The organism is Pseudoalteromonas phenolica (assembly GCF_005876835.1).
GTDB classification, from domain to species: Bacteria; Pseudomonadota; Gammaproteobacteria; order Enterobacterales; family Alteromonadaceae; genus Pseudoalteromonas; species Pseudoalteromonas phenolica_B.
The window spans coordinates 114,733-172,403 of the sequence record NZ_PPSW01000006.1; the positions used below are offsets into that span (position 1 = coordinate 114,733).

50 protein-coding genes (2 of these 50 only partly in view) are annotated in these 57,671 nt (G+C 39.8%); 28 read left to right on the forward strand and 22 right to left on the reverse strand.

The features are described 5' to 3' along the window. The 4 genes in view from C1E24_RS03055 to C1E24_RS03070 are tightly spaced (at most 27 nt apart) and all read left to right on the forward strand, a layout consistent with a single transcriptional unit that may run on beyond the window. Positions 1–335, forward strand: the final stretch of a protein-coding gene (locus C1E24_RS03055; RefSeq protein WP_206078120.1) for a DUF1800 domain-containing protein. It extends 1,681 nt beyond the left edge of the window; 335 of the gene's 2,016 nt are visible here — the last part of the coding sequence; the start codon falls outside the window, past its left edge; its stop codon occupies positions 333–335. Between the two features lie 9 nt (positions 336–344). Beyond that, on the forward strand, positions 345–1,679 hold the full coding sequence (locus C1E24_RS03060) for a DUF1501 domain-containing protein (protein WP_138478622.1): 1,335 nt from the start codon (positions 345–347) through the stop codon (positions 1,677–1,679). A 27-nt stretch (positions 1,680–1,706) separates the two neighbouring features. Continuing rightward, entirely contained in the window at positions 1,707–2,828 is a 1,122-nt protein-coding gene (locus tag C1E24_RS03065) for a M24 family metallopeptidase (protein ID WP_346765665.1), read from the forward strand. A gap of 9 nt (positions 2,829–2,837) precedes the next feature. Beyond that, the gene (locus tag C1E24_RS03070; protein WP_138478623.1) at positions 2,838–3,770 is read left to right on the forward strand and encodes an ornithine cyclodeaminase family protein; all 933 of its coding nucleotides are present in this window, start codon (positions 2,838–2,840) and stop codon (positions 3,768–3,770) included. A gap of 515 nt (positions 3,771–4,285) precedes the next feature. On the opposite strand, the gene fur is transcribed toward C1E24_RS03070, so the two are convergent. The 5 genes from fur to C1E24_RS03095 form a co-directional block, all read right to left on the reverse strand. Further along, positions 4,286–4,729 (reverse strand): ferric iron uptake transcriptional regulator, encoded by a 444-nt coding sequence (fur, locus tag C1E24_RS03075; RefSeq protein ID WP_138478625.1) that lies wholly within the window; start codon positions 4,727–4,729, stop codon positions 4,286–4,288. Between the two features lie 102 nt (positions 4,730–4,831). Beyond that, complete coding sequence (gene fldA / locus C1E24_RS03080) at positions 4,832–5,359, reverse strand: flavodoxin FldA (protein ID WP_058029914.1); 528 nt, start codon at positions 5,357–5,359, stop codon at positions 4,832–4,834. Between the two features lie 14 nt (positions 5,360–5,373). After that, positions 5,374–5,652 carry a LexA regulated protein gene (ybfE, locus tag C1E24_RS03085; RefSeq protein ID WP_058029913.1) on the reverse strand — a complete coding sequence of 93 codons (279 nt, stop codon included), beginning with the start codon at positions 5,650–5,652 and terminating at the stop codon, positions 5,374–5,376. 2 nt (positions 5,653–5,654) lie between these two features. Continuing rightward, positions 5,655–5,876, reverse strand: coding sequence for a DUF2788 domain-containing protein (locus C1E24_RS03090; protein ID WP_058029912.1), 222 nt, complete (start codon positions 5,874–5,876; stop codon positions 5,655–5,657). An 85-nt stretch (positions 5,877–5,961) separates the two neighbouring features. After that, entirely contained in the window at positions 5,962–6,720 is a 759-nt protein-coding gene (locus tag C1E24_RS03095) for an alpha/beta fold hydrolase (protein WP_138478627.1), read from the reverse strand. Positions 6,721–6,846: 126 nt separating this feature from the next. On the opposite strand from C1E24_RS03095, the gene seqA reads away from it, so the two are divergent. The 11 genes from seqA (at position 6,847) to C1E24_RS03150 (ending at position 21,769) form a co-directional block, all read left to right on the forward strand. Beyond that, positions 6,847–7,389: a replication initiation negative regulator SeqA gene (gene seqA / locus C1E24_RS03100; protein WP_138478629.1), complete on the forward strand. Its 543-nt coding sequence runs from the start codon at positions 6,847–6,849 to the stop codon at positions 7,387–7,389. A gap of 9 nt (positions 7,390–7,398) precedes the next feature. Beyond that, a complete protein-coding gene (gene pgm, locus C1E24_RS03105) occupies positions 7,399–9,036 on the forward strand; it encodes a phosphoglucomutase (alpha-D-glucose-1,6-bisphosphate-dependent) (RefSeq protein ID WP_138478631.1) in 1,638 nt (545 codons plus the stop codon). A gap of 71 nt (positions 9,037–9,107) precedes the next feature. Then, on the forward strand, positions 9,108–10,142 hold the full coding sequence (gene astE / locus C1E24_RS03110; protein WP_138478633.1) for a succinylglutamate desuccinylase: 1,035 nt from the start codon (positions 9,108–9,110) through the stop codon (positions 10,140–10,142). A 247-nt stretch (positions 10,143–10,389) separates the two neighbouring features. Further along, on the forward strand, positions 10,390–11,607 hold the full coding sequence (locus C1E24_RS03115) for a thiamine pyrophosphate-dependent dehydrogenase E1 component subunit alpha (protein WP_138478635.1): 1,218 nt from the start codon (positions 10,390–10,392) through the stop codon (positions 11,605–11,607). Beyond that, complete coding sequence (locus tag C1E24_RS03120; protein ID WP_138478637.1) at positions 11,607–12,584, forward strand: alpha-ketoacid dehydrogenase subunit beta; 978 nt, start codon at positions 11,607–11,609, stop codon at positions 12,582–12,584. Before C1E24_RS03115 ends, C1E24_RS03120 begins: the two co-directional genes overlap by 1 nt. A gap of 9 nt (positions 12,585–12,593) precedes the next feature. Beyond that, positions 12,594–14,156, forward strand: coding sequence for a dihydrolipoyllysine-residue acetyltransferase (locus C1E24_RS03125; RefSeq protein WP_138478638.1), 1,563 nt, complete (start codon positions 12,594–12,596; stop codon positions 14,154–14,156). A gap of 262 nt (positions 14,157–14,418) precedes the next feature. Next, positions 14,419–17,406: a TonB-dependent receptor gene (locus C1E24_RS03130; protein ID WP_138478640.1), complete on the forward strand. Its 2,988-nt coding sequence runs from the start codon at positions 14,419–14,421 to the stop codon at positions 17,404–17,406. A 98-nt stretch (positions 17,407–17,504) separates the two neighbouring features. Continuing rightward, positions 17,505–18,530, forward strand: a complete 1,026-nt coding sequence (locus tag C1E24_RS03135; RefSeq protein ID WP_138478641.1) for a proline racemase family protein — start codon at positions 17,505–17,507, stop codon at positions 18,528–18,530. A 168-nt stretch (positions 18,531–18,698) separates the two neighbouring features. Beyond that, entirely contained in the window at positions 18,699–19,709 is a 1,011-nt protein-coding gene (locus C1E24_RS03140) for an ArsJ-associated glyceraldehyde-3-phosphate dehydrogenase (RefSeq protein ID WP_138478643.1), read from the forward strand. Positions 19,710–19,714: 5 nt separating this feature from the next. Then, positions 19,715–20,908 carry an organoarsenical effux MFS transporter ArsJ gene (arsJ, locus tag C1E24_RS03145; protein ID WP_138478645.1) on the forward strand — a complete coding sequence of 398 codons (1,194 nt, stop codon included), beginning with the start codon at positions 19,715–19,717 and terminating at the stop codon, positions 20,906–20,908. 105 nt (positions 20,909–21,013) lie between these two features. Then, positions 21,014–21,769, forward strand: a complete 756-nt coding sequence (locus C1E24_RS03150) for a substrate-binding periplasmic protein (protein WP_171040745.1) — start codon at positions 21,014–21,016, stop codon at positions 21,767–21,769. 37 nt (positions 21,770–21,806) lie between these two features. Here C1E24_RS03150 and C1E24_RS03155 read toward each other — a convergent pair whose 3' ends face one another. After that, positions 21,807–22,328, reverse strand: coding sequence for an NADPH-dependent FMN reductase (locus C1E24_RS03155; RefSeq protein WP_138478649.1), 522 nt, complete (start codon positions 22,326–22,328; stop codon positions 21,807–21,809). Positions 22,329–22,453: 125 nt separating this feature from the next. On the opposite strand from C1E24_RS03155, the gene C1E24_RS03160 reads away from it, so the two are divergent. Further along, positions 22,454–23,344, forward strand: coding sequence for a LysR family transcriptional regulator (locus C1E24_RS03160; protein WP_346765666.1), 891 nt, complete (start codon positions 22,454–22,456; stop codon positions 23,342–23,344). A 28-nt stretch (positions 23,345–23,372) separates the two neighbouring features. Here the strand turns inward: C1E24_RS03160 and C1E24_RS03165 are convergent, their stop codons facing one another. Beyond that, positions 23,373–24,023 carry an outer membrane protein gene (locus C1E24_RS03165; RefSeq protein ID WP_138478653.1) on the reverse strand — a complete coding sequence of 217 codons (651 nt, stop codon included), beginning with the start codon at positions 24,021–24,023 and terminating at the stop codon, positions 23,373–23,375. A 102-nt stretch (positions 24,024–24,125) separates the two neighbouring features. Further along, on the reverse strand, positions 24,126–25,460 hold the full coding sequence (locus C1E24_RS03170; RefSeq protein WP_138478655.1) for a serine hydrolase domain-containing protein: 1,335 nt from the start codon (positions 25,458–25,460) through the stop codon (positions 24,126–24,128). A gap of 141 nt (positions 25,461–25,601) precedes the next feature. Here C1E24_RS03170 and C1E24_RS03175 point away from each other — a divergent pair, with 141 nt between their 5' ends. The 10 genes from C1E24_RS03175 to C1E24_RS03220 all read left to right on the forward strand — a co-directional run bounded on the left by C1E24_RS03175 (position 25,602) and on the right by C1E24_RS03220 (position 34,656). After that, the gene (locus tag C1E24_RS03175) at positions 25,602–27,188 is read left to right on the forward strand and encodes a winged helix-turn-helix transcriptional regulator (protein ID WP_138478657.1); all 1,587 of its coding nucleotides are present in this window, start codon (positions 25,602–25,604) and stop codon (positions 27,186–27,188) included. Positions 27,189–27,271: 83 nt separating this feature from the next. Further along, positions 27,272–28,702 carry a S41 family peptidase gene (locus tag C1E24_RS03180; protein WP_138478659.1) on the forward strand — a complete coding sequence of 477 codons (1,431 nt, stop codon included), beginning with the start codon at positions 27,272–27,274 and terminating at the stop codon, positions 28,700–28,702. Next, positions 28,699–29,388: a response regulator transcription factor gene (locus C1E24_RS03185; RefSeq protein WP_138478661.1), complete on the forward strand. Its 690-nt coding sequence runs from the start codon at positions 28,699–28,701 to the stop codon at positions 29,386–29,388. Before C1E24_RS03180 ends, C1E24_RS03185 begins: the two co-directional genes overlap by 4 nt. A gap of 57 nt (positions 29,389–29,445) precedes the next feature. Continuing rightward, positions 29,446–30,696: a sensor histidine kinase gene (locus C1E24_RS03190; RefSeq protein ID WP_138478663.1), complete on the forward strand. Its 1,251-nt coding sequence runs from the start codon at positions 29,446–29,448 to the stop codon at positions 30,694–30,696. A gap of 75 nt (positions 30,697–30,771) precedes the next feature. Further along, positions 30,772–31,869: a type 1 glutamine amidotransferase domain-containing protein gene (locus C1E24_RS03195; protein ID WP_138478665.1), complete on the forward strand. Its 1,098-nt coding sequence runs from the start codon at positions 30,772–30,774 to the stop codon at positions 31,867–31,869. Between the two features lie 90 nt (positions 31,870–31,959). Further along, positions 31,960–32,808 (forward strand): SPFH domain-containing protein, encoded by an 849-nt coding sequence (locus tag C1E24_RS03200; RefSeq protein ID WP_138478667.1) that lies wholly within the window; start codon positions 31,960–31,962, stop codon positions 32,806–32,808. Between the two features lie 62 nt (positions 32,809–32,870). Next, positions 32,871–33,068, forward strand: a complete 198-nt coding sequence (locus C1E24_RS03205; RefSeq protein ID WP_138478669.1) for an Arc family DNA-binding protein — start codon at positions 32,871–32,873, stop codon at positions 33,066–33,068. A gap of 28 nt (positions 33,069–33,096) precedes the next feature. Further along, positions 33,097–34,077 carry an alpha/beta hydrolase family protein gene (locus C1E24_RS03210; RefSeq protein WP_138478671.1) on the forward strand — a complete coding sequence of 327 codons (981 nt, stop codon included), beginning with the start codon at positions 33,097–33,099 and terminating at the stop codon, positions 34,075–34,077. A gap of 4 nt (positions 34,078–34,081) precedes the next feature. After that, positions 34,082–34,399 carry a cupin domain-containing protein gene (locus C1E24_RS03215; protein ID WP_138478673.1) on the forward strand — a complete coding sequence of 106 codons (318 nt, stop codon included), beginning with the start codon at positions 34,082–34,084 and terminating at the stop codon, positions 34,397–34,399. A gap of 5 nt (positions 34,400–34,404) precedes the next feature. After that, entirely contained in the window at positions 34,405–34,656 is a 252-nt protein-coding gene (locus C1E24_RS03220; protein WP_138478675.1) for a hypothetical protein, read from the forward strand. 160 nt (positions 34,657–34,816) lie between these two features. Here the strand turns inward: C1E24_RS03220 and C1E24_RS03225 are convergent, their stop codons facing one another. Both C1E24_RS03225 and hutH read right to left on the reverse strand, forming a co-directional pair. Next, on the reverse strand, positions 34,817–36,820 hold the full coding sequence (locus C1E24_RS03225; protein ID WP_138478677.1) for a urocanate hydratase: 2,004 nt from the start codon (positions 36,818–36,820) through the stop codon (positions 34,817–34,819). An 11-nt stretch (positions 36,821–36,831) separates the two neighbouring features. Beyond that, positions 36,832–38,331, reverse strand: a complete 1,500-nt coding sequence (hutH, locus tag C1E24_RS03230; RefSeq protein WP_138478679.1) for a histidine ammonia-lyase — start codon at positions 38,329–38,331, stop codon at positions 36,832–36,834. 126 nt (positions 38,332–38,457) lie between these two features. Between hutH and C1E24_RS03235 the strand changes: the two genes are divergently transcribed. Together C1E24_RS03235 and C1E24_RS03240 are read left to right on the forward strand one after the other, a co-directional pair. Beyond that, complete coding sequence (locus C1E24_RS03235) at positions 38,458–39,360, forward strand: LysR family transcriptional regulator (protein ID WP_138478681.1); 903 nt, start codon at positions 38,458–38,460, stop codon at positions 39,358–39,360. 66 nt (positions 39,361–39,426) lie between these two features. Further along, the gene (locus C1E24_RS03240; protein ID WP_138478682.1) at positions 39,427–41,451 is read left to right on the forward strand and encodes an EAL domain-containing protein; all 2,025 of its coding nucleotides are present in this window, start codon (positions 39,427–39,429) and stop codon (positions 41,449–41,451) included. Positions 41,452–41,508: 57 nt separating this feature from the next. Here the strand turns inward: C1E24_RS03240 and C1E24_RS03245 are convergent, their stop codons facing one another. The 12 genes from C1E24_RS03245 to C1E24_RS03300 form a co-directional block, all read right to left on the reverse strand. Then, complete coding sequence (locus C1E24_RS03245) at positions 41,509–44,325, reverse strand: bifunctional aconitate hydratase 2/2-methylisocitrate dehydratase (protein ID WP_138478684.1); 2,817 nt, start codon at positions 44,323–44,325, stop codon at positions 41,509–41,511. Positions 44,326–44,539: 214 nt separating this feature from the next. Continuing rightward, the gene (locus C1E24_RS03250) at positions 44,540–46,789 is read right to left on the reverse strand and encodes an NAD(P)-binding protein (RefSeq protein WP_138478685.1); all 2,250 of its coding nucleotides are present in this window, start codon (positions 46,787–46,789) and stop codon (positions 44,540–44,542) included. Between the two features lie 11 nt (positions 46,790–46,800). After that, complete coding sequence (locus C1E24_RS03255; protein WP_138478687.1) at positions 46,801–47,760, reverse strand: acetoacetate decarboxylase; 960 nt, start codon at positions 47,758–47,760, stop codon at positions 46,801–46,803. Positions 47,761–47,871: 111 nt separating this feature from the next. After that, positions 47,872–48,198: a hypothetical protein gene (locus tag C1E24_RS03260; RefSeq protein ID WP_138478689.1), complete on the reverse strand. Its 327-nt coding sequence runs from the start codon at positions 48,196–48,198 to the stop codon at positions 47,872–47,874. A gap of 9 nt (positions 48,199–48,207) precedes the next feature. After that, complete coding sequence (gene ppk2, locus C1E24_RS03265) at positions 48,208–49,095, reverse strand: polyphosphate kinase 2 (protein WP_240721927.1); 888 nt, start codon at positions 49,093–49,095, stop codon at positions 48,208–48,210. Positions 49,096–49,230: 135 nt separating this feature from the next. Beyond that, a complete protein-coding gene (locus C1E24_RS03270; protein ID WP_138478691.1) occupies positions 49,231–50,739 on the reverse strand; it encodes a Calx-beta domain-containing protein in 1,509 nt (502 codons plus the stop codon). A gap of 163 nt (positions 50,740–50,902) precedes the next feature. Further along, positions 50,903–51,103 carry a hypothetical protein gene (locus C1E24_RS03275; RefSeq protein ID WP_138478693.1) on the reverse strand — a complete coding sequence of 67 codons (201 nt, stop codon included), beginning with the start codon at positions 51,101–51,103 and terminating at the stop codon, positions 50,903–50,905. Positions 51,104–51,245: 142 nt separating this feature from the next. Continuing rightward, positions 51,246–54,020, reverse strand: a complete 2,775-nt coding sequence (locus C1E24_RS03280) for a M16 family metallopeptidase (RefSeq protein ID WP_171040747.1) — start codon at positions 54,018–54,020, stop codon at positions 51,246–51,248. A 197-nt stretch (positions 54,021–54,217) separates the two neighbouring features. Next, the gene (locus C1E24_RS03285) at positions 54,218–54,874 is read right to left on the reverse strand and encodes a CoA transferase subunit B (RefSeq protein WP_138478695.1); all 657 of its coding nucleotides are present in this window, start codon (positions 54,872–54,874) and stop codon (positions 54,218–54,220) included. A gap of 11 nt (positions 54,875–54,885) precedes the next feature. Further along, positions 54,886–55,584: a CoA transferase subunit A gene (locus tag C1E24_RS03290; RefSeq protein ID WP_058029874.1), complete on the reverse strand. Its 699-nt coding sequence runs from the start codon at positions 55,582–55,584 to the stop codon at positions 54,886–54,888. A gap of 64 nt (positions 55,585–55,648) precedes the next feature. Beyond that, on the reverse strand, positions 55,649–56,554 hold the full coding sequence (locus C1E24_RS03295; protein WP_138478697.1) for a hydroxymethylglutaryl-CoA lyase: 906 nt from the start codon (positions 56,552–56,554) through the stop codon (positions 55,649–55,651). Position 56,555: 1 nt separating this feature from the next. Next, on the reverse strand, positions 56,556–57,671 hold the 3' portion of the coding sequence (locus tag C1E24_RS03300) for an acetyl/propionyl/methylcrotonyl-CoA carboxylase subunit alpha (RefSeq protein WP_138478699.1). The gene runs 849 nt beyond the window's last position; only the last 1,116 of its 1,965 coding nucleotides appear in the window; its start codon lies off the right edge, out of view; it ends in the stop codon at positions 56,556–56,558.

A 57,671-nucleotide genomic window follows, 5' to 3' on the forward strand; every position in this document is an offset into this window, starting at 1 on the left:
CCGAACTGCAAATCGCGAATGACGCAGCATTAGTTGGTATTATTAACACGCACTATGCAGATCTCGTTTGGCGTGTGGCTGAGCGTCATAATGAGTTAAATGAAAACAGTCTTTATTTATATATGCAAGAAGACCACGACTTAATCAATATGAATGGGCTGAGTGCAGTCTTAGATAAGTACGATTTGCTGTTTTTCGCCGGTAATATGTCACAAGAAATGAGACAAGCGTTAATTGATATGGATGAGTTTTTTGCAAGCCGCGACAGCTATCAACGTATTTCGAATATTGTTTATTTAATTTCAATTTCACCTGAATTTACCTTGCAGCAGTAGGAGACAGACATGAATAGAAGAAAGTTTTTATCTTATTGTATGAAAGGTGGTGTATCGGTAGCCGCATTAACTCAATTGCAACTGCAGGCTTTTCAAGGATCTTTGTCTTACAACTTTGACGATCACAAAGCGCTTGTCTGTGTGTTTCTATTTGGTGGTAACGATTCACTAAATATGTTGGTACCGTTAGAGGGCGAACAGCGGACTTTATATGAAGCAAGTCGGCAAAACTTAGCGGTGACAGATGCACTCCAGCTATCTCCCGTTACTGAATTTGCTGGTGGAGTAGGTCTTCATCCTGCTATGGGCTCAATAAAAAATATTTTTGATAATAAAAATTTAGCTTTTATATCCGGTGTAGGCAGCTTGATTGTGCCAACTAGCAAAGCAGACTATCAAAATGAAAGTGTGCCTCTTCCTAAGCATTTATTTTCTCATAACGACCAGCAAGCTACATGGATGCATGGAAGAGAAAAAGTATCGTTAAATAGCGGCTGGGGCGCAAGACTATTAGAGCGATTAGAGCAAGGTGGTTCATTCGTAAACAACATTTCATTATCGGGCACTAACCCTTGGCAGACCAGTGTTAATCTAACGCCATTTTCATTACACAGAAGTGGTGTCAGTAAAATAAATCCAATCAATGGCACTGGAAATCGTGCTTCGCATGTCAAAAGCTTAATGAATAGGGTACTTGCCCAGTCAACCCATCCACTAGCAAGTGCTTATGGTATAAAAATGCAAAATGCCATCACTAATACCGAAGCAATGAACAGTGCCATTGAATCGAGCGTCGATCTAAGTAACTATTTTTCTGATAGCAGTTTGTCACAACAGCTGCATACTGTGGCTAAATCAATATCAGTAAGAGAAACACTCAATGCAAAAAGGCAAATTTACTTTGTGAGTATGGGAGGCTTTGATACACATGATAATCAGCTTACTACTCATCCTGCATTGTTAGGCGCTTTATCTCAGTCTTTGTCAGAGTTCAATACTGCGATGTCATCTCTTAATGCAAACGATGATGTCACTTTATTTACGATGAGTGACTTTGGCCGCACTTTAACGTCGAATGGTGACGGTACTGATCATGGTTGGGCGGGAAATCAAATCATTATGGGCGGCGCGGTAAATGGCGGAGAAATTTATGGTTCACTGATGACGCAACACCTAGACGGCCCGAATGATACGCGAGGGGGGCGTTTGATCCCACAAGTTGCGAATGAGCAATACTTTGCGTCTTTGGCGCAGTGGTTTGGTTTAGATAACACAGAGTTGGTTGATATCTTTCCAAACTTAACTAATTTTAACTCGCATACCTTGCCATTTATGCGAAGTTAACAAAAGAATATTGTATACAATTGTTGTTTGAGTTATGTTATTGCCATTATTGGTGGTGGTTTAACTCAAATGCAGACACGATATCTTCAACGTCAGCAACGTTTATTAGTAGCTTTACAAGAGAAAGGCGTAAAAAACTTGTTGGTGTTTAATTATGAAAACATCTTATACCTAACAGGCTACAGTGGTAACGCAGCTTACCTCATCGTTTCAACACAAGGTCTATGGCTGATCACTGATTACCGATATTTCGAGCGGGCAAAATTAGAAAGCAATGGTTGTGAAATTATTTGCAGAGACAGAGATTCAGAATCATTGGGCGCGTGTATCAAGCGTTTATTACCTCGCGAAAAGACGGGATTTGAAAGCCAAGCCGTCAATTATGGCGTGTGGTTATCCATTGCGAATGAATTAGCCTCATATGACGTTTCATCACTCGATGGCTGCATCGAAAAACTCAGGATGGTTAAAGACGAGTTCGAAGTTGCTTCAATTAAAAAAGCAGCAGCTATTGCAGATTTGGCCCTAGCAGATTTGCTCACACAAGTTTCAACAGGGGTGACTGAATTAGATTTGGCTACTGAGCTTGACTACAAAATGAAAAAGCTTGGCTCTGATGGGGTAAGCTTCGACACCATTTTATTGTTTGCTGAGCGAAGTGCATTACCCCATGGAAAGCCTGGAGAAAGAAAGCTTAATTATGGTGACTTATTATTGATTGATTTTGGTGCTGTGGTAAATGGCTATCGTTCAGATATGACGCGTACTTATGTTTATGGCGAGCCAAACCCACGTCAACAAGCTATGTATGAGGCTGTTTTGGCATCTCAAAGCAAATCTTTAGAGAGTCTTAAAGCTGGGGTCGATTGTCAGCATCTTAATCAGGTTTCATTAGATGTTTTAGCTCAAGCTGGTTTTTTAGAGTATTCAGGCAAAGGACTAGGGCATGGTGTTGGCTTGGCATTACATGAAGTGCCTTTCATAAATCCAAATACAGATTATCGGTTAGAAGCAGGCAATATTATTACTATTGAGCCCGGTGTATATATAACTGACGTTGGTGGTATTCGAATTGAAGATGATGTACTCGTAACCAATGATGGTTTTGAGTTTATAACCCATGCACCAAAATCGTTTGTGATTAATTAAGGAAAAGAAATGAAAATAGTTTCCGAACAACAAGTACATGCTAGTTTAAGTTTCAACAAGGCCATCGACGCATTAAAAAAAGGCTTTTCAAGACCTGCAGGCACACCGACCAGGCAAGTGTTTGAATTATCAGAGTTTGAAGAGAACCATGATGCTTTTGCCGTTTTACCTGCGTGGAATGAAGAAGTTATCGGCGTTAAATCTTTTACTTATTTTCCTTCAAATGCAGAGCATGGCTATAAAAGCTTATATTCAAAAATTATGTTGTTTGACCGCTGTCACGGTGAGCCATTGGCATTGGTAGATGGGACGAGTGTGACACTTTGGCGAACGGCAGCAGTGTCCGCGCTAGCAAGTCAATACCTATCAAGACAAGATAGTGCCCATTTGGTGTACTTTGGGTCAGGGAACTTGTCACATTACATGATTGAAGCACATATGAGTGTACGTGATATTAAAAAAGTGACTATCATTGCCAGAAACACAGACAAAGCAGAAAGTCTGCGAGCGTTACTCGCTGAAAAGTATTCACAAGTAGAATTCTTAATTGGCGAGTCAAATCAAGCAACGATTAGTTCGGCTGATATCATCAGTTGTGGAACGGGGGCGCATGATCCTTTGTTTGATGGTAATTGGGTATCAGATGGCGCGCATATCGACTTAATTGGCAATCACCATAAAAAGTTTAGAGAGTGTGACTCCGTTTGTGTTGTTCGTTCAAAAGTCTTTGTCGATAGTAAAAAGAACGTGCTTAATGAAGCAGGGGAGATACTCATTCCTATTTCAGAAGGCGTTTTTTCGGAGCAGCAGATCATCGCTGAGCTTAGTGAAATGCATCAATTTGATACATTAAGAGCTAAAACTGATATTACCTTATTTAAATCAGTTGGTACTGCGCTAAGCGACCTTATAACAGCGCATTTGGTGTATAAGACACAGTGATGATCTGGTTAAGTATACTCGTTTCCTCGTTATTTTTTACCGCTACATTTATTATGTTTCAAAGCAAAAAGAAACTATTAAACAAGCGGATATGGCGACAGGTGCAAGTTGATAACTTGGTTAAAGTAAAACAGCATAAAGCCGGGCCATTAGAAATGTTAGGGGAGTCGAGTCTTTTAGTTGAATTTACTTTTAATGAAATTAGTTATTGCTGTCAAACTGCCTTTAGGCCCGATTTATATGCATCATTTAAAGCGCAACAGGCTACTTTTATTCTAATTGATCCTGAAAATCCCAAACAGTGTTATTACAATGCTTGTCAGCAAACGAGATATGTAAAGTTGTGGGTGAGTCTTTCACTTTGTCTTTGTGCTTGTCTAATTCTAATTGCTGTATTCAAACATACTTAGAAGTTAGTGTTTGAAGATAGGTAAGTAGGTATTAAGTAGGTATATAGGAAGGGCTTATATTTACATTAGAGCAATAAAAAGCCGACTTACGTCGGCTTTTCAAATTTAGCTATTTTCTTCAGCGTATTTTCTACACGCTTCTGCATCTTCACATTCACCGTAAAGATATAAAGAGTGGTTAGTCAATTTTATACCATTTTGAGTCGCAATCTCAACCTGACGGGTTTCGATAACTTCATCTTCAAATTCAACAACCTTGCCACACTTCAAGCATACTAGGTGATCGTGGTGAGTGCTGCCCGCTAATTCAAAGACAGATTTACCACCTTCAAAGTGGTGGCGAGTAACAATGCCTGCATCATCAAACTGGTTTAAAACTCGATAAACTGTTGCAAGGCCAATTTCTTCGCCTTTATCTAATAAAATTTTATAAACGTCTTCAGCGCTGATATGTTGATTATCAGGAGACTGCAAGATTTCTAAAATTTTAATTCGTGGCAAAGTAACTTTTAACCCTGCTTTCTTCAACTCTAAGTTATGATCAGTCATTATCTGTCTCAGTAATTTTATTAATTCTATTTTACTCTAGCAATGAGCACGACTTCATTACTAAAGGTAACGTGCATTGACTATAAGTGCAAAACTTATTGATTAGTCAACAAGTTCACTTAGGCACATTTCATCAAATACTTGTGCACACCATGCTTTAACACGTTGCTCTGTTAACTCTGGTTGACGGTCTTCATCAATACCCAAGCCAACAAAGTGATTATCATCAGCCATCGCTTTAGAGGCTTCGAAGTCATAGCCTTCTGTAGACCAGTGACCTACAACAATAGCACCTCGCTCAGTAACGATATCGTTGATCATGCCCATTGCATCAAGGAAATACTCAGCATAATCTTCTTGGTCACCACAACCGAAAATAGCAACTAGCTTGCCTTCGAAATCAACTTCTTCAAGCTCAGGGAAGAAATCATCCCAATCACACTGTGCTTCACCGTAATACCAAGTTGGAATACCAAACAGGATTAAATCAAACTCAGCAATTTCTTCTTTACTACTTTTAGCGATGTCTTTTACATCAACAAGCTTTTTACCAAGCTCTTTTTGAATCATCTTAGCAACGTGTTCAGTGTTACCAGTATCGCTACCGAAAAAAATACCTACGCTTGCCATGTAATACTTACCTTCTATCTATTATTCGCTAATTTCTCTTGCAAAATGGTTTCTATCAGTGCGCTTCTACTGATATTTTGCGCTTGTGCCATATCACTTAGAGCTTGGTAAAGCTCAGAGGATACTTTGAACTCAATACGCTTTAACCCTCTTGCCTTATCACGTTTGATCTGGTTCCGCTTATTAACTTTTAACTGCACTTCACGTGGAAGCGGGTTAGTTTTAGGACGACCAGGACGTTTTTCATTTTCAAAAAGATCGATTGTTGTACGATCTGTTTCTGACTTGGCCATGTTTATCCTACGCCAGCGCCTTGCCAAAATGCTTGTATAAGCCCTTTCGCAATAAAACCTGAACAGCCTAGAAACAATACGAGCCAAACAATATATCGACCAAATTTAGGCACATCACCTTTTTTTAAAACATCGTTGATTGCCATTCCGATAAAGAAAAAGATGCCTGCTAAACCGAAATACAGTCCCATAGTTTCAAACTGTTGAATATACTGATTGGCCATACTTGCTCTAACTAATATTTAAACGGCGGCTACTATACCATAACCGAGTATCATAATTTAATAGTGTGAGTGAAAAACTCGCTAATTATTGAAGAAAATCAATAATTGACCGATTTACGGCTTGTGGTTTTTCAGCATGCAGCCAATGACCAGCGCCATGGATGACTTTTGCTTTCGACTTTGGAAATAATGAGACGATTGCTTCTCTATGTTCTGGCAATATGTAGTCCGAATTATTCCCCTTAATAAATAAGGTATCACATTGGCAAGAATGAGTCTCATTAATATTTGAAATGATCTTTGAATAGTTTTCAACAATGGTATTTAAGTTGAATTTCCAAGCGTAACCGTTTTCAAACTTAGACAAGCTTTTTAATAAAAATTGTCTAACCCCCATCTCATCTATAAATTCTTTCATTATTGCGTCAGCTTCACTTCGCGAGCTGACACCTTGTTTCTGAACAGATTGCAGGGCATTAATAATTGAATTATGGCGAGGGTGGTAATCAACAGGTGCAATATCAAGTACCACTAGTTTATTAACACGTGCTTCATCAAGCATGGCTAATTGCATTGCAACTTTACCACCCATAGAATGGCCGATTATATGCGCATTTTCTATATTCAATTCATCAAGCAAATTGAGCACATCTCGAGCCATAGCAGGGTAACTTACTTCATCTTCATGAAAAGATACACCATGATTTCTTAAATCTATATTAATGACAGTGTAATGTTCGCTAAGGGCTTTTGCGATAACGTTAAGGTTCTCTAATGAGCCGAATAGGCCATGCATGATCACGACAACGGGACCAGCTCCTGTTTGCTTGAAATTTAATAGCATTTTGCACTCCGATAAATTATGAGGTAATTTTGCCAGTGTATTGGTGAAATGCAAAGGCATAGTGTCTTGGCTCATTTCATTATATAATCAGCTCGATGCACCAAAATCAGTAATGACAGGAAAAGCATGAAAAAAATAGAAATAGATGACGAGCTTTATCAATATATCGCCAGTAATACGCAAAGCATTGGTGAAAGTGCCTCAGACATTCTGCGTCGTTTATTAAAGTTATCACCCAACACATCTTCAGAAGTTGATGATGTTGTATTAGAAGAAGAACCACAGCAAGAGACAGTTGAAGAACAAAGCGTCACAAAAGTGACCACTAAAACTGCTAATGTTTTTAATATTCTTAATAAAGAAGAGCTCGCTATGCAAAAAGGTGTAGTAGGCCGATTTTTATTTATTTTAAGTGCATTACACCGCACCCATAAAGACAGCTTTGATTCAGTATTAGAAATCAAAGGCCGTGATAGAATTTATTTTGCAAAAAGTAAAGAAGCTTTATTAGAAAGTGGCAGCAGTATGAACCCTAAAAATATTGCAGACAGTGAATATTGGGTCATGACCAATTCTAATACCACTCGTAAGAAAATGATGTTACATGAGGTTGCCCTAGGTTTAGGGTACAAAGAAGCTGACGCTGAAACTATTAGAGATTACCTATAAGGACGTTTTATGTCTATCCATCCAGGTGCTGGCAAACCAGCAAAACACGACACATTAGTGAACATACCAAAACTTGTCTCGGCATATTATTTAAATGAACCAGATTTAGAACAAAACCCTGAGCAATGTGTTGCTTTTGGCACATCAGGCCACCGTGGATGTTCGTTAAATGTTAAGTTTAACGAGTCTCATATTCTAGCGATTACACAAGCTATTTGTGATTATCGTAAAGAAAATAATATCTTTGGTCCGTTATTTTTAGGCAAAGACACACATGCGTTATCTGAAGCGGCTTTTAACTCAGCCATAGAAGTGTTAGTAGCGAATGAAGTCCAAGTCATTACACAAGAAAATGATGACTATACACCAACACCTGTGATCAGCCATTCGGTTGTGTGTTACAACAAAGCGCATCCACACGAATTAAGTGATGGTATTGTTGTTACGCCTTCGCACAATCCACCTGAAGATGGTGGTTTCAAATATAACCCGCCAAATGGTGGCCCAGCTGATACTGATATTACAAAGTGGATCGAAGACAGAGCCAATCAGTTATTGCTTGAAGATTTAGTCGAAGTTGAGTTATTTCCTTTCGCGAAGGCTAAGCAATCTGGCTTCATTAAGTACGAAGATTTAATCACACCTTATGTTGAAGATTTAATCAATATTGTTGATCTAGACGCTATTGCAAAAGCAGGTGTAAAAATTGGTATCGATCCTCTGGGTGGTTCTGGTATTAATTTCTGGCCTGTAATTAAAGAAAAGTATGGCCTTGATTTAACCGTTGTAAATCCTGAAGTTGACCCGCGTTTTGCATTTATGCCTTTAGATAAAGATGGCAAGATCCGCATGGATTGTTCGTCACCTTATGCGATGGCAAACTTAATTGCGTTAAAAGATGACTTCGATATTGGTATCGGTAACGATCCAGATTATGACCGCCATGGCATAGTAACCAAAGATGGTTTAATGAACCCAAATCATTTCTTAGCGGTTGCAATTGATTATTTGCTGACTCATCGTGATTGGGCGAAAGACATTAAAGTGGGTAAAACACTCGTGTCTTCGGCGATGATCGACAAAGTGGTTAAATCATTAGATAAAGAAGTGTTTGAAGTACCTGTTGGTTTCAAATGGTTTGTAAAAGGTCTAAGTGAGCAGTGGCTCGCATTCGGTGGCGAAGAAAGTGCAGGCGCGTCATTCTTACGTCGTGATGGAAGTGTTTGGAATACCGATAAGGATGGCTTTATTTTAGGTCTACTTGCAGCAGAAATTTTAGCTGTAACCGGTAAAACACCATCTGAACGTTACAAAGAGCTTGAAGCAGAATTTGGTGCGCCTCTTTACAAACGTATTGATGCCCCCGCTAATGCAGCGCAAAAAGCAAAATTAAAAGCGCTTAGTGCTGCAGATGTGACTGCAGATACACTAGCAGGTGACAAGATTGTTGAAAAGCTCACTGAAGCACCAGGTAACAAAGCTGGAATTGGTGGCTTAAAAGTCGTAACTGAGTCAGGCTGGTTTGCTGCTCGTCCATCAGGCACTGAAGATATTTACAAAATTTACCTTGAATCTTTCAAAGGTGAAGAACATTTAGCGTTACTAGAACAAGAGGCCAAAGCGCTTGTTGATTCTGTAATCAGCTAAACAATTTATTCTATAAAAGCCATGCTTAAGCATGGCTTTTTTATTTATACACTCTCACAAAAGGGGACAGCATGTACCTTGAAACACTTAAAAAGTCTGGTGACTTTTTATCTATCACTCGTGAAAACGAATTTCATTTAGAACCGACATCATTTGTACTAGCAAATGGTACCCAAGTTGATGTACTTGATACGGGCGTTATTAAATTCACACCTAGTGCAAAAACAACAAAAGATATTGTCTTATCAAGCGCGGTTCATGGTAATGAGACTGCCCCCATTGAAATTTGTGATGAACTGATCCAAAACATTATCTTAGGCAAATTAGAACTTAAGCAACGTGTGCTGTTTATTTTTGGTAATCCAAAGTCAATTAATATTGGTGAGCGATTTGTAGAAGAGAACTTGAACCGTTTGTTCAGTGGTTCGCATAGCAAAGGTGATGTGCACAATGCAGAAAGAGACAGAGCAAAAGAATTAGAAACTTATGTGTCTGACTTTTTTAATGAGGTAGAAGCTGGGCGTTATCGTTGTCATTATGATTTACACACGGCTATCCGAGGTTCAAAAAACGAGAAATTTGCAGTTTACCCGTTTTTAAATGGCAAGCCTTGGAAAAAATCACAACTTCAGTTCTTACTTTCTTGTGGTGTTAACACCGTATTAATGATGGCAGCACCGGCAACGACATTCAGTTATTTTTCTTCAAATGAATTTGGAGCTGATGCATTTACCATAGAGCTGGGACAGGTTAAGCCTTTTGGTGAAAATGATATGGCTCGCTTTGAGAAAACCAAGAAAACTCTCACTGCATTAATTAGCCAAGAAAAAGTCGAATATAAGGAATTTAATTCTGAAGACTTTGAGTTGTTCGAAGTGTATCGAACGATTAATAGAACACAAGAAGCATTTAGCTTTACTTTCCCTGACAGCGCAGTGAACTTCACAGGCTTTGCAACGGGTGAGTTGTTAGCAAATGACGGCGAAAAGCAGTATTTTGCAGAAGTTGAAGGTGAAGCCATTATTTTCCCAAATGCTAAAGTTGCACTAGGTCAACGTGCATTATTAACCGTTATTCCTATGCAAATTAATGAAAACTTCATATAAGTAACTGAATTAAAAGCTAATAACATAGCGTATTCTTTTCTTTCCAGTAATATTTATGCAAATTAAGTGTTATTCATCTATGATCAGTTGAATAACACTTTACGTTAACGTAAAGTGTCGATAGGTTTAATTTAAACCAATTGCATAAATCGCACAGATTATTCATAAAACAACATAGCGAACGAATAAATACTTTTGAGTAGTTATTTGCATGCAAATGGATAATGACAACAAGAGAAGGTAGGTTATGATTAACCCGAATAACATATCTCTAAATATCAGCCACGCGCTGGAATTTATTGATGGCCATGCACTGAATATCCCCACCTTAAAAATTCTCGGTGACAATGGTGAGATCCTTGATGGTGCAACCGCACCAGAGCTAGATAAAGAAACAGCATTAAAAATATATAGCACTATGCGCTTCATTCGTTTACTAGATGAACGTATGCAGGCTGCACAGCGTCAAGGTCGTGTTAGTTTTTACATGCAATGTCTTGGTGAAGAAGCCGCAGTGACAGCAAGTGCTGCAGCGCTTAAACATGATGACATGATTATGGCCCAATACCGCGAGCAAGCAGCGCTTGCTTATCGTGGTTTTAGCCTAGATAACTTTATGAATCAAATGTTTTCCAATGAACTTGATTTAGGTAAAGGTCGTCAGATGCCAATCCACTATGGCTCTAACGAACTTAATTATATGACGATTTCTTCACCGCTTGGTACGCAAATCCCGCAAGCGACAGGGTATGCGTATGGTCAAAAATTGAATCATATCGATGCTGCAACCGGTGAACTAGCTTCTGAAATCGATAACGTGACAATTTGTTATTTCGGTGAAGGTGCTGCATCTGAAGGTGACTTCCATGCGGGTTTAAACATGGCTGCTGTGCATAAAGCACCGGTTGTATTCTTCGCGCGTAATAATGGTTATGCGATTTCAACGCCAGCTGATGAACAATTTAAAGGCGACGGTATTGCTGCGCGTGGTGTCGGTTATGGTATTAAGACTATTCGTGTTGATGGTACTGACACACTGGCTGTTTATGCCGCAACACAAGCTGCACGTAAGATTGCAGCAGAGCAGGGCGACCCTGTACTAATTGAATCTATTGCTTATCGCTTAGGTGCTCACTCAACATCAGATGATCCATCTGGCTACCGTAGTAAAGATGAAGAAGCAGAATTCAGAGCGGCTTGTCCAATCGAGCGATTCAAAAGCTGGCTATTAAAGCAAGGCTGGTTAAATGAAGCAGAAGACGAAGCGGCAAAAGATAAGATCCGTGAAGAAATACTTGCGGCATTAAAGGTTGCTGAGAAAGTTCAGAAACCAGCACTAGAAGAGCTCGTTTCTGATGTATACGACACGCCAATTCCTGCACTTCAAAAACAATATGAAGAATTAAAAGAACATATTAAGCAACATCCAGAAGCGTACCCAGTGACTGCAGGGAGAATCAAATAATGGCTAAAATGAACATGCTACACGCCATTAACTCGGCGCTAGACATCACTATGGCAGAGCATCCGCAAGCGTGTATCTTCGGTGAAGATGTGGGTTATTTCGGCGGTGTGTTCCGTGCGACATCAGGCTTACAAGAAAAATACGGTAAGCACCGCGTATTCAATACACCTCTGACAGAGCAAGGTATCCTTGGTTTCGCAAACGGTTTAGCTGCTTTTGGCGCACCGGCACTGGCTGAAATTCAGTTTGCTGATTATATCTTCCCGGCATTCGATCAGATCGTGAACGAATCTGCAAAATTCCGTTACCGTAGTGGTAACGAGTTCAATGTTGGCAATCTAACAATTCGAACGCCTTACGGCGGTGGTATTGCGGGTGGTTTATACCATTCACAATCTCCAGAAGCTTACTTTGCGCATACGCCAGGTTTGAAGCTAGTTGTACCTCGTAACCCTTACCAAGCTAAAGGCTTATTGCGTGCATGTATTAAAGACGATAACCCGGTCATTTTCTTCGAACCTAAGCGTTTATATCGTGCCTCAGTCGGTGAAGTGCCAGAAGAAGATTACGAAATTGAACTAGGTAAAGCTGAAGTCGTAAAAGAAGGTTCAGATGTGACGCTACTCGCTTGGGGTGCGCAGATGGAAATCATCGAGCAGGCTGCTGAAAAAGCACAAGAAGCGGGTATTAGCTGTGAGATTATTGACTTACGCAGTATTCTGCCTTGGGATGTTGAAACGATTGCTAAATCAGTCACCAAAACAGGTCGCTTGATTATTAGTCACGAAGCACCGATCACCAATGGCTTTGGTGCTGAGATTGCTGCAACTATTCAGCAAGAATGTTTCTTACATTTAGAATCGCCGATTTTGCGAGTGTGTGGCTTAGATACCCCTTACCCACTAGCACTTGAAAAAGAGTATGTACCAGATGCACTTAAAGTGTTCTCTGCGATCAAAAAGTCGGTTGAGTTTTAAGGATTAGACATGTCAAAAGAATTTATCTTACCAGACATTGGCGAAGGCATTGTAGAGTGCGAAATTGTTGAATGGTTAGTTTCGGTCGGTGATGAAGTAAAAGAAGATCAACCTATCTGTGATGTTATGACCGACAAAGCCTTGGTACAAATTCCTGCAGTCCATGATGGTGTGATTACACAATTACACTATGAAAAAGGCGAAATTGCCAAAGTACATGAGCCGCTTTTTGCTATGGATGTTGCGGGCGCAGCACCTGTCGAAGTAGCTAATGACACTGAAGTATCACCAGATACTTCAAGCTCACATTTAGAAGACTTTATTCTGCCAGACATTGGTGAAGGTATTGTTGAGTGTGAAATCGTTGAGTGGTTAGTCAGCGAAGGTGACACCATTGTTGAAGACCAAGCTGTGTGTGACGTAATGACAGACAAAGCCTTGGTACAGATCCCAGCTAAATACGATGGTGTAGTTGAAAAGCTATACTATAAAAAAGGCGAAATTGCGCAAGTTCATAGTCCGTTATTCCAAATGCGTTTAGCTGGTGGTAATGGCAATGTTCAAACTTCTTCGGTAGCTGAAAATAAGCCAGCTGCAAAAGCTGAAACACAAAATACTGCAGTGAAAACGCAATTACCAAAAAATGGTAAAGCAATCGCGTCTCCCGCTGTTCGTCGTTTAGCGCGTGAGCAAGATATCGACATTAACTTAGTACCTGGCTCTGGCAAAAATGGCCGAGTGTATAAAGAAGATATTGCTAGGTTTGTAAGCGGTGAGACTGAGCAACATGCGGTTGTTGAAACTAAACCAGCTTCAACAAACAACACTGCGCCGGTTTCTGAGGTTGCTCAAGCAGTTACTTCAGGTGGCACACGAGTAGAGCCTATTCGTGGCATGAAAGCAGCAATGGCAAAACAGATGGTAGCGTCTGTATCGACCATTCCACACTTTACATTCAGTGATGAAATCGATTTAACCGACCTTATTGCACTTCGTAAAGAACTCAAAGAACAGTATGCGAAAGAGGGCATTAAGTTAACGATGATGCCATTCTTTATCAAAGCACTCTCGCTTGCGATTAAAGAGTTTCCAATCGTTAACTCACAAGTAAACGACGACTGCACAGAGATCACCTATTTTGATGACCACAATATCGGTATGGCCGTAGATTCGAAACTTGGTTTATTGGTGCCAAATATTAAAGGTTGTCAGAGTAAATCTATAATCGATGTTGCACAGGATGTAACACGATTAACTGATGCAGCTCGAGAAGGGCGAGTGTCACCTGATGATTTGAAGGGCGGCACAATTTCAATTTCGAATATAGGTGCGATTGGTGGCACAACCGCAACGCCAATTATCAATAAGCCTGAAGTTGCCATTGTTGCACTCGGTAAATTACAGCACCTACCACGTTTTGATTCGCAAGGTAATGTTGTATCTCGTGCAATTATGCAAGTCAGTTGGTCTGGTGACCATAGAGTGATTGATGGTGGCACGATTGCTCGATTCAATAACCTATGGAAAGCTTATCTTGAAAACCCTGCGAAAATGATGATGGCGATGCGCTAAGTTATTTTTTCAAAATAAGTTTGTAAAGCCCCGCCAAGAGCGGGGTTTTTTGTTAATAACCACTTCACGTTATTATTCTAATTCTACTTTGCCGGTATTTCTTTCTTGTACCTGTCCTCCCTTAATTTATGAGTAAATGTATATTTTGTTACATATTCCAGTTAACAAAATATCAAATAAAATATTGTATACAATATAAATTGTATGTATTGTGTTACGCGTCATTATGAAAAACGCAAAACTCACAGGAGTAGGACAACTCATGAAGTACAATAATAAAAAAGGTAACTATCTAAGAAAAAGCCTTGCAGCTACTGCAATCGCTGCAGCATTAAGTTGGCACGCGCCAACGTTAGCTGTAGACGGTAGCAGTGTTGTTAAGGGTCATATCGAAGCAAGTACGGGCTCTGATATTATTGGTGCAACATTGACTTTCAAACACAAAACTAAAGGTTTGAAATATACAGTGACAACCAATGCTGAAGGTGAGTACTTGTTACGTAATGTACCTGTCGGTACTTACGACGTAACAATCGTAAAAGATGGTTATCAAAGTGTACTGCAAGAAAATGTAAACGTTACCATTGGTCAATCTATGATCATTGATGCACAAATGTCGCAAGCTGGTCAAAATATTGAGCGTATCGCTGTAACAGGTGCTTCAATTCGTCGAGTTGATTTAAGTAACTCGACATCAGGTGTGACATTCAGTGATGAAGAATTAAACATGATGCCTGTAAATACGGGTTTCGAAAGCATTGCACTCCTTGCACCGGGTACGTCTGCGCCTGGTGGCAGCAGTTTCAATGGTGCATCAAGCTTTGGTGGTGCGTCATCAGCTGAAAATGGTTACTACTTTAATGGTTTGAATGTTGCTTCAATCAAAACAGGCCTAGGTTCAATTCGCTTACCTTGGGAAGCGATTTCTCAAACGCAAATCAAAACGGGTGGTGTAAGCCCTGAGTTTGGTGGTGCGATGGGTGGTATTGTAAACGCGGTATCTAAGTCGGGTGAGAACGATTTTGATTTTGGTGCAGAAGTGCGCTGGGACCCTTCAAGCTTAGAGTCTCACCATGACTCTATTTTCCAAAGCAATGGCACTATTTCAACAAATAATCAACGTGATGAATACGACTTTAAAGAGTTTCAGGTATGGGCTTCAGGCGCATTAGTTGAAGATAAACTTTTTGCTTATGCATTATTTTCACCCCGTCGCTCAGATAGTGAGGGTGCAGGGCAAACGACCTTCAGCTCAACATCAACAGAAGAAGATCGTTGGTTCACTAAGTTAGACTGGTTCATTAATGAAGATCATTCATTTGGTTTCTCAGCGATGAATAACAAGCGTACTTGGGATACAACTAACTTTGTCTATGATTGGCAAACGAATGTCATCGGCGATCAAAAAGGGGTTGCTGCACCAGGTGAAGATGGTGGTAAAGTTTTCAGTGTTAACTATAACGGCTACTTAACAGATTCTATGTCAGTTTCTGCTGTAGTTGGTCAGGTTACTGAGAATGTTGAAAATGTGGTTGCATCCACAGATCCTGGTGTATGGGATTCTAGAAATGGCTGGACAACATTAAGCCAACATACAACATCAACTGTATCTGAAGAGAAGTATGTACGTGAGCAAGCGCGTGTTGATTTTACTTTGGACTTAGATGAGCACGCTTTACAGTTCGGTATTGACTATAACAAAGTAAAAGTAAAATTTAGCTCAGGTCAAAATGGTATTGGCGATGGTATGGGCTGGTGGGAAATCAAAAACGCAGGTGTTGATGATATCTCAGGCGCGGCTGAGGGTGACTCTTTTATCGAACGACGTGTTAGAACACGTGATGTAGATTCTGATTCAACTTCAATTGCGTTCTATATTAATGATACTTGGCAAGCAACTGACAATTTAGTGCTTAATTTAGGTCTACGTTATAGTGAGTTCGAAAACACGGTAACAGACGGTAGAGCATACGTTGATATGAAGGACCAAATCTCACCTCGTCTTCAAGCAATCTATGACTTACACGGTGATGGTACAGCTAAAGTGTTCGCAACATTTGGCCGTTATTACCAACCTGTTTCTGCAAACATGAATATCACGCAAGGCTCTGCGTCAGTTGAATGGTTCGAATACCATGAAATGGGCGATGTAAATGCAGATGGTACACCAGTACTGTTAGCTGATGGTTCACCAAGTCGTGGCGATATGTTACGTGACCGTCGCTGGCGTCAACGTGGTATTACTGAACCTGGCCTTATCGCTTCTTCAAGCTTGAAACCTATGTATTCTGATGAAATCACCATTGGTTATCAGCAGGAAATTTTTGACACTATGTCAGCGGGTGTACGTGTGGTTCACCGTGACCTAGGTCGCAGTGTAGAAGACACAGATGTAGGTCCTGTACTTGCTAAAAAATTAGCTGAAATGGGTATCACAGATAATGTGGGTCAAGGCTCATATTATGTGTTGAACAACCCAGGTGAAGCGATTGAAATGTCTTATGACTTTGATGGCGATGGTACAGTTGATGTAATTAACTTATCTGCTGAAGAGCTAGCTTTACCTGCAGCAGTACGTAAGTACACAGCGGTTGAGTTCACTTTAGATGGCAACGTTACGGATGATTTAAGAATAAATGCATCTTACACTTGGTCTAAAAACTACGGTAACACAGAAGGCCTAGTTAAAACTGATAATAACCAGGCAGATCCAGGTTGGACGACTTCATACGACTATGCTGACCTAATGGACCATGGCTACGGTAACTTACCAAATGACCACCGTCATGCATTCAAATTTTCTGGCTCGTATAATATCACGGATAACCTAATTGCTGGTTTAGTTGCTCGTACTACTTCAGGTCGTCCGCAAAGTTATTTCTCAGTACACCCTAAGAATGTCGATAGTTGTGCAGAAGGTAACCCATGGGATGCATGTATCAGTCGCTACTATGATCATGCCTCACACTATGACGAAAATGGTAACCCAGCACCTCGTGGTAGCGCAGGCACACTACCATGGGTAACGAATGTTGATCTTTCAATGTCATATTTCACAGAGCTAATGGGTAATGAAGTATCACTGAAAGCCACCGTTTATAACTTACTAAATGCTGATAGTGCATTAAACATCAACGAAGAACGTACTCGTTATGGTGATGATGGTATTGAGTTAAACCCAGATTACGGCATGGTGACAGGTCGTCAAGCGGCACGCTATGTCTCACTGACTGCACGTATGGTTTTCTAATCTCCCTGAAAATACCCGTGCGAGCTGAGCGAAGTACCTACGCTCAGCATTCACCCAATGCCAAGCTTGCTTGGCATTTTTTGATCTAAGGAAGTTTCATGTCAGATTTTATAAAACAATTAGAAACACTAAAAATTCAGTCTGGTACACAAATAAAGTGCATTGATATGCATACAGGAGGTGAACCGCTTAGAGTAATTAAAAGCGGGTTCGCACATCTGAAAGGCAAGCGCATAGTTGAAAAGCGGCTTGAATGTCTTGAACATCAAGATCATTTACGAACAGCTATTATGGGAGAGCCAAGAGGCCACACAGATATGTATGGTGCTTTAATCACAGAGAGTGAAAGAGCAGACAGTGACTTTGGTGTGTTATTTCTTCACAACGAAGGATACAGCACTATGTGCGGTCATGCGATCATCGCATTGTCTACATTGGCTGAAAAAGCAGGCCATTTTAAAGAAAAAAAAGAACTAAAAATTGACTCACCATCAGGGCAGGTAACTGCCTATTATAATAATGGGCAGGCGTATTTTGATAATGTGGCCAGTTTTGTAGTGAAACTCGATCACCAAATTAATCATCCTGCTCTTGGGTATTTTTCAACTGATGTCGCTTTCGGTGGTGCCTATTATGCTTTCGTAGATGCAGACAAGCTTGATATCTCGCTGTCAAAAGCAAATGCTGCACAATTATCTGAGCTTGGTGAAGAAATTAAAGCTTTAGTTAACGACTCTTTAGCGCTTTCACACCCAGAAGATGAAAGTTTGAGTTTTCTATATGGTGTGATTTTTTATTCGTCATCTCAAATTAAAGACAAAGAAAGCCATAGTAAACACGTGTGTATTTTTGCTGATGGTGAATTAGATAGGAGTCCAACAGGGACGGGTGTGAGCGCAAGAGCTGCAATACTTCATGCTAGAAAGCAAATAAAAGTGGGTGATAAAATTACCATTGAAAGTATTGTTGATAGTAGTTTTGATGTAACAATCCAAAAAGAATCACAATTTCATGATTATAACGCTGTAATACCACGAGTATTTGGTACAGCATATATCACTGCATTTTCTAACTTTGTTTTAGAAGACTCAGATCCATTTAAACATGGCTTTTTCCTAAAATAACTCGCTCTAATCAACCAGAACGAAAATTAAACTTGAATATATGGAAAATCGAATATATGATTTTCCATATATTTGGTGTTTGACAGTTTTCTCTTCAAAACTAGTAATCACATTTTCAAGAAAGTTGACCATAATCGATGTGTCTTCGTTTAATTTCTGGGAGTTAACATGAGTATAAAAGTTGGAATAAATGGCTTTGGCCGTATGGGTCGCCTAACTATGCGTGCCTTATATGATACTGCAGGCATTGAGATCATTCAGATCAATGACCCAGCAGGCAATGCAGAAACACTGGCGCACCTGATGAATTTTGACTCGGTACATGGTCGTTGGAACCATGAAGTGGATTTCGCAGGCGATACCATGCAAATCAATGGTCATACTATTTCAGTTACTCAGAATAAAACGATTGAAGCGTCTGATTGGTCAAGCTGTGATTTAGTGATTGAAGCATCTGGTGTGATGAAAACAAAGGCTAAGCTGCAAGCTTACTTTGAACAAGGTGTGAAACAGGTAGTCGTAACTGCACCTGTTAAAGAAGAGGGTGTATTGAATGTGGTTTATGGCGTAAACCATGATTTATTTGATGTTGAAAAGCACAATATTGTGACCGCAGCATCGTGTACAACGAATTGTTTAGCACCACCAATTAAAGTATTACAAGATAAAATTGGTATTGTGCATGGTTCAATGACCACAATTCACGATATCACCAATACTCAAACTATCCTTGATGCACCGCACAAAGACCTTCGTCGTGCAAGAGCATGTGGTATGAGTTTGATCCCAACAACGACTGGTTCTGCTAGTGCAATTACACATATATTTCCAGAATTGAAAGGTAAACTAAACGGCCATGCTGTTCGCGTACCGCTGGCTAATGCGTCAATCACAGATTGTGTATTTGAAGTAAGCCGTGCGACTACTGCTGAAGAAATCAATGAATGGATGAGAGTAGCGGCTGAAGGTGAACTAAAAGACATTCTAGGTTTTGAGACTCGTCCACTTGTGTCAATTGACTATAAGACAGATCCAAGAAGCAGTGTGGTTGATGCGCAATCAACCATGGTCGTAAATGGTACTCAAGTAAAAATGTATCTGTGGTACGACAACGAATGGGGTTATGCAAATCGAACTGCAGATCTAGTTCGTTATGTTATTGAGCAAAAGTGGGGATAATCTAGATGTTGTCCAAACTTTCGGATGACATAAAACAATACTTACTCATCACCAGTAATTATTGGGCGTTCACATTAACAGATGGGGCGCTCAGAATGCTGGTGGTGTTGTATTTCCATCAGCTTGGTTACAGTGCACTTGAAGTCGCCATGTTGTTTTTGTTTTATGAATTCTTTGGTGTTGTGACTAACTTAGTGGGTGGGTGGCTTGGTGCGCGCCTTGGTTTGAATAAAACCATGAATCTGGGCTTGTCCATTCAAATCTTTGCATTGGTCATGCTTGCTATTAACCCCCAGTGGTTGAGTGTTACTTATGTTATGTGTGCTCAGGCATTATCTGGCATAGCAAAAGATCTCAATAAAATGAGTGCCAAAAGTGCCATAAAAAAATTGGTTCCTGAAGACGCTGATGGTGTTTTATATAAATGGGTAGCAATCTTAACGGGTTCAAAAAATGCGCTAAAAGGTGTCGGTTTCTTTCTAGGTGGCTTGCTTCTGACCTTGTTTGGGTTTCAAGACGCATTATGGTTAATGGCAGGTATGCTGACACTTGTTTGGTTATTAAGTATATGGCGATTAAAAGCAGACTTAGGTAAAAAGAAAGCAAAACCTAAATTCACTGAGATGTTTTCAAAAAGCCCACAAATAAACCGTCTTTCAGCCGCGAGACTATTCTTGTTCGCAGCTAGAGATGTGTGGTTTGTAGTTGCATTGCCGGTTTATTTTGTCAGTGAATTGAGTTGGCAAAGTAGCACTGTAGGTACTTTTATGGCTGTGTGGGTCATTTTATATGGCTTAGTACAGGCAAACGCCCCCAAAGTCACTGGCAGAAATATGGCGTTAACCCAAAGTAAGCAGTCAGCGCTGTCATGGGTAACAACCCTTGCAGTTATTCCTGCAATGATAGTATTGGGTTTAGATTCAAGTTTCTCACCAGAGCTTATCCTTGTTGGTGGTTTGCTAATTTTTGGTGCTGTATTTGCCATCAACTCATCGTTACACAGCTATCTTATTGTGAGGTGTGCAGACAGTGACGGCGTATCAATGGATGTGGGCTTTTATTATATGGCCAACGCCACAGGGCGCTTAACTGGTACCGTATTGTCTGGGGTCATGTATCAATATTATGGCTTAAGCGCCTGCTTATTGGTTTCGTCAGTTATGTTAGGCATTGCCATAGTACTAACTAAGCGACTTTAATCTCTTTTATAAAACCCAGAAACTTAGACTCTGGGTTTTACTTCCACTTTTTATCCATAATTATCAACTACAGTTAATTTAGGTTTGATAATGATTGGTGCCACATTGAAAAAGTTAATATATGTCTGTGTACTTTCCTTAGTATTTATATTTTCAAGTTTTCCCGTTTCAGCGAAACAAATCACTTTATCTGTTGGAGAGTGGCCGCCTTATATGGGTAGTGATTTACCTAATAACGGTGCCATTGCTGAGATAATTACCGAGGCATTTTCTGATATCGGCTATCAAGTTGCTTTTGAATTTTACCCGTGGGCGAGAGCGATGGAGCAAGCGCAATTAGGGAGAGTTGATGGTACTGGCTTATGGCTTAAAACTGAGTCTAGAGAAAGTGAGTTCTATTTCTCTGAGCCAGTATTAGAAGAAAAGCATGTATTTTTCTACAACAGAACAAATAAACCGAAACTTGATAGCTTTGAAGCATTAAAGTCCTATAGCTATGTTGGCCTTGAAGATTTCAGTTATGGCATCGACCTAGATAACATTATTCGAGCGAAACAAATCAACATGCACAGAGTGTCTAATGATGAGCAAGCATTTGGCATGTTGTTAAAAAACAGAGTATCGATTTACCCACAAGAAATGGCTGTAGGTTACTATCTGTTACGTCAACATTTTTCAGAGCAAGACATGAAAAAAATAGGTCATATTGAACAGCCGTTTATGCGGAAAAATAGCCACATCATTTTATCGAAAGCAGATAAAGATAATGCCGATATTCTGAGGATGTTTGATGAAGCTTTACTTAGAATGAAACAATCAGGTCGTTATGATCAACTTTTAGCAAAAGTGATTAAATTTTAAATATGAGCTGTGTGTAATACACAGCTCATAGAAGGTTTTAAAGTGACGCAGTAATCGTCTTGACTTGATCTATTAGCTCTTGGTTTGTTAACTGACCGGTTTCTAAGTCGAAATTATCATAGAAACTCGGTACAGAAAGAGAACCTTTTACATCCATGGCAAAAAACTGAGATGAACCAACTGCAGAAGCGAGTACGCTTTGCGCACCACCGGGACCCGGTGAAGTCGCTAACAAAATAACTGGCTTACCTTGATACACTTTCATATCAATTCTCGATGTCCAATCAAAAATGTTTTTGTAAGCAGCCGTATAAGAACCATTGTGTTCAGCAAAAGAAATAACAATTGCATCTGCTTCACCAATTTTTTTGAAAAAAATTTGTGCTTGTTCTGGAATACCTGATTCATTTTCACGATCTGAGCTGAAGATTGGCATTTCAAAATCGTTTAAATCTAATAATTCAACCTCTGCATTTTCAATTTGATTTGCCGTATACTGAGCCAACTGTTTGTTAATTGATTGACGGCTGCTACTTGCTGCAAATGCTAATACTTTCATGATTTCTTCCTCATTAATTAAGTGATGAGTCTTCAATTCATTGCTCGACTCGATGAAACTTAGTCTATATTATCTTTATCTAGTTATTAATCCCTCTATTGGGTTTTCACTATTTCCATATGACTATGAATAAGCTGTTTGAAGGTATAGAAGTTTTTGTTGAAGTGGTTAAGCGAGGCAGCTTTGCAAGTGCAGCGCAACAACTAGGCCATTCTAACTCTCATATTTCTAAAGAAATGAATAAGCTTGAAGCAAGACTAGGTGTGAGATTGTTAAATAGAACAACACGCTCTTTAGCGCTCACACCAGAAGGTGAGGCTTATTATCAGCAATGCATACAACTAATAAGTGATGCACAAGATGCCTTTAACCTTGTCACACAAGGAGACGATACGCCAAAAGGTAACTTAAAGTTAAGTTGCCCAATTGGGTTATATCGATCCCATATTCAGTCTATATTGGTCAAGTTTTTAAAGCTTTATCCAAATGTGACGCTTGACTTAGATTTAAGTGATAAACGGGTCGATTTGGTTGCAGATGGTTATGATCTTGTGATCCGTGCAACGCCGGCATTAAATGAGTCTAGCCTCATATGTAAAAAGATTTATGCTTGTCCAACCTATGTTGTTGCATCAAAATCTTATCTTGCACAATATGGTCGCCCTCACCATCCCAGAGAGTTAAATAATCACCACTGTATAGGCTACAGTAACCATAAGAACCCAGGTAAATGGACATTTACGCCAGCTGATGGCGAGCAATTTACCGTTGATGTGAGACTCAAAGCACTTTGTAATAATGGAGAAGCTGAAACCGCGCTGGTCGAGGCGGGTATAGGGATCACGCGTTTACCTGAGTTTTATCTATCGAGAGGTATTGCATCAGGTAACTTACAGATCCTTTTCGAAGAATATCAACAACCAACAGTGAATGTTTTCGCGGTTTACCCAAGTAGAAAGCACCTGTCTTCTAAAGTCAGGCGCTTTATTGATATGTTAAGCAATGAGCTTAAGTAATGTTTTAGACCTTTGCTTAAGACTGAGGTTAGAAATTAACGCCAACAAAAATTGCAAAGTTGCTTACATCATAGTCTAAGTTTACTTTTTCTGTAAATTGACCGTCTTTTTCTGTTTTGTCCGATGCCATATTAGTAATAGAGTATTCTAAACCAAGATAGATGTTTTCAGACGCTAAGTATTTAAGCCCGAAACCATAGTAAAGGTCATTGCCATCTTCGCTATCTTCTTCAACAACACCAGGAAAATAACTATCTGTACTTTTTGCTTTTAAATCCCATGCAGCAATACCTACTCGGCCATTGATAAAAAATTTATCGTTGATTGGCCATTGAGCATTAACACCCAGTGTGGTTGACGAACTTTTGATTTTATCGTTAATGGTGTCATTAAATTCGTCAACATAGGTATGATCAGTTTCGCCGAATTGATTGTGACCAATTTCAACACTAAAGTTGTTAGTAAATTGATAGCCTAGTCTTACGCCAAAAGAAGTTGTATTTTGACTCGGTTGCTTATAATACTCTTTACCAGAATCATAAGGGCTTGAATATTCAAAACTTGATTCGAATTCTTGTTTTGCTTTACCAAGAAGAATGTCTGTGTAAATGTTATTATTTGCAAAAATTGATGGTGATAAAAAAAGAGCAGAAGTAAGAGCTATAACTGTTTTACGCATTATTGTCCTTTTTACGTTTAATTCTTATGTTAAAAGTTGGCCCTAATAAGGGTGCGGGGATTATAGTTAAAATTAATAAAATGTACACCGAAAATAATGAGACTAAAGCGAGCTTACCCTTTTTAATGCGTGCTTAGCACGAGTTGATTCTGGGTTGAGTTCAGCATTTAGCTTTAAAAATGCTAGAGCAGCTTGTTGTTCGTTAGCATCAACCAGCTCATATGCAAATCTGATTAATTGACGCTCACTAAACCCTTCGTGTTGCGCTACCAATGTCTTATACCAAGCGATTGATGTAGAGTTTCCTTGCTCTATGATCATTCTATAGAGTTTTTGTGAAAGCCTTAATTCAGGCTCTTCATAGTCTTTGTCATAGATAATACTCAGCACCTTTTCGGTGATTGGTGTCATTGGCGCACCGCCCGTATTATCGAGCAATACAACTAAAATGTCGTCTTCTAACACACGACTGATATTGGCATTAAAGCCAGGGATCATACCGCCATGGTGTACTCGAGTGAGTGCTTTACCAAATCGCTCTTCTGGGTAGTTATCAACCAACCAGCCCGCTGCATAGTTCCTATGCTCAGAGACTTGATACAAAACTGTGGTTAACGGTTTTGATAATATTTTGTTTTCGGCTAAGCCTCGGTCCCAAAGGTACAAATCCATGGCCGTTGAATACATACTGCCAGCAGAAAAGGGCACTGACATATCTATAAAGCTGGGATGTTCTAAACGATTTAATAGTCGTTCATAACCAGTCACTCGATTGTTTAGGATAGAATGTTGTTGGTTAAATCCAGAATTATTCATATTAAGCGGTTTTAAAATCTGTTGTGTTAAAACTTCGCTATAAGATTTACCTGTTACTTGTTCGATGACTTTACCTAAAATGGTATAACCCGCATTGCTATACCTGAATTGGGTGCCAGGCTCGAAGTTTAAATCCTCGCTACAAAACTTTGAGATAAACTCGTCAAGTGTGTAAGGGTTTCTAGCTTCAACGACTTTGTAGCCATCAAGGTGAAAGAAGTTGGCAAGGCCCGATGTGTGATTTAGTAACTGTCTAATTGTAATTTTAGAGGCAGTATCTGCTCTGTAGCCTGGATAGTATTCGATTAACTTTTCATCCAGCTTTAGCTTTTTTTGCTCAACAAGTTGAAGTATCAACATGGCTGTAAATTGTTTAGTGATCGAGGCAATTTTGAACTTACCTTCGACAGTATGATTAATGTCCCATTCAAAGTTGGCTTTGCCATAACCTTTCTTAAAGAGCACTTTCCCTTTATGACTGATTAACGCGACACCATTAAATTGTTCTAATTGGTGATATCGAGTCAGTAGCTTGTCAATTTCTTTGCTCTTTATTTGATTAGCAACGCTAAAAAATGAAGTAAAAAAAATAAGTAAAAAAAGTATCTTAGTACGCATCATGCTTTTCCCAAATTAAACATGCATTTAATTTAACGACATTCAAACTAATTGAAGAGTGAATTAAAGTGAGTTAGGGTGACGCATAGTGACAAGACAACTTATTTAATAATAAGAATAAGTTAAGTATATTTAAGGAATGAGATGTCAGTTTATAAAGTCGGAGAAAACCTAACTTTAAACCTTGATGAACGAAAATTATTTAAAGGTTCTACAGAGGTTTCTTTGCCTGAGTTATCTTATCGATTATTAGTGTGTTTGGTTGAACGCGCACCGAGTGTCGTTTCACATAACATTATCTTGGATTATGTATGGCAGGGGAAAATCGTCTCAGAAGACACCGTTAAAAAACGTGTATCTCGCCTTAGGGAAGTTTTGGCAGTCGAAAAAGAACAAGATCCTATTATTGCAGAACGAGGGCTAGGATATCGTTTAAATTTATCAGTTAAGCTTGTAGAACATACAGTTAGCCAACTAGAAGAACAACAAAATTCACCAAAACTTGTAAGTCCACAATTTCATTTTTCTATTAGGCACCGTGTCATGCTTAGTGGATTAGTCATCTTTGGGATGATTGCTTTAGGTGTTTTTAAGCAAACAGAATCAAGTAAGATACAGCAACCAGTACAAGCAAATATAAGCCTATCACCACCTGATGAATCAAATGAGCTAGATGTGTCTCGATTTATGGGGTTACAAGACAGCTCAAAAATAGATAGTGCGATTAGCGAGCTAGAAAACTCAATCAAACACGCCAGCAATAAAGTCGCTATTTTCTCAATATTAAGCGAATTGTATTTAACTAAGCATAAGTTATATGGTGCCAATCAAGACGATTTAATACAAGCCTATCAATTTGCATTAAAGGCAGTTAACGCTTCGAATAGCCAACCTTGGCCTTATGTTGCGCTTGGGAATGTGCAAATTGAACAGGGAAAATATAAAAACGCCATTGAAAGCGCCAGTAAAGCCATTTCACTTTCGCCTAAGTGGGTGAACGCTCATGCCGTCAAATCTAGCGCACTGAATCACTGTGGTGATATTTCAGGGGCGTGGCAAGCGATTAAAATTGCACATAAACTACAACCAGAAAATCCGCTTGTACAAAAGATACGGGCTCAGGTTCTGTTAAATAAAAATATGTTTAGCTGGAGTGAACGTCATTTAGCGTCATTGGTAGCGTCTTCTCCGAATAATGCGTTTTATTTACTGACTCAAGCTGAGTTTTTCTTGGCGACTAAACAATATGAGAAAGCAGAAAAAACCTTAATTGAATTACTGACCTTAAAGCCAAGCTTTATTGAAGCCCATCTACTTATGGCGAGTGCTTTAGAGTTACAAGGAAAAATAGATAAGTCACTTGTTCATTTAGACCGGGTTGCTTATAGCCAAAGTAAATATGCACATCTAGCGTTGCTACTTGCAAATTTAGTTGACGGTAAAGTTAGGAAGACGAAGGGGGAAGCTTCAGAGGAAGTTAAAAGCTCCAATCAATTTATCGCATCACTCACCGCGTTAAATAACAAAGATCCTGCTCTCTTTTTACAGCTAGCAGAGAAAGCCGTGCAAAACGGGTTTTCTAAAGAGTATTTATTAGATTCCAATTTTATTTATACTTCATTAGAGCAACAAGTGCATAATGATAAGCAACTCAAAGACTTCCAAGCCATTAAAACAAACTTGTTTAATATCAAGCAAGCCCGGCAAGTAAAGCGGGTGCCTATCCTGTAGCTGAAATTAACCATTCGCATTTCACAACAAAACCTTCACAAACGCTTTGCTAACTTTGCCCAGTACCACATAGGAGCAAAGCGATGTTAAAAAAAATTCTAAAACCACTAAATAAATCACTGATGATGGCGTGCGTGCTACCCGTGTTAGTTGCGTGCCAAGGTAGTCATTTAGAGATAATGCCTGACTTGTCGGATGAAACCTTGCTGACAGAACATTTATCTGTTGAACAAATGCATCAAGATATTGATGCTTTATTAAAAGGCGCATTGGAGCGTCACCCTAACCTTGATAAATACACTCAAGTATCTGAGTTAAAAAGTTATACTGAAACACTTAAGTCTCAGGTTACCCAGCCTTTAATGCGAACGGAGTTTTACAAAATAGTAGGTCAAATCAGCCATAAATTTAATGATGGTCATGCATTTTTGATTTGGCCTTATCAAGAATATAACTTATTGAAAGAGCAAGGTGCTAAACCTTTTCCTTTTGAAGTATTTATCAATACGCAGCAAGAGCTATATATACAAAACGACTATCAGTCAGGTAGTGAAAGGGTTGTAGGGCAAAGCAAAATCTTATCAATTAATGGTATTTCAACAAAAGACCTTGTATTAGACATGCAAAAATACACCGGTGGTGAAAGTCAGTTTCTTCGTGAAAAGGTCGTGGCAGCGAGGTTCCCCGTTAACTTATGGGCTGTATACGGTTTTATTAATGAATTTAAACTTGAAATAGAATCTGACGGCAGAACTAAAACATTAGAGATCACGCAAGCCCAAGATTGGCAACAGACAGAGAGCGCTATTTCAGGAAAAACTAAAAAAGAGCATTACTTTAAAGAGCTAGAAGATGGTGTTGCCTTGTTGTATTTAGAGCACTTTGATATTAAACCTAGCGAGTTTAAAAATTTTGTTGATGAAAGTTTTAAGAAAATTAATGCGTCAAACATTCACTCTCTTATTATTGATATTAGAAACAACCCCGGTGGAAATACGGATACCGTTGCTTATTTAAGTCGATACCTTGCAAACAAACCATTCAGACTGGTTTCAGCACTTCAAGAAAAACTCAACAAAGACAACCGTGGTTGGTTTAATTATAAAGGTGAGGAAGGGGAGATTGTCGACACAAAATGGGATGAATGGGAAACCCCAATGAGTGACGATGTCAGATTTACCGGTAATGTGTATCTATTGACCGGTTCGATTAGTTATTCTGCTGCGATTGTATTTGCAACGACCCTTAAAGATAATGGCTTTGCAACCTTAGTAGGGCAGCCAACTCAAGGGTTTGCTAATCAATCAGGACAGGGCAATTTGTTTAACTTACCTCACTCAGAGCTAAGGGCCTATATTACAACTCGATTATTAGTTAGACCGAGCGGTGAGTTGACTCAACAAGGTGTTCAGCCCCATTATGAGATTGAGCCAGGCAATAGCATCACGCAAAACATGGATGATAAGACCATTGCGGCCACACTAGAATTAATTCGACAAAAGACAGTTAAATGAACGAAGAAAAATGCCATATTTTATTGGTTGAAGATAATCAGCAATTAGCAGAGCAGCTGAGTAATTTCCTTATGCAAAAAGGCATGGTCGTTGACTATGCCTGTAATGGTCAACTAGCGACTAACTTACTTGAGTCTGAGCGTTTTGATGTTGTGATATTAGATTTAACTTTACCTGACACTGATGGACTAAATCTTTGTCGTTTTATTAAATCAGAGCTTACGACGAATATTCCTGTATTGATGCTCACCGCAAGAGACAGTATTGAAGAAAAACTAGATGGCTTTTCACACGGCACAGACGATTACCTAACAAAACCTCACGTGTTAGAGGAGGTTTATGTTCGGTGTTTAGCACTCGCTAGAAGGCATCAATTACATAAGTCTCAGAAGGCATGTATTGGTGATTTAGAAATAGACTTTCATCAAAAAACAGTTCAGCGCGGCGGTCAGAACATAAAACTCTCAAAAACTGATTTCTTATTGCTTAAATTGCTTGCTGAAGCATACCCGAACGCGCTGAGTAAACGCCAATTGATTGAAAAAGTATGGGGGGATGATATGCCCGATACCGATGCCGTTCGCAGTCATATATATACGCTTCGCAACGCCATAGATAAACCGTTTGAGTGCCAGATGATAAAAACGGTTCACGGAATTGGTTTTAAAATTGTTGTGCCTGAGTAATGCGTGTCTAAAAAACGAGTATTTTAATTAGAATAACTAAAATAAAGTGAAGCAACGATGAAAAGCCTTTCAAGTAGTATAAGCCGCGTAATTATAACGACTGTGTTGTCTATCTCGCTTATTTATAGCTTGTTGATTATCTTATATGCATGGACAATTGAAGATAATATTTTTAACCGTTTAGTCAACGATGAAGCGACTCATATTACTGAACAATTTAAACGTTCAGGTGAGGTTCTCCCACCAAAAGCAGATTACATGCGTTTGGTTAAAAACTTTTCTGATCTACCTATCGAAATCCAAAAAGACTACCCGTCAAACTCTAGCAAAGTCGAGTACCAAATAAGTTCTGTAAAAACGCTCCATATGACTACCCTAGAGTTAGGTGGACAACAATTATTTTTGCTCGCTGATGTAGAGCAGTTCGAGGTTAGCAAAGATAATATGCCAAACTTGCTCGTGTGGCTTTTAGTAATAGCTTGTGTTATTTCTGCCATAGCCCTCGTTGTTAGCTTATTGACAGCCAAGAAGATAGCAAGGCCTTTAAAAACGCTCGCATCTCAAGTGAACACAAAAAATGCAGAAAACATTGAGCCTGATGTATTTCCAGAAAACGAAATCGGTTTATTAGCACTCAATACTAAAAACGCTTTTACTCAGTTGAATAGCGCGCTTGATCGAGAGCGCGTTTTTACCAAAGACATAAGTCACGAAATCAGAACGCCTGTGGCGATTATTCAAAATGTACTTTCAGAAAGCAAAGAAGAAAAAACAATCAGAGAAAACAATTTTAGTAAGGTTGCAGAGGCGGTTGCTAATATCAATCAAATCACTTCAATTTTATTGGCGCTTGCACGTTCCGAATCCAGCCAAACAGAGGTGGTTAATTTAACTGCAGAGTTAGAGTCTTTGATTATTAACCAATTCGATTTTTTACTCGCAGAAGCAGACAAACATCTTGAGTTAACCCTTAATTTTTACAGTGATGTGAAAGTAATGTGTAACCAAAATCTGGTTAGCATTCTAATGCTAAATTTACTTTCGAACATGGTGCGACACGCAAATGGTGATAATGCCGATATTACCTTAAATGAACGACAACTTATTTTTAAAAACCAGACTCAACAAAATACCATCAATTCACCATTTTTAAGCGGCGTAAAAGGCAAGCAGAGTGAAGGGTTAGGGCATGGTTTAAACTTGATAAAGCGCATTTGTGAGCAATCAAACTGGCAATTGAGCATTGAACAACCGCCAGGTTACTTTATAGTGCAAATAAGCTTTGGTAACACGCCCTCAAACACTTAAATAAATATAAATCACGACAAAGTCACGACAACTGATTGGTTAAAGTGTTGCTAACTTCAACAAGGAGAAGCAGCAATGAAATATTTAACTTTATTCATAATTTGTCTGGGCTTAATAAGCCCCCATGTATTTGCCAAAAAAGTCGCTTTATTAATTTCCGGTTACGGCAATGAAACCCAAGGTAAAATTAGTTATGACCTTGAAGAGCTTGCACAAACTTATTTGGTTTTACATAACCATAACTTAGAGCTCGATATTGTCACACCTAAAGGCGGTGAGGTTGTTGTTAAGACAAATAAAGATAATCTAATTTACATACAAAAATTCAAAGGGCTTGCCCTTCATAAATTGCAAAATACTCACTCAGCAAAACAGGCAATTCAGCAAAGCTATGACGCTTTATTCATTGTTGGGGGAGACGGCGCAATGTTTGATTTACCTTTTGACCCGTCAACTCAAACTTTCATTAATCAGTTTATCGAACAGCAATCACCCATTGCTGCTGTATGTCACGGTCCTGCCGCATTGGTTAATTTGAAAGGCCCTGATGGTGATTACTTTGTTGCGGGCAAGAAGGTAAATAGTTTTACACAAATTGAAGAACAAGCTTTTAATGCAGAATTACTTGATAAATTTCCATTTTCACTTGAAGAAAAGTTGATTGAGCGCGGTGCAACATTTGTGAAAAACAGCCCAATGATGCCGTATATTTCTGTTGATGGAACGCTTATAACAGCTCAAAACCCGATGAGTGTCGCTAAAGCCGCAGAAGCCTTGTTACTAAAGTTAGGCATTTCACCAAAGCAAAGAACACCCTTTAAAGATGAAGCAACTTTCGAATTAATAACACAGGCCAAATCAAACGGTGCTGCGGTTATTTCAATTGAGCTTGCCAAAGATAAAACGAGATATGACTTAAATTATTTGGGGCTTTATGCTTTTTACGCATATAGACTCGCACAAACGCAAGATCAAAAACGGCAGGAGTTAACGCTTAAAGCTGAAATAGCAAACATCTTTAAGCATCCTAAATTATCAGAGTCTCTAATTAACGCTTATCTTGAGCAGCAATTAATTAAAGAGGCAGAGCAGGCATATCAGGTATTTAAACTCGATTTTCCAAACGATAAGTCTATCGCTTTGCTTGAAAACAAAATAAATAGTTACAAATAGACATCCACAAAAAAGAAACAAACTACTTGCCTAAAATCTTAACTCGATCTAATGTGATATCAACTTGATATCACATTGATGGAGTTTTCAATGAAAGAAACAAAAGGATTCTCAACAAACGGGTATGTTGCAACGGTGATTTTTATTGCAATTGCATTAGCCTGTTTAAGCCAATTTAACCCAGTAAATGGGAGTGGCATTTTATTTGTTGTTCTAGCTGTGCTTAGTTTGGCCTGTTTAACAGGTTTATTTATGGTGCAGCCAAACCAAGGCCGTGTACTGACTTTGTTTGGCAGCTACGTAGGCACAGTAAAAGAAAATGGGTTACGTTGGACTGTGCCTTTCTTTATTCGTAGAAATATTTCTTTAAGGTTAAGAAATTTTGAAAGTAATAAAATCAAAGTAAATGATGCTCACGGTAATCCGATTGAGATTGCTACCGTGGTTGTGTGGTCAGTGAATGACACTGCAGAAGCCGTATTTGAAGTAGATGACTACGAAAGCTTTGTAAACATTCAAAGTGAAGCGGCGCTAAGAAATATGTCAAGCGCTTATCCCTACGATCAACATGACGGTGATGAAATTGCATTGCGCAGTCACCCAATTCAAGTCTCTGAAGCTTTAAAAACAGAAATTCAAGATAGGCTGGCAAAAGCAGGTGTAAAAGTACATGAAGCTAGAATTTCACACCTTGCTTATGCGTCAGAAATTGCCAGTGCCATGTTACAGCGTCAACAAGCTTCAGCCATTATTGCTGCAAGACAAAAAATCGTAGATGGTGCTGTTGGTATGGTAGAGCTTGCATTAAGCCGATTGTCTGAGCGAGAAATCGTAGAGCTAGACGAAGAGCGCAAAGCAGCTATGGTTAGCAACTTGCTGGTGGTATTATGCGCCGAGCAAAATACGCAACCTGTGGTCAATGCAGGTAGCCTTTACTGACACTAGATTTTCAAATTGAGTTGAAGTGTAAGCTTCAACTCAGCAATTTAAAGAGGCTTATTTTGGCCAGTAAGAAAAGTTACCCACTTAGAATAAACCCTGATGTATTAGCGGCAGTACAGCGCTGGGCCGACGATGACTTACGCAGTGTAAACGCGCAAATAGAGTATATTTTGCGAGATGCATTGGTAAAATCGGGAAGGGTGAAAATAGTGCAAAAAGCGGTAACGGAAGTACATCCACAAGACCCAGAAGAATAAAGCTTATTTTAAGCTTCAAGGAGTAAAAATGGTTCAGGAAGAGATTGTATTTAAGTCACAAAAGTTAAATTTAAAAGGTACATTGTCATTACCTAAAAGTAAGGGGAAATTTCCTTGTGTTGTTATGGTTCACGGTAGTGGCCAGCAAGACAGAGATGGCAATATCAATGGTTTCGACACCAATATTTTTAAACAACTTTCAGAGCAGTTAATTGAAGCCGGTTACGCCAGTTTTTGTTATGACAAGCGTGGTGCAGGTAAAAGTGAAGGCGATTTTAAAACAGCTGGGTTAGAAGAAGTTGTGTTAGATGCTCACCAAGCAATCAACCATATTTCAACCCATAAACAAGTAAATACTGACGCTATTTATGTATTAGGGCATAGTGAAGGGGCTTGTTTAGCACCTGAAATAGCAAATGAGAATAAACTTATTTCTGGGTTAATTATGCTTTGCGCTAGCCTTCGTAGCTTTGAAGAAGATGGCATTAAAAATGCAGAAGTAATGAATAGAGATCTCGATGCTCTAAAGGGCTTAAAAGGCAAGATCTTAAGGCTTTTTTTGTACACCAAAGACCCTGCTAAAACTATGCGAGATTTGCGGCAAAAAGTTGAAATTAGCGATAAACCAACAGTGAGAGTTGGCTTTCACAAAGTAAGCACCAAGTTCTACAGAGAAACATTTAATTATGATGTGAAGTCGCACCTGGTTAATACGATAAAACCGATATTAGCCATTGGAGGTGAAAAAGACTTTCAATGTCACCCTGATGACACCAAGCTCATCGCTAAGGTTACAAAAGCATCAACAAGTACACATATCATAAAAAATATGGACCATACTTTGCGATTGCAAGCAGGTTTGCCTTCACTCGCCAGCTACAAACACGCTGGTAAAAATGACATAATGCCTGAGGTCGCAATTCAGTTAAATAATTGGCTATCAGGGCAAATGAGTTTAGCTGAAACACATGCAACTGATGAGAAACCAAAACCAACAGCCATAACTTAAGCGAATGACAGTTAACTTACTTAATAATATTCCTACTGACTTATCAGACGAAGTCTTTGAAGATCTAATCAATACTGATTCTGTTCGGGTCGAACGAATAATTTCTCAAGGACATAACTCACCTGCAACGGGTTGGTATGACCAAGACGAGCATGAATGGGTTATGGTCTTAGAAGGGTTTGGCGTACTTGAATTTGAAAATGGCAAATGTGTGAGGCTAGAAAAAGGAGATTCTTTAAATATATCAGCTCATACAAAGCACAAAGTGAAACAAACTTCAGAACAACAGCCAACGATTTGGTTGGCTATTTTTTATAAATAATCGCAATGGCAAAACCGAATAAAAAAGGGCCGGTAAGAACGGTTGATATTTTTTGCGCAAAATGTAGAACTCAACTTTTTAAATACCGAAAGGGCGGTAAAGGTGCGCTAGTTAAATGTTTTGAAGAGCGAATTGTTGAAGATTACACAAACGATAAAATACATTGTCCTCAGTGTAATATTGAATTTGCAAGAAAAACACTGATCAGAGGCACGCCCGCACTAAAAATTGTTGGTGGTAAGGTTACTTTTAAATAAACCCCTATCAAATGATTTTTGTTTGAGTGTGTCGAATTTATAGTGAGAAACAATCTTAGTTAAGATCATCTTGCACCTAGCTTGCACAATAAATATAAAGTCGTATCAAAAAAAAGCCGTTTCATGTATTGAAACGGCTTTCTCAGAAAAACAGCTTGTTTTATTTAAAATCCAACTTATTTAAAATATCGTCTTCGACATTTTGTGAAAGTGTGACTTTAAGCTTAGGTGTACGCGCCATTTCACGTTTGATGGCGAAGTTTGCTTCTTCGTTACGCGCCCAGCTACGACGTGCAATACCATTGTTTACGTCGAATAGTAGCATTGACTTAAGACGACGCTCAGCATCGCTTGAGCCGTCAAGTAGCATACCAAAGCCACCGTTGATCACTTCACCCCAACCAACGCCACCGCCGTTGTGGATAGACACCCATGTTGCACCACGGAAACCGTCACCGATCACATTGTGAATAGCCATGTCCGCCGTGAAGCGGCTGCCATCATAGATGTTAGATGTTTCGCGGAATGGTGAATCTGTACCAGATACATCGTGGTGGTCACGACCAAGTACCACAGGACCAATCTCACCGCGCTCAATGGCATCGTTAAATGCTTTAGCAATTTTAATACGGCCTTCAGAGTCAGCATAAAGAATACGCGCTTGTGAACCAACCACTAGCTTGTTTTCTTTCGCGTCTTTGATCCACGTGATGTTGTCTTGCATCTGTTGCTGAATTTCTTCTGGCGAGTTTGCCATGATCTCTTCAAGCACTTGCGCGGCAATCGCATCCGTTTTGTCTAAGTCTGCAGGGTTACCAGAAGTACATACCCAACGGAATGGACCAAAGCCATAGTCAAAACACATAGGGCCTAGAATATCTTGCACGTATGACGGATATTTAAAGTCAATGCCGTTTTCAGCCATAATATCACCGCCTGCGCGAGATGCTTCGAGTAAGAACGCATTACCGTAATCGAAGAAATATGTGCCTTTCGCTGTGTGCTTGTTTACAGCTGCCGCATGACGCTTAAGGGTTGACTGCACTTTTTCTTTGAATAGATCAGGCTCTTCACGGATTAAGCGGTTTGATTCTTCGTAGCTAATATCAACCGGGTAGTAACCGCCTGACCATGGGTTATGAAGAGACGTTTGGTCTGAGCCTAAGTGTACAAAAATGTCTTCAGCTAAGAAGCTTTCCCACACGTTTACAATGTTACCAATGAACGCAATAGACACCACTTCTTCGTTTTCTTGTGCTTTACGCACACGTGCAACTAGGTCATCGATGTTATCAACGAGTTCATCTACCCAACCTTGCTCATGACGTTTAATCGCGGCTTTCGGGTTAACTTCGGCACATACTGTAATACAGTTAGCAATGTTACCCGCTTTTGGCTGTGCACCACTCATACCGCCAAGACCCGCTGTTAAGAAGATCTTACCTTTCGGGCTTTCGCCTTTATTAAGTACTTTACGGAATGCATTCATTACCGTAATAGTTGTACCGTGTACGATACCTTGTGGGCCAATATACATGAATGAACCCGCAGTCATTTGACCGTACTGAGTGACACCCAATGCATTGAACTTTTCCCAGTCATCTGGCTGAGAGTAGTTCGGGATCATCATACCGTTTGTAACCACAACGCGCGGCGCGTCTTTTGAAGATGGGAATAAGCCCATAGGGTGACCAGAGTACATATGTAGCGTTTGGTCTTCTGCCATCTCGCTTAGGTACTTCATAGCCAGTAGGTATTGCGCCCAGTTTTGGAATACCGCACCGTTACCACCGTAAGTGATAAGCTCTTCTGGGTGCTGTGCCACAGCTGGATCAAGGTTGTTGTCGATCATTAGCATGATCGCAGCAGCTTGCTCACATTTTGCCGGATAGTCAGAGATTGAACGCGCTTTTAGCTCATAGTTAGGCTTAAAGCGGTACATATAAATTCGGCCAAAATCTTTCAACTCTTGAGCAAATTCAACGGCAAGCTCTGCATGCCACTCTTTTGGGAAATAGCGAAGGGCATTGCGAACTGCGAGCTGTTTTTCTTCTGCGCTTAAAATATCTTTACGTTTTGGTGCGCGGTTCGCACCAGCCGGATACGCTTTTGGCTCTGGCAAAACGCTTGGAATACCTTGTTTGATGATATCTTGAAAATTCATGTCGGTTTTCCTTAGTTTACTGAAACTGTGAAAGCTTGAGATGTTACAAATTCAACCATGGCATCGATGTCAGGCTTAAGTAGTCTGTCTTCTTCAAGCTTGGCAACCTTAGTACGGATCAACGCGTGGTTTTGTTCAATAATATCTGAACAAGTATTTGGACGTCTGAAATCAACGGCTTGTGCAGCGTACATTAATTCGATTGCAAAGATTTTTTCTAGGTTACCTAGAATTTGGTTGAATTTACGGCCAGAAATACTACCCATAGATACATGGTCTTCTTGACCCATTGACGTTGGCACGCTGTCAGCAGACGGTGGGAAACATAACGATTTATTTTCAGTTACTAATGCCGCTGTGGTGTACTGCGGGATCATCATGCCAGAATTTAAGCCGCCAGATGTCGTTAATAGACGTGGTAAACCGTGTAGGCCTTCAAGTAGTAAGTAACAACGACGGTCTGAAATATTACCCAGTTCAGCAGCCGCAATTGACGCGTAGTCAAGTACCATAGCCAAAGGCTGACCGTGGAAGCTACCACCCGAGATGGCTTCTTCTTCGCTGATAACGATTGGGTTATCAGTAACAGAGTTCATTTCAGTCTCTGCTAATTCTTTTAAATGGTTGTACGCGTTACGTGATGCGCCGTGAACCTGAGGAATACAACGTAAAGAGTACGGATCTTGTACGCGGTCACACTCCTCATGATCAGCCATGTTTTGTGAGTCTTTAAATAAGCGGCGCATACGTTTAGCCACTTCAATGTTGCCCTCAAACGCACGAATTGCGTGTAGTTCTTCTCTGAATGGTTGCTCACTGCCTTGCATGCCTTCAATACTCATTGCGCCTGCAATGTCTGCAAGGTCGAGTAAGTAACGCATTTTAGTTAGGCCAGTGATGGCATGTGACAGAATAAACTGAGTACCATTAATCAGTGCTAGACCTTCTTTGGCATGTAAGTCCATTACTTTAAGGTTGTTGTCTGCCAGTACTTTTGCCGCAGGTTGAATTTCGTCGCCTACCCAAAATTCACCTTCACCAAGTAGTGGTAAGAATAAATGAGAAAGTGGCGCAAGGTCACCTGAAGCACCAACAGAGCCTTGCTCAGGTACAACTGGAATAATATCAAGTTCAACGAACTTAAGCATACGCTCAACCACTGCTAAGCGAATACCAGAGAAACCTTGGCTTAATGCATGTACTTTGGTGATAAGCATGAGCTTAGAGATTGACTTTGCAATCGGGTTACCTACACCAACAGCGTGTGTGATAAGTAGGTTTTTTTGTAAAAGGTGAGTTTCTTCAGGCGTGATTTGGGTGTCACATAAAGGACCAAAACCTGTGTTAATGCCATAAACCGCTTCGCTCGATGCAGCCATTTTGTCAACACGTTGACGGCTTGTATTTATTTTGTTGATAGCTTCACTGGTTAAAACAGCATCAACTGAACCGTTTGCAATACTATTTACAGTATCAAGATCTAGACGGTCTACACCATATCTAAACGTCATCTTGTTCTCCAAATTCATTGAGTTCTTATATTTATGGCGTAAATATTAATGAGTGGATGAAGTTTTATAAATTGCATATAATCGATATTCATTCCGGGTTTATCAAACTAAATATTTGGCACATTAATGCAAATACATGACGTAGATCTCAAATTATTAAGAGTTTTTGTCGCAATCGTGGAATGTGGTGGTTTATCTGCTGCAGAATCTAGATTAAATATTGGACGCTCGACCATTAGTTCACATTTGTCGGACTTAGAAGTTCGTTTAGGCATAAAGCTTTGTAAGCGAGGTCGAAGTGGTTTTGAGTTAACAGAGCCGGGAAGGGTAACCTATCAAGCCTCTTTAGAGCTCCTTCGTCAATGTGAAGCCTTTGCCAATACTGTAGCCAGTTCTAAAAATGAGTTATCGGGTCGAGTGAGTATCTCTGTCATAGATACTATGGTGAATGACCCCCGCTGTGGCGTTGCGCAAGCGATAGCGTCACTTCGACAGTTAAGTAAGAACATTCAATTTGATATTAATGTTTGTGAGGCCAGAGAAGTTGAAACTTCGGTGATAAATGGTCGTTCACTCGTAGGTTTAGGTGTGAGTCGTCATCATATAAGAGGGCTTGAATATATTCCGCTGCACAACGAAAACAACTATCTATACTGTGGCAAAGGGCATGAACTGTTCAGATTAGAAAGACAGAGATTGTCTGAGCGTTTATCTGATGCTGAAGTGATTACTTCAAACTATATGAGGGACAAAGAAGTCAGAAATGATGGTTTGAATTATCAAAACAGTGCAACGGCATATCATGATGAAGGCATTGCGCATTTAATTTTATCTGGTCAGTTTATTGGTTATCTCCCGGAGCATTACGCGAGTTACTGGGTTGATAAAGGGCTAATGAAGGTAATACAGCCTGAGAAATACACATATCAGATCCCAGTGAGTTTAATCCTTTCGAAAAATCACCAAGCCAATCCATTGTTAAATGCCATCGTTGAAGCACTTATATACTCGCATAGTAACGAATTTTAATGATTTATTCGCAGATATTCAGAAGGAGATTATACTTAATTTAACAGCAATGTTTGGGGCGCTTTTTTGTCATTTAAAACAGCGAAACGTTCAATAAAGGCGGTATTACACAGTCGATTTCTTCTGTCTTTGCGTGAAGCCTTCATTGCTCTGATCCCCTATTTTGTCAGCAGTGCCATCGCTATTTTGTTGTTAAATAGTGCTGTAAAGTTCAATATTGTGGCACAGACCGATCATGCTTATTCAGTCATACTGGCAAGTGCTTCTTTAGTGCTTTCTTTATTTCCAGTTATTGTTTCTATTTCCATCGGTTTTTTTATTAGTAAAAACTTTGGGCAAAGTGGTGTGGTGGGTGCCATGCTAGCGCTGCTCTGCTTTTCACTTCATGGGCAGTATATCAATTTTGATGGTGAGTCATTTAGACTTGATCCTACTGGCGGCACACCCTATGCGGTAATTATTCCTTGTTTAAGTAGCCTGATCTTAAATTTGTTGGTAAACCTTCACCCTAATTTAGATAAACACTTTCATCATATAAGTCGTTTTTTGAGCGAAAAATTACTGATTATCCTACCTTTTACGCTGACATTCTTTAGTTTTTATACATTTATGCCGGTAATTAATTTTACCGGTGATCTGATTGCTTCTTGGATAACGCCAGATATTAGTCAATCAACGATAGCAGAATTAACGTTTGAAAGAATGCTGTTTATACACGGGCTTTGGTTTTTAGGCATTCATGGCGACAATACTTTTAATATGGTATTTGACGCAAATTATTTGATGCAGCCAATTATAGGAAACTTACCTGCGAAAACATTTTACGACACATTTGTTTTAATAGGTGGGACAGGCTGTTTCGCAGGGTTAATTATTGCGGCATTATTCTTGAAATCTGGCTCACATGAAAAGAACATCGCTAAACTTTCAATGCCATTTACGGTTTTCAACTTTTGCGAAATCATTCTTTTTGCATTACCGATATTTTTAAACCCGATTATGCTAATTCCTTTTGTAATGGCACCAACAATTAACTTTGTGATTTCTTATACAGTCATAGATTATGGGTTGGTTAACGTGAGTAATGAAACGATTAGTTGGATGACACCTACATTGGTAAATGGGTTCATTGTGTCTCAAGGCTTATCAGGGCTGTTATTGCAATTATTTTTATTATGCTTGAACACATTAGTTTATTACCCATTTTTGAAATGGCACAGTGAACAAATCAATTTTGATAAGGCCATCAGTAAATTGAGTGATCAACTCAACATCTCTGAGCAGATTCGTAATAAAGGTGAGTCAGATTTTATTGCACACCAAATAGATCTAGATAAAGCAAATAAAACACTGAAAGAAGTCCTCACAGAGATCAGCAAGGGTAGGCTACTACTTTATTACCAACCGCAAATTTGCCAATTTTCAAAAACCGTTTCTGGTTTCGAAGCATTGTTAAGATTAGAAAAACAATCAGGTGATATTGTTGGTCCTTATTTCTTAGACACTTTAATCAAACATGATGAAACAGAAATTATCGATATGTGGGTGATTGAACAAGCACACAGAGATTTATTGTATTTTAATAGTAAAGGGTTTAAACCAGTCATAAGCATAAATGTTAATCCAAAAGTGATGACAAACAGTTTGTTAGTAGAATATATCTGTGAAGTGTTCAAAGATTTTCCAAGTCAGCTAAAAATTGAAATAGTTGAATCAAGTTATCTAACAGATAAGAAAACGGTGCTTAAGAATATAAAAAGCTTACAGAATGCAAAAATACATACAGTTATTGATGATTTTGGAACCGGCTATTCTAGTTTGGCAATGTTGTCAGAGTTACCAATAAAATACATTAAGCTTGATAAATCATTACTAGACGATACTGGCACAGTTAAGGGAAAAGAATTCTATCAACATGTTGTTGAATTACTTCATAAGATGGATAAATCGATTGTTGCTGAAGGTGTAGAAACACACGAGCAGTTGGCGTTTATTAATGGTTTAAAAATTGAGGTAGTTCAAGGTTGGGTATATCAGAAAGCACTTGCAAAAAAGGATGTTATTAATTTCGAAAAGCGTTTTGAAAAATAAAAAACGCGGTAAGAAGAAATACTTACCGCGTTTTAAAATTAAAGAAGCTTAACAATATTAAGCATCAACAACTTTTACTGGCACAGCTTGCTCAGAACCAAACTTAGTTGTTAGTTCTTCTTCAGCAGGAGTAAATGCTGTTAGGTCGATGCCCTCAACTGCCGCAGTATACTCTTCGATAGTTGGGAAGCGGCCAAGTACTGTTGAAAGCACTACTAGTGGTGTAGAGCCAAGTAGAGATTCACCTTTTTTCTCAGCTGTATCAGCTACAACACGGCCTTGGAAAAGACGCGTTGATGTTGCGATCACAGTGTCACCAGGTTCAGCTTTTTCTTGGTTACCCATACAAAGGTTACAACCAGGGCGTTCTAGGTATAGGATGTTGTCGTACTTAGTACGTGCAGCCGTTTTAGGTTGCTCATCGTCAAACTGGAAGCCAGCGTACTTAGCTAGGATATCCCAATCGCCTTCAGCTTTAAGCTCATCAACGATGTTGTACGTTGGTGGCGCAACAACTAGCGGTGCTTTGAATTCAATAGAACCATTTAGTTTTTCAAGGTTACGTAGCATCTGAGCGATGATTTGCATGTCACCTTTGTGAACCATACAAGAACCAACGAAACCTAGGTCTACAGGCTTGTCATTGTAGAATGAAACTGGGCGAATAACGTCGTGCGTGTAACGCTTAGATACGTCTTCGTTGTTTACATCTGGGTCTGCAATCATTGGCTCAACGATTTCGTCAAGGTCAACAACAACTTCAGCGTAGTACTTAGCGTTGTCGTCTGGTGCTAGAGCTGGTTGCTCGCCAGATTGAACACCTGCAATACGCTCGTCAGCTAGGTCGATAAGGCCTTGTAGCGTCTTAGCTTCGTTTTCCATACCCTTATTGATCATAATCTGGATACGGCTCTTAGCTAGCTCGATAGACTTAACAAGTGTTTCATTGTTTGAAATACAGATAGACGCTTTCGCTTTCATTTCTGCAGTCCAGTCAGTGAATGTGAACGCTTGGTCAGCCATTAGTGTACCAATGTGAACTTCGATGATACGACCTTGGAACACGTTCTCACCGCCAAATTGCTTAAGCATTTGCGCTTGAGTTGCGTGAACAACGTCACGGAAGTCCATGTGCTTAGCCATGTTGCCTTTGAAAGTTACTTTCACAGACTCTGGAATTGGCATTGCAGACTCACCCGTTGCTAGTGCTAGTGCAACAGTACCTGAGTCAGCACCGAACGCTACGCCTTTAGACATACGCGTGTGCGAGTCACCACCGATGATGATTGCGCGGTCATCCACTGTAATATCGTTAAGTACTTTGTGGATTACGTCAGTCATTGAGTGATATACACCCTTAGGGTCACGTGCAGTGATAAGACCAAACTTGTTCATGAATGCCATTAGCTTAGGAATGTTTGCTTGCGCTTTTTTATCCCATACAGAAGCCGTGTGACAACCAGATTGGTATGCACCGTCAACAAGAGGAGAAATTGTTGAAGCAGCCATTGCTTCAAGTTCCTGTGACGTCATTGGACCCGTAGTATCTTGAGAGCCAACGATGTTTACTTTAACACGTACATTCGAGCCTGCGTGTAATGGCGTTTCAGACTGAACACCAACTGCGTTACGGTTAAAGATTTTCTCTACAGCTGTTAGACCTTGGCCTTCGTGCGAGATTTCTTTAGATGGTGCGTATACAGCTGGTGCTGCAACACCTAGTGTTTCTGCTGCTAATGTTTGAAGTTTCTTACCGAATACGACTGCGTAAGAACCGCCAGCTTTCATGAATTCAACTTTTTGTGGTGTGAATGCAGATGAGATGTCTGCTAGTTCTTCTTCACCGTTGAATAGTTTTTTAGCTTTAGTATCGATAGTTAGCACAGTACCCGTTGCTACAGAGTATGCTTCTTCTAGTACTGGGTCGCCATTTTCATCAGTAACTGTGTTACCTTCAGCGTCTACTTTCTTAACCCAGTTTTTAAGGTCAAGTCCGATACCACCAGTTACATCAACTGTAGTAAGGAAGATAGGTGCAATACCGTTAGTACCCGCAACAACAGGTGCAATGTTGATGAATGGAACATATGGGCTTGCTTGCTCACCAGCCCAAAGTGCGACGTTATTCACACCAGACATACGTGAAGAACCTACACCCATAGTGCCTTTTTCAGCGATAAGCATAACTTTAGCGTTAGGGTGCTGCTTTTGAAGTGCAACAATTTCTTGCTGTGCTTCAGGTGTGATCATGCATTGGCCGTGTAGTTCACGGTCAGCACGTGAGTGTGCTTGGTGACCTGGAGAAAGTAAATCAGTTGAGATATCACCTTCACCAGCAATGTAAGTTACAACTTCAATTTTTTCTGCAACGTCAGGCAACTTAGTGAAGAACTCTGCTTTTGCGTAGCTTTCTAAGATGTCTTTAGCAACGGCATTGCCAGCTTTGAATGCGTCTTGTAGACGAGTTGTATCTGCATCGTATAAGAAAACTTGTGTTTTAAGTACGTCAGCAGCTTTTGAAGCGGTTGCAGCATCTTCACCTAGAGCAAGGTCTAGTAGAGCAGCGATTGATGGACCACCTTTCATGTGTGAAAGTAGTTCAAATGCAAAATCAGCTGTGATTTCAGCTACAGACTCTTCACCAAGAATGATCTCTTTTAAAAATTGTGCCTTAACACCTGCCGCAGATGTAGTACCTGGCAATGTGTTGTAGATGAAGAAGTTTAAAGAATCTTCACGGTGCTCATTTGTTGTATCTTTAATTTGAGCAATGATTTCAGACAGAAGCTCTGCGTTGTCGATTGGTTTTGGGCTAAGTCCAAGTTCCGCTTTACGCGTTTGGATCTCTTCCATGTATTCTGTATACAAACTCATAGAAAACTCTCGGTGTTTTTTTACTTGATACGAAGTGAGCAACTTAGTGCTAAATTAAATTGCCCAACGAAAATGCTCATTAAAGCCGACTCATATTATAGCCGACTTTATGTATGATATTTTGAATCTATCAATTACTTGCAGTGCGATTCTATCGCAAATACATAATAATTTACATCAATACCAAAAATAGTTGCTATAAATATAATTTATATCAAAGCGCGCCATCAGGCTCAAATCCATCTTCACCGCTGATATGCTCAGGTATACCGCAAATGGCTCTTGATGTTTGCATGCCAGCCATTACTGCGGCTTCAACACATCCGGCATTTACACCAGTTTTGATCCAGTCCCCCGTGATGAATAAATTACTGAAAATAGTGCCATCAGTTGGCAATCGATATTGGCTACTATTTGTGACTGATAGCACATAGCGCTCAGAAGGATCGACGTTTACGCGCCAATATTGTTCATCAAAACGTGACTCCCCCGGTAGCTTATTTGAAGAATAAAGAATGTCCCAATTAAATTCATCACCGTGATAGGCTTCAGGCCATAGTGGTTGCATTTCTTTATTCAATTTTTCGAGCGCGTTTTGTTTAACAATGGCTTTTTGCTGAGAAGGGAAGTCGTGTATATCTTTACCAGGGTAATCATCACACGTAAAGGCACTACAAAAATAAGCGATATTTTTGGGATGATTGTTTAGTGGCCAATCTTCTTTATCTAATAAGTTAGACATTGCAGCCCAGGTATCAAAAGGCTGAGAAAAACTACTTAGAATAGGACGCTCTTGGCTATCAGGAATGTATTTAAAACCAAGCTGCTCATCCGTTTTATTCAACCACAATTGAAATGCTTGAGTAGCGACAGCTTTAACTTCAGTTGCTTGTTGCTTAAATTTGTCGTCTAGTGCGATTAATTCAGGACATAAGTGCTCAATAGAAGCGACTGAAATACCAAAAATTACTTTGTCGAAATCTTTCCCTTGCTTTAGTGTCTTGGTCGTTAAAGTGTGCCCAAATTTCGCTTCATAAACTTGAGGCCAATCACTCCAGAATGATTCCAAATTAATATTTTTGTCTTGTAATAAATCAGCTTGCGCATCTTCAATTTGATCATAAAGCGGGTAGGAGGGCCAGCAGGGTAAACCTTTGACATCTACAAGTGGATCATAGCTATTTGACTTCAATGAGACTTGTTCAGTCATCACAATCTCACTAATGAGATTATCAGTTTGGCTATTAGTTGCGGGCTTTAAAGCTTCAACCTGGTGGAAAAATTCAAATTTTACACCGCGGTGTTTTAGTAATTCGTAAATAGGTGAAAATATTACATCACCCATGCCTGCTTGCATTTTCCACATAACGCCACCGTGGTAACAGAGCATAAGTCTTAGCATTGCTAAACTTGCAACGCCAGCTTCAACATCTCCTTTGCTAAAATCACCATCGACATAACCGAATACTAAATCGTAAAAACCGATTACAGGCGCTGATTCAACACTGTACTTTTCGTTAGCGCCATTCTTTTTAAGCCAATCTTTAAAATCGATATTGTTGATTGCACCAAAGCCTTTAGAGAAAACTTTATCTTTTATTAGTCCTGTCGCCATTGCGATGGCTAAATCAGCGCAGATATAAGCGCGTCTAATCGTTGGATTATCATCGAGTAATTCAATGGCCTCACTATTTAACCAGCGTTTCAATTTACGAACTATGTACCAAACAACAAGTCTGTCTTTTGGGTTTTGTAGATTTTTATCATTCGATCTGAGGGATAAAAGGTGTTTGAGCTGGGTGGCAAGGATCTTAGGCGAAGACCAAATTTCTTTCAGTTCATCATGCGCGGAGTCAAAAAAATCACTCACTTCGTCTTCAATGTCATCGAAGGCATCAGTTATTTCTGTAGCCAAGTGTCTTAATAAGTTTCTATCTCTAGGCTTTTTTGTTTGTAACTTAGTTACCTTGTTTGCCTGTTCTATTTCGTCTTCTAATGAGTCTATGAATTTATGAAGCCATGCAATAAGTACTTCGAGCAATTGCCAAAAATGCAGATCGAGAGTGCCATCAGCTGGGTTCCCCTCAATTGTTGGAAAGTCTACTGGCCAAGTTTCCCATTCACTTTCAATGAACTCTTGTAACACCACAAAACTATGTGGCTTAAATGCTTCTTGCCAGGTATTCAAGGGCATGTTGTCTGGCCTGTTTAATTTATTATATACAGTTTCAATAGCGCGAAATGAATTAACATAAGCGCCAAACCATACATGTAGACCATGCTCTTCAATTCTTTGTCCTAAATAGGGATTTCTACCACTGGCGCCTTTACCACCTAAACGCCAACCTAGCTGGTAAACTGTAATGTCATATTTATCTTGCCAGTTTTCATCTTCTGTCAAGTAAACAGCTGATGTCATTGCGGCAACGCCGCCACCTAAAATAACGATTTTTTCCTTAGCCATAGTCAGCTCCTTTAGCTGTTATTTGAAACTATTTCATAAGCACCATCCTGGTCAAAATCCATGCAAACATAATAGGGGAGTAGGGCTTTTTGCTGCCCAATTTTAATGCCAAACATCTGATCAAACGGGAAAGCATCGAGTTTATTGATGTTGACGTGATACTCGTCTTTGAGCATCGCTATCTTATGGACTTTTCTCACAGTTGAAGGTGAGTGAACCACGGCACTGTATACCGAATTGTAGGCAAACCCGTCAGGAATTTGCTTAAACAGAATTTGATCCATTTGCGGGTTTTTAATCCCACTCATAAATTGCTTTATAAGTTCAGCGCTTATCTGGATTTCCTCTATGCTCGCATGAATAAGCTCTGCCACTTCTTGACCAACTTCTATGATCTCTTCAAATAGCGAATCACCGTCAGAGAAACGTTTAATGGTGAGCAATTCGTGCCAGTCCATTTTGGTAGTTGGATTAAACGGCTGAAATGTTTCTAGGCTTAACGTAAAGTTGTCAGCTTGTTTATAGTCACTAGGCATAGAGTAGCGGCACAAATACTTGTTATAACCCCAAGTTTCGCGACCATTCACTAAGGCGTTAATATTATTTACGGTAATAAACGCCGGATACCAATAAATATGTAAAGCTTTCTTTGTGCTCTTATCTACCTTAGCAATAGGCAACCAAACAATAATATCTGTTTCTTGCATCCAACCGTATTGACTAAATGGTTCAACTTTTGAAGCGATGTTTTCAATATCAGTAAAAGTAAGTAAACAATATTGAGATAGCGGTTTAAAATACACATCATTGGTTGATACTGAATTTAACGTTGAATCGACAAAATTGGTGATCGTGTCGTATTTGCCTTCAATAAAAAAACCGTACATTCTTGCATTGAGCATACGACAGGGTGGCTTTGCAATAGGGTTTCCTAAAAAGTGCTGGTAACTTCCAGAGTTATTCTCTGACATAGCAATTTCCTTCTTTGATAGCATGATTGCTATATCTGTTTTAGCAGAGGAAATTTGAATTATCGAGTAAGTGATAAGAAATAGCAGAGCTTTAACTCTGCTATTTATAAATTAGGCTGCTGATGTATCAGCTTTTTTGTTTTTAGCCATTTTCTTAGCCCGCTTGATGGCAGACTTTTTAGATGCTTTCTTTTGGGCAATTTTCATTACTTTAGCGTCTTTAAGTTGCTTAGTTGCATATTTCAGTTTCTTAATGGCTTTTTCAGCGGCATTTTCTGCTTCTTTAGCTTGATCAACGGCAAGTTGTGCTTTATCTGAAGCGTCTTTTGCAATTGCCGATGTGCGCTCAACTTCTTGCTGGCTAAATTGTATTATTTTTTCCAGTTTCGTCAGTCTGTCTTCAAAAACAAGATCGGCATCTAATGTTAAATCTTCCATTGTGACTCCTTATTTACGTTCGAAAGAACTCGGCTCGCCGACAATCAGAGGGTCAACTTGATTAACGACGTCTTCATCTTTGCCTGGGTAATCTAAGCAGCTTAAGAAGTGTCTCATACAGTTAATACGACCACGCTTTTTGTCGTCAGAGCGGATCTGGGTCCATGGTGCATCTTTGGTATGCGTATGAAACATCATGGCATCTTTCGCTTCACTGTAGTCATGCCATTTTGAAAGCGAGGCCATATCAACCGGACTGAGCTTCCATTGCTTCAGAGGGTCATTTTGGCGAGACTTAAAGCGTCTAAATTGTTCTTCACGACTAACAGAGAACCAATATTTAAATAATTTAATACCGCTATTGACCAGCATGCGTTCGAGATCGGGTGTTTGGCGCATAAATTCGAGATATTCATTATCGTCACAAAAGCTCATGACTTTTTCTACACCAGCACGGTTATACCAAGAGCGGTCAAAAAGAATGATTTCTCCTTTTGTAGGTAAGTGCTGAATATAACGTTGAAAATACCACTGATTACGCTCTCTGGCATTTGGTTTTTCAAGTGCGATAACATGTGCGCCACGGGGGTTTAGGTGTTCCATAAACCGTTTAATTGTGCCACCTTTACCTGCCGCATCTCGGCCCTCGAAAAGCACAACAATACGTTGATTGGTTTGTTTTACCCAACCTTGCATTTTAAGAAGCTCAATTTGCAATTCATGTTTGTGCCTTTCGTACTCTACGACATCCATCTTTGATGAATAGGGGTATTTACCATCGGCGTTCCACTTCATTGGTGGTTTTTTGACATTTAGGTCAAATACCAACTCGCTATTTAAGTCTTTAACATGATCAGACGGTGGGGTTGGAAATTGCTCTATATTATTTGATTGCACGGGCGCTTCCTTATCCAAAAATTATATTGGTAACACCTTACTATAGAGGGGTCTTTGAGCAGTGCATTGATCTATGTCTAATTGAGTATAAAAGATACAATAAAAAAGGGAGCTCTACGCTCCCTTTAAGCTGGTTTAATTACAGCCTACTTGAATTTGTTCTGTCCAAACTCGTACTATGAAGTCATTATAATCAGCATCATTTTGATCTTCCCAATACTGTGTTTGTCCATGCCACCTAAAGTTGTTGGTAAGTTTAGAAGCATTGCCATTTAGTGCGAGTGCATAGTCAAAATGCGTTGATGCAGGTAATTGATAACTACCAGAGCCACCATATTCATCGAGTAGTTTGATAAATTGATTATTAACTTTTATGCCCCAATCATTGTTGTAGCCCGCGCTTTCACTGACAAATTGATAGTTTATTTTGGTATGTGGAACTGGGATGCATTCAGCATCATCGTTTAGGATCATTGCAGGTAGATTTGCACTGCCATTACTATTTAAGCTTGCCGTAGCTTGAATAGAAAAGCTCTTAGTTTCACTATATTCATCATTATCAATCGTTGGAACTTCAATAGTGACATCTGTCTCACCAGCAGCAAAGCTGACTATCTGTGTTGGGAAAGTATAATCAGCGCTAGTTGCTGACCCTTCAATTGCCGAAACCTCAACTTCAACGTCTTGATAGTAACTGTTAGAAAGGCTGACATAGAAGGACAAAGTTTGACCTTCAGTAACGGTATCTTCAATTGCTGATAGTGAAATATTCGGCAGAGGATCTGTTTCACACAAAGGGGCTGTGTAACATGTTGTGGTTTCAGCTGTGTTGGTAGTGAGGTCGTTAAGTCTCACTGGGACTTCTGAAATGAAACACGTATTTCCAGAATGCGGATTCAGTTTATAAATATCAGATTTGTTTGTGTGACCTAAGTCATTAATTTTAGTTCGGCTAATTATTAAGTTTCCTGCATGGTCTATAGTCGCACCCGTAACGGCTGTTAAGTTATGTTTTGCTAATTTTTGAACTGAATAGTCTGATTGGTTGATCTTATAAGACGTAGTACTTGTTACTAGTATCAATTCATCATTATAGAATGCTAAATCACCACGGTACTTACCACTAAGTACACCTAAATCTGCAAGCTTGGTGTACTCACCTGTTTGTGGGTTGATTTCATATAGTGCAGAAAAACTACTGCCGATAAGACGGTTATTCGCTTTGTCAAAGACAAGAGATATAACGCCTTTTGTTCGACCGACCTCTGTGTGAGTTTGAGTTTCGACATCAAAGTAGGCGAGTTTGGTATATTTAAAACGATCACCTGCAATAGGTAAGTGCTTTTTGTCAGCGTTTGATAGATTCAACTGACTAATGTCGACTTTATATGCTAATGCTCTTGGAGCAGAGACATAGTAAATTCTATTTTGTTGAGCATCGTATGCTAAGGCAGCAGAGCTAAACTCAGCGACAGAGTCAGCCTTTACGTTTTGAAGTTGATCATCAAGTTTAAATAAGATACCGGTTTCACCGCGACCAGCGTTGATACCGTATAGCTCACCTTTACATTCATTCGCTAATAATGAGAATGAAGTAGCAGAAATCGCAATCGCCAAAGACGATAACATGAAAGACTTATACATAGTGCAATCCTAAATACAGTTCCGTAACTATAGAAAACACAAAGTAATGACACATCAAATCCAAACTGATGTGGGTCTTAGTCCATAAAGGGAAGGCGCATCCATTATTATCTTTGCAGATGCGAGTATTATTGTCTTTTACTTAACACTTTTCAAATAAAAATTAGTTCTTTTGTATTTGTTTTTCAAAATTTGGTAAAAGTTCCTCAATAATATTTTTTGCAGGAATGGTATAACGTGTGCCGTTAAACATAACTGAAGTATGCTCGTTGATATCAGTGATCCCGGTTAAGGTCCAACCTTCACCGCGTTCATGACAGAAAACTTTAGTGGTAGGGGGGATAACTTTAAATGTTTGGCTCATACAACTCTCCAAAGTAAAAAGCCTATTTTATAGTAACTATAACAAATGCAAAATTGGCATATTAAAAAAACTAGAATTTTTACAAAAAAAAAGCAGCATGGAAAACCACACTGCTTTGTTAACTTTAAATAATCAGCTTATATTAAAGGTAAGTGATGTCACCAATATTTAAGCTTTCTAGCTGAGACTTAATTTTGGCAACATCGCCAACAATAACCCAAGTTAGTTGATTCGGGTTGATTAAGCCTTTCGCTTCGTTGTGGATATCTTTAAGTTCAAGCGATTTTACTTTTTCGCCGTATTGCTCAAGGTATTCAATTGTACGACCTTTGCTGTACGCATCAGCCAGCGCATTACGAAGACTACGTTTTTTCTCGTAACTTCCTGGGATCTTAGCAACCTTGTTAGACACTACTTTGTCTAGCTCAGATTCTTTTGCTAAATCAGACTTAATGTAACCGTTAAGCTCTTTCAAGATTTCTTGGATAGAATCTTTTGTTTTATCAGTCTGAACAGGAGCATAAACAATAAATGGAGATTGAGCTTGTGCATTCATAAGCATACTACGAGCACCGTATGACCAACCTTTGTCTTCACGTAGGTTCATATTGATACGTGATGTAAATGTACCACCTAAAATTGCGTTCATAACATCAAGTTTAATGTCTTGACCTGGTTTTAGGTTGTCGCGCGAGTCGCCAAGTAGGCCTGCAATAATCAATGATTGCGGTGCCTCAGGCTTATCAAGTACAAAGATTTGCGCTTTTTCAGGTGCAGCGACTTGTTTGAATTGCTTTACAGGTTTTGCCGTATTAGGTGCTTTCCATTGGTCTAGTTGCGATTCAAGAGAAGCAGTTAAAGTATCTAGGTCAATATCACCAACCACAACCATACGTGCGTTATCAGGACGTAGCCATTTTCTTAAATGTGCTTCAATATCGGCTTTAGTGATTGCTTTAACATCTTCTTCAGTACCTGAACCTGTTAAAGGTTGTGCGTATGGGTGACCTTCACCATAAAGGAGTGGTGGAAGAATGCGGTAAGCATTTGTTTGCGGACGAGCTTGTTCTTGCTTAATGCCATCAAGTACTAATTTTCTTACACGCTCAATATCAGCGTCTTTTAATGCTGGGTTTTGTAAGATATCTGCAAACAGTGAAATACTCTTTTCCCAGTTAACAGAAAGTGTGCTTAAGGTCATAGATGAAGTATCTAAGCTTGCCCATGCACCTACTGACGCGCCAATCTTTTCTAGCTCAGCGGCTAATTGCAATGCATCTAAACTCGTCGTACCTTCATCTAGCATTGACATAGAGAAGTTAGCTAAACCAGATTTAGCTTCAATATCAGTCGCGAAACCAGAATCAAATTGTAAGCTAAGTTCAACAGTCGGTGTATCTGAACGCTTTGCTAAGACAACTTCAAGGCCATTACTTAGCGTTGTAGTTTGCACTTCTGGTAAATCTAGTTTTGGTAGTGAATCAACACTTGGTACCTTTGAACGATCAGCGCCTTTTTCGTTAGCTGAATACTTTTCAAAAGGATTAATTGTTAAGATAAACTCACCATCAGTAAGCCATTTTTCAGCTGCTTGTTGTACATCTGAAACAGTAGCGTTAGCCTGAATTTCTTGTGATTTTTTATAAAAGCCAGGGTCATTATGATAGATAGAACCTGATGCTAAAACATCAGACTTACCACCAAAACCGCCTACACCTTCAACTCGCTTGATCCAACCAGAAGCATTTGCAAACTTAATGCGGTTTAGCTCTTCAGCTGTTGGACCTTCAGTGATTAAACGATTTAGTTCTTCATCAATGATGGCTTCAATCTCTGGTAGTTTGCTCTTATCTAACGCGTCAGCACCTAGAATAATCTGACCGGCTAGTACGCGCTGGAAGTTAAATGCAAATACACTAGATGCAAGTTGCTCTTGATAAACTAAGCGTTGGTAAAGACGACTGTTTTTGCCAGAAGCAAGTACGTCAGCAAAAAGAGAAAGGTATTCAGAGTCGGCAGTTCCAAGTTCGGCGGTATTCCATACTTTTAGAACACGTGACGCAGGAACGCGGTCTTGCATAACCATACGCTTTTCGCCACTACGCTTAGCAACCCATGCTTCCATCTGCGCTACAGGCTTACCTGGTTTGATGTCACCAAAGTATTTGTTTGCTTTTTCTTTTGCCGTTTCAACGTCAATGTCACCTGCTAGCACTAATACAGCATTATTAGGGCCGTAGTAGTCTTTAAACCATTGGTGCACATCATCAAGTGATGCAGCATTAAGGTCATCCATTGAGCCAATTACTGTCCATGAATAAGGGTGACCTTTAGGGAAGGTATTTACAGTAATTGCTTCCCACATTTTACCGTAAGGTTGGCCTTCACTTTGACGCTTTTCGTTTTGTACAACGCCACGTTGCTCGTCTAACTTTTCTTGTGTGATTGCGCCTAGCAGGTGACCCATACGGTCCGATTCCATCCACAGCGCCATATCAATGGCGGTAGTTGGTACGTTTTGGAAGTAGTTTGTACGGTCGCTGTTTGTGGTACCGTTCATTTCAGTCGCACCAGCTCTTTCAAACGGACCAAAGTATTCATCGTCATAGTTTTCTGAACCATTGAACATTAAGTGTTCAAATAGGTGAGCAAAACCAGACTTACCTTCAGGTTCATGTTTTGAACCAACGTTATACCAAACGTTAACAGCAACGATAGGGGCTTTACGATCTGTATGAACAACAACTTTTAAACCATTGTCTAAAGTAAAAGTATCATAAGCAATATCGATACTTGGTAAGGCTTGTGTTGAACTTGCCACGACTGAATTTTGAGAAGAAGAGTTGGTTGTTGAGTTACAACCTGTCAAGGCTAGGCTTACAGCTAAAGCCAACGCCGATAACGCAGTTTTTTTCATTTTTATACGTCCATATTGTTTGTATATTATCGGTACATAGTTTAACACTTAAATTGAAACAAATAATTTAAGTTTGTAACTAAATGTAGCAAGTTATAGACGAAAAAAAACCCCTCGTTTGAGGGGTTTTGGGTAACTCAGTGCATTAGCACTGGGAATGAGGTCGGTACATTTGTGTTGTTATTGTCGACACTGAATTAGAACTGCATTTCAGGGATATCGCCGTCTACGATTAGCTTACCCGCTGTTTTGCTTATAATTTCATCAACAGTAACACCCGGCGCGCGTTCTAGCAAATAAAATGCGCCATCTTTAACTTCTAATACCGCAAGGTCAGTTACGATTTTTTTAACGCAATTAACGCCAGTTAAAGGTAGCGAGCATTTCTCTAATAATTTAGAGTCGCCATGTTTACTAGCATGGGTCATAGTAACGATGATGTTTTGTGCGCCGGCAACTAAATCCATCGCGCCACCCATGCCTTTGATTAATTTTTTCGGGATCATCCAAGAAGCGATATTACCTTCTTGGTCAACTTCAAATGCACCTAGAACCGTTAAGTCTACATGACCACCACGGATCATGGCAAAGCTTTGTGCACTATTAAAAATAGCGGCACCTGTCGCAGCTGTCACGGTTTCTTTACCCGCGTTGATCATATCTGCATCAACTTGGTCTTCAGTAGGGTATGGACCCATGCCTAATAAGCCGTTTTCTGATTGCAGCATAACTTCAATGCCGTCAGGTACATAGTTAGCCACTAGGGTAGGAATACCAATCCCTAAATTTACGTAATAACCGTCTTGAAGTTCTTGCGCAACACGCATTGCAACTTGTTCACGAGATAAAGCCATAGTTATGCTCCTTACTTACTGGTTGTAACGCGTTCGATGCGTTTTTCAAAGTCACCTTTGATAACACGGTTTACATAAATGCCTGGAGTATGAATTTGACTTGGTTCAAGTTCACCAGGCTCGACGATTTCTTCAACTTCAGCAACGGTAATTTTGCCTGCAGTTGCAGCCATAGGGTTGAAATTCATTGCTGTATGGCGGAACACAAGGTTGCCATAACGGTCTGCTTTCCATGCTTTTACAATGGCAAATTCACCAGTGATTGATTCTTCAAGAATATAAGGACGGCCGTTGAACTCTTTAACTTCTTTACCTTCAGCAATCGGTGTACCGTAACCTGTCGCAGTATAGAAACCAGGAATACCTGCACCACCGGCACGCATTTTCTCAGCCAATGTACCTTGTGGAGTTAACTCAACATCGATGATGCCGTCTAGTAATTGCTGCTCGAAAAGGGCATTCTCACCAACATAAGAGGCGATGATTTTTTTTATCTGACGGTCTTGTAATAAAATACCTAAACCAAAGTCATCAACACCACAGTTGTTAGAGACAACAGTCAGCTCTTTGGTTTGTAGACGTTTAATTTCTGCAATTAAACCTTCAGGGATCCCACATAAACCAAAACCACCGGCGATGATGGTGTCACCATCTTTTAAACCCGCCATTGCTTCGGCGTAGCTATTCACTACTTTATCAAAACCGGCCATAAGACCACTCCTAACTTTTGTTTGTCAAAAGAGCGCGAGCATAATGCTCACGCCACTATCATTGTTATTGTTCGCACTTCGCACGTAATGCTAAAGAAACTTTGCTGGCAGGGGGCTTATTTAAGGCATCACAGATAGCCCAACCTGCTTTGGCAAGCCTTTCTAAATCAATTTGGGTACTTATGCCAAGCCCTTCAAGTAAGTAAATTACATCTTCAGTGGCAACATTTCCTGACGCACCTTGTGCATAAGGGCAACCACCCAGGCCTGCAACGGCACTGTCTATGGTACTAATGCCCATTTCTAGTGCCGTGTGGATATTGGCGATAGCTTGCCCGTAGGTATCGTGAAAGTGTACAGCTAGCTTGTCTAAAGGCAGTTCTTTAGTAAGCAAATCAAGTAGTTTTTTCACTTTACCTGGTGTACCAACGCCAATGGTGTCGCCTAGGCTTATTTCATAACAGCCAAGAGCCAACAATTGTTTACACACATCAAGTACTGCTTCGGGTTGCACATCGCCTTGATAAGGGCAGCCAACCACACAACTGACATAGCCGCGAACTTTAACGTTATGTTGCTGAGCTAGCTCTACTACAGGTTTAAAGCGCTCAATACTTTCTTCAATAGAGCAATTAATGTTCTTTTGAGTAAACGCTTCGCTGGCCGCGGTAAAAATAGCGAACTCTTTAATGCCGCATTCTAGGGCGGCTTCTGCGCCTTTTAAGTTTGGCGTGAGCGCTGAAAGCTGCGCGTTTTGGTTAACAGATAAACCTTTTATAACTTCAGCCGAGTCCGCCATTTGCGGCACCCACTTAGGCGATACAAAGGCACCTGCCTCAAGATGAATAACACCAGCTTCAGATAACCCATTTAACAGGGCTATCTTTTGCTCAGTGGTGACTTTGCTTTCATTTTGTAAGCCATCACGGGCACCCACTTCAACGATTTTGACCTGAGTTGGATACGCCATGTTATGCCTCCGCAGCTTCAACGATGGCAAGTAGGGCACCGTGACTTACTAATTCGCCTTCAGCAAAGCAATAGCTGGTTAGTGTGCCTGCAAATGGGGCGTTAAGCGTATATTCCATTTTCATGGCTTCAATAACTACCACTGCATCACCTTTAGCGACATCAGCACCCACTTCAACAAGGTGCTTAACAACCGTACCGTTTAGAGGCGCTGCTAATGGTGCTTCTTCATGTTCATGTTGGCTAATGTAGTGTTTAGAACGTAAATCAAAAGTACGCACAAAGGCGCTGAACATCACCGTGACTTGCTCTTCATTGACCAATGCGCTGGCTTTGTAAATGCGGCCATCAAGGTTGATGGTTAAAGATTCACCTTTAAGATTTGCTGAAACTGTGTGTTCGTTACCACCTACAATTAATTTAAAGCCATTGTCTTGAACAAGTACTTTAATACTTAAGCCGTCAAATGGCACAACGACAGCAGCGGCTTGGTTTAGTTTAAAACCTAGGGCACTTTGCCAAGGTGATTTAGCGGCAGCAAAATTCGCTTGGTTTTGTTTATTTGCTAAGTAAGCTGCTGCTGCAATCACAGAGATCATTTCTTCAGGCGCATGCTCTACAGTTAATACTTCAGTTTGAGTATCAATAAAGTGGGTATCTGGTGCACCAGCAACAAAAGTATCGTGTCCCGATAGGTGATGTAAAAACGCAATGTTGGATTTAACACCCGATAAATGCACTTCTTCTAATGCGTGGTGCAGCTTAAGTAGAGCAGTTTTACGATCTGCGCCATGCACAATTAACTTGGCGATCATTGGGTCGTAGAATGGGCTAATCTCTGCACCTGCTTGCACACCCGTATCAACACGTACGCCTTGGTTTTCAGCTGGGAAAGATAAGTGTGTCAGTGTGCCAGAGTATGGCATAAAGTTCTCAGTCGGGTCTTCGGCGTAAATACGCGCTTCAAAACTATGGCCCGATAAAGTAACTTGAGCTTGTTTAAGAGGAAGCACTTCACCACTTGCGACACGAATTTGCCATTCAACAAGGTCAAGGCCAGTGACCATTTCAGTAACTGGATGCTCTACTTGCAGACGGGTATTCATTTCCATAAAGAA

What these genes read in the sequence shown, in the direction of transcription:
- C1E24_RS03060 (WP_138478622.1), top strand. Translation starts at nt 345, where the DNA reads ATGAATAGAAGAAAGTTTTTATCTTATTGTATGAAAGGTGGTGTATCG.
- C1E24_RS03070 (WP_138478623.1), top strand. Translation starts at nt 2,838, where the DNA reads ATGAAAATAGTTTCCGAACAACAAGTACATGCTAGTTTAAGTTTCAAC.
- fur (WP_138478625.1), bottom strand. Translation starts at nt 4,729, where the DNA reads ATGACTGATCATAACTTAGAGTTGAAGAAAGCAGGGTTAAAAGTTACT.
- fldA (WP_058029914.1), bottom strand. Translation starts at nt 5,359, where the DNA reads ATGGCAAGCGTAGGTATTTTTTTCGGTAGCGATACTGGTAACACTGAA.
- ybfE (WP_058029913.1), bottom strand. Translation starts at nt 5,652, where the DNA reads ATGGCCAAGTCAGAAACAGATCGTACAACAATCGATCTTTTTGAAAAT.
- C1E24_RS03090 (WP_058029912.1), bottom strand. Translation starts at nt 5,876, where the DNA reads ATGGCCAATCAGTATATTCAACAGTTTGAAACTATGGGACTGTATTTC.
- C1E24_RS03095 (WP_138478627.1), bottom strand. Translation starts at nt 6,720, where the DNA reads ATGCTATTAAATTTCAAGCAAACAGGAGCTGGTCCCGTTGTCGTGATC.
- seqA (WP_138478629.1), top strand. Translation starts at nt 6,847, where the DNA reads ATGAAAAAAATAGAAATAGATGACGAGCTTTATCAATATATCGCCAGT.
- pgm (WP_138478631.1), top strand. Translation starts at nt 7,399, where the DNA reads ATGTCTATCCATCCAGGTGCTGGCAAACCAGCAAAACACGACACATTA.
- astE (WP_138478633.1), top strand. Translation starts at nt 9,108, where the DNA reads ATGTACCTTGAAACACTTAAAAAGTCTGGTGACTTTTTATCTATCACT.
- C1E24_RS03115 (WP_138478635.1), top strand. Translation starts at nt 10,390, where the DNA reads ATGATTAACCCGAATAACATATCTCTAAATATCAGCCACGCGCTGGAA.
- C1E24_RS03120 (WP_138478637.1), top strand. Translation starts at nt 11,607, where the DNA reads ATGGCTAAAATGAACATGCTACACGCCATTAACTCGGCGCTAGACATC.
- C1E24_RS03125 (WP_138478638.1), top strand. Translation starts at nt 12,594, where the DNA reads ATGTCAAAAGAATTTATCTTACCAGACATTGGCGAAGGCATTGTAGAG.
- C1E24_RS03130 (WP_138478640.1), top strand. Translation starts at nt 14,419, where the DNA reads ATGAAGTACAATAATAAAAAAGGTAACTATCTAAGAAAAAGCCTTGCA.
- C1E24_RS03135 (WP_138478641.1), top strand. Translation starts at nt 17,505, where the DNA reads ATGTCAGATTTTATAAAACAATTAGAAACACTAAAAATTCAGTCTGGT.
- C1E24_RS03140 (WP_138478643.1), top strand. Translation starts at nt 18,699, where the DNA reads ATGAGTATAAAAGTTGGAATAAATGGCTTTGGCCGTATGGGTCGCCTA.
- arsJ (WP_138478645.1), top strand. Translation starts at nt 19,715, where the DNA reads ATGTTGTCCAAACTTTCGGATGACATAAAACAATACTTACTCATCACC.
- C1E24_RS03155 (WP_138478649.1), bottom strand. Translation starts at nt 22,328, where the DNA reads ATGAAAGTATTAGCATTTGCAGCAAGTAGCAGCCGTCAATCAATTAAC.
- C1E24_RS03160 (WP_346765666.1), top strand. Translation starts at nt 22,454, where the DNA reads ATGAATAAGCTGTTTGAAGGTATAGAAGTTTTTGTTGAAGTGGTTAAG.
- C1E24_RS03165 (WP_138478653.1), bottom strand. Translation starts at nt 24,023, where the DNA reads ATGCGTAAAACAGTTATAGCTCTTACTTCTGCTCTTTTTTTATCACCA.
- C1E24_RS03170 (WP_138478655.1), bottom strand. Translation starts at nt 25,460, where the DNA reads ATGATGCGTACTAAGATACTTTTTTTACTTATTTTTTTTACTTCATTT.
- C1E24_RS03175 (WP_138478657.1), top strand. Translation starts at nt 25,602, where the DNA reads ATGTCAGTTTATAAAGTCGGAGAAAACCTAACTTTAAACCTTGATGAA.
- C1E24_RS03180 (WP_138478659.1), top strand. Translation starts at nt 27,272, where the DNA reads ATGTTAAAAAAAATTCTAAAACCACTAAATAAATCACTGATGATGGCG.
- C1E24_RS03185 (WP_138478661.1), top strand. Translation starts at nt 28,699, where the DNA reads ATGAACGAAGAAAAATGCCATATTTTATTGGTTGAAGATAATCAGCAA.
- C1E24_RS03190 (WP_138478663.1), top strand. Translation starts at nt 29,446, where the DNA reads ATGAAAAGCCTTTCAAGTAGTATAAGCCGCGTAATTATAACGACTGTG.
- C1E24_RS03195 (WP_138478665.1), top strand. Translation starts at nt 30,772, where the DNA reads ATGAAATATTTAACTTTATTCATAATTTGTCTGGGCTTAATAAGCCCC.
- C1E24_RS03200 (WP_138478667.1), top strand. Translation starts at nt 31,960, where the DNA reads ATGAAAGAAACAAAAGGATTCTCAACAAACGGGTATGTTGCAACGGTG.
- C1E24_RS03210 (WP_138478671.1), top strand. Translation starts at nt 33,097, where the DNA reads ATGGTTCAGGAAGAGATTGTATTTAAGTCACAAAAGTTAAATTTAAAA.
- C1E24_RS03215 (WP_138478673.1), top strand. Translation starts at nt 34,082, where the DNA reads ATGACAGTTAACTTACTTAATAATATTCCTACTGACTTATCAGACGAA.
- C1E24_RS03220 (WP_138478675.1), top strand. Translation starts at nt 34,405, where the DNA reads ATGGCAAAACCGAATAAAAAAGGGCCGGTAAGAACGGTTGATATTTTT.
- C1E24_RS03225 (WP_138478677.1), bottom strand. Translation starts at nt 36,820, where the DNA reads ATGAATTTTCAAGATATCATCAAACAAGGTATTCCAAGCGTTTTGCCA.
- hutH (WP_138478679.1), bottom strand. Translation starts at nt 38,331, where the DNA reads ATGACGTTTAGATATGGTGTAGACCGTCTAGATCTTGATACTGTAAAT.
- C1E24_RS03235 (WP_138478681.1), top strand. Translation starts at nt 38,458, where the DNA reads ATGCAAATACATGACGTAGATCTCAAATTATTAAGAGTTTTTGTCGCA.
- C1E24_RS03245 (WP_138478684.1), bottom strand. Translation starts at nt 44,325, where the DNA reads ATGAGTTTGTATACAGAATACATGGAAGAGATCCAAACGCGTAAAGCG.
- C1E24_RS03250 (WP_138478685.1), bottom strand. Translation starts at nt 46,789, where the DNA reads ATGGCTAAGGAAAAAATCGTTATTTTAGGTGGCGGCGTTGCCGCAATG.
- C1E24_RS03255 (WP_138478687.1), bottom strand. Translation starts at nt 47,760, where the DNA reads ATGTCAGAGAATAACTCTGGAAGTTACCAGCACTTTTTAGGAAACCCT.
- C1E24_RS03260 (WP_138478689.1), bottom strand. Translation starts at nt 48,198, where the DNA reads ATGGAAGATTTAACATTAGATGCCGATCTTGTTTTTGAAGACAGACTG.
- C1E24_RS03270 (WP_138478691.1), bottom strand. Translation starts at nt 50,739, where the DNA reads ATGTATAAGTCTTTCATGTTATCGTCTTTGGCGATTGCGATTTCTGCT.
- C1E24_RS03275 (WP_138478693.1), bottom strand. Translation starts at nt 51,103, where the DNA reads ATGAGCCAAACATTTAAAGTTATCCCCCCTACCACTAAAGTTTTCTGT.
- C1E24_RS03280 (WP_171040747.1), bottom strand. Translation starts at nt 54,020, where the DNA reads ATGAAAAAAACTGCGTTATCGGCGTTGGCTTTAGCTGTAAGCCTAGCC.
- C1E24_RS03285 (WP_138478695.1), bottom strand. Translation starts at nt 54,874, where the DNA reads ATGGCTTTATCTCGTGAACAAGTTGCAATGCGTGTTGCGCAAGAACTT.
- C1E24_RS03290 (WP_058029874.1), bottom strand. Translation starts at nt 55,584, where the DNA reads ATGGCCGGTTTTGATAAAGTAGTGAATAGCTACGCCGAAGCAATGGCG.
- C1E24_RS03295 (WP_138478697.1), bottom strand. Translation starts at nt 56,554, where the DNA reads ATGGCGTATCCAACTCAGGTCAAAATCGTTGAAGTGGGTGCCCGTGAT.